Annotated in this window: 49 protein-coding genes, 1 other RNA gene and 1 pseudogene (1 of these 51 running past the window's edge); 20 read left to right on the top strand and 31 right to left on the bottom strand. The window is 61.4% G+C overall.

Annotated elements, in window-relative coordinates; translation table 11 throughout:
* Positions 1-106: the 3' portion of a YciI family protein gene (locus tag FBY03_RS18620; RefSeq protein WP_147173846.1), read on the top strand. It extends 320 nt beyond the left edge of the window; the window shows 106 of its 426 coding nt (coding positions 321-426); its start codon lies beyond the left edge, outside the window; it ends in the stop codon at positions 104-106.
* 26 nt (positions 107-132) lie between these two features.
* Positions 133-546 (top strand): VOC family protein, encoded by a 414-nt coding sequence (locus tag FBY03_RS18615; protein ID WP_147173845.1) that lies wholly within the window; start codon positions 133-135, stop codon positions 544-546.
* Positions 547-739: 193 nt separating this feature from the next.
* Here FBY03_RS18615 and ggpS read toward each other — a convergent pair whose 3' ends face one another.
* The 6 genes from ggpS to phhA form a co-directional block, all read right to left on the bottom strand.
* Positions 740-2998, bottom strand: coding sequence for a glucosylglycerol-phosphate synthase (gene ggpS / locus FBY03_RS18610; RefSeq protein ID WP_147173844.1), 2259 nt, complete (start codon positions 2996-2998; stop codon positions 740-742).
* A 125-nt stretch (positions 2999-3123) separates the two neighbouring features.
* Complete coding sequence (locus tag FBY03_RS18605) at positions 3124-4389, bottom strand: MFS transporter (RefSeq protein ID WP_147173843.1); 1266 nt, start codon at positions 4387-4389, stop codon at positions 3124-3126.
* 170 nt (positions 4390-4559) lie between these two features.
* Positions 4560-5891, bottom strand: coding sequence for a DUF2254 domain-containing protein (locus FBY03_RS18600; RefSeq protein ID WP_147173842.1), 1332 nt, complete (start codon positions 5889-5891; stop codon positions 4560-4562).
* 112 nt (positions 5892-6003) lie between these two features.
* Positions 6004-7203 carry an amino acid aminotransferase gene (locus tag FBY03_RS18595; RefSeq protein ID WP_147173841.1) on the bottom strand — a complete coding sequence of 400 codons (1200 nt, stop codon included), beginning with the start codon at positions 7201-7203 and terminating at the stop codon, positions 6004-6006.
* Positions 7200-7556: a 4a-hydroxytetrahydrobiopterin dehydratase gene (locus FBY03_RS18590; protein WP_147173840.1), complete on the bottom strand. Its 357-nt coding sequence runs from the start codon at positions 7554-7556 to the stop codon at positions 7200-7202. The genes FBY03_RS18595 and FBY03_RS18590 overlap by 4 nt, the downstream gene beginning before the upstream one ends.
* Before the next feature lie 102 nt (positions 7557-7658).
* Entirely contained in the window at positions 7659-8444 is a 786-nt protein-coding gene (gene phhA / locus FBY03_RS18585) for a phenylalanine 4-monooxygenase (protein ID WP_147173839.1), read from the bottom strand.
* Positions 8445-8701: 257 nt separating this feature from the next.
* Here phhA and FBY03_RS18580 point away from each other — a divergent pair, with 257 nt between their 5' ends.
* Positions 8702-10255: a sigma-54-dependent transcriptional regulator gene (locus FBY03_RS18580; protein WP_147173838.1), complete on the top strand. Its 1554-nt coding sequence runs from the start codon at positions 8702-8704 to the stop codon at positions 10253-10255.
* Positions 10256-10361: 106 nt separating this feature from the next.
* Positions 10362-10946 (top strand): hypothetical protein, encoded by a 585-nt coding sequence (locus FBY03_RS18575; protein WP_147173837.1) that lies wholly within the window; start codon positions 10362-10364, stop codon positions 10944-10946.
* Here FBY03_RS18575 and FBY03_RS18570 read toward each other — a convergent pair.
* Positions 10943-11371 (bottom strand): annotated as a pseudogene (locus FBY03_RS18570) (fatty acid desaturase); the annotation flags it as partial. The gene FBY03_RS18575 and the pseudogene FBY03_RS18570 overlap by 4 nt on opposite strands.
* A 136-nt stretch (positions 11372-11507) precedes the next feature.
* On the opposite strand from FBY03_RS18570, the gene FBY03_RS18565 reads away from it, so the two are divergent.
* The 4 genes from FBY03_RS18565 (at position 11508) to ligA (ending at position 19139) form a co-directional block, all read left to right on the top strand.
* Complete coding sequence (locus FBY03_RS18565) at positions 11508-12167, top strand: GntR family transcriptional regulator (RefSeq protein ID WP_147173835.1); 660 nt, start codon at positions 11508-11510, stop codon at positions 12165-12167.
* Between the two features lie 12 nt (positions 12168-12179).
* Positions 12180-15683 (top strand): chromosome segregation protein SMC, encoded by a 3504-nt coding sequence (smc, locus tag FBY03_RS18560; protein WP_147173834.1) that lies wholly within the window; start codon positions 12180-12182, stop codon positions 15681-15683.
* A gap of 171 nt (positions 15684-15854) precedes the next feature.
* Positions 15855-16682: a cell division protein ZipA gene (zipA, locus tag FBY03_RS18555; RefSeq protein WP_147173833.1), complete on the top strand. Its 828-nt coding sequence runs from the start codon at positions 15855-15857 to the stop codon at positions 16680-16682.
* A gap of 66 nt (positions 16683-16748) precedes the next feature.
* Entirely contained in the window at positions 16749-19139 is a 2391-nt protein-coding gene (gene ligA, locus FBY03_RS18550) for an NAD-dependent DNA ligase LigA (protein ID WP_147173832.1), read from the top strand.
* A gap of 185 nt (positions 19140-19324) precedes the next feature.
* On the opposite strand, the gene FBY03_RS18545 is transcribed toward ligA, so the two are convergent.
* From FBY03_RS18545 to FBY03_RS18525, 5 genes are all read right to left on the bottom strand, one after another.
* Positions 19325-19690 (bottom strand): HU family DNA-binding protein, encoded by a 366-nt coding sequence (locus FBY03_RS18545; RefSeq protein ID WP_256677990.1) that lies wholly within the window; start codon positions 19688-19690, stop codon positions 19325-19327.
* Between the two features lie 91 nt (positions 19691-19781).
* Complete coding sequence (gene arsB / locus FBY03_RS18540) at positions 19782-20831, bottom strand: ACR3 family arsenite efflux transporter (protein ID WP_218570801.1); 1050 nt, start codon at positions 20829-20831, stop codon at positions 19782-19784.
* Positions 20828-21307: an arsenate reductase ArsC gene (locus FBY03_RS18535; RefSeq protein WP_147173831.1), complete on the bottom strand. Its 480-nt coding sequence runs from the start codon at positions 21305-21307 to the stop codon at positions 20828-20830. Before FBY03_RS18535 ends, arsB begins: the two co-directional genes overlap by 4 nt.
* A 48-nt stretch (positions 21308-21355) precedes the next feature.
* Positions 21356-21838 (bottom strand): glyoxalase/bleomycin resistance/dioxygenase family protein, encoded by a 483-nt coding sequence (locus FBY03_RS18530; RefSeq protein WP_147173830.1) that lies wholly within the window; start codon positions 21836-21838, stop codon positions 21356-21358.
* Positions 21839-21894: 56 nt separating this feature from the next.
* A complete protein-coding gene (locus FBY03_RS18525; RefSeq protein WP_147173829.1) occupies positions 21895-22236 on the bottom strand; it encodes a metalloregulator ArsR/SmtB family transcription factor in 342 nt (113 codons plus the stop codon).
* A gap of 408 nt (positions 22237-22644) precedes the next feature.
* Between FBY03_RS18525 and ffs the strand changes: the two genes are divergently transcribed.
* An RNA gene (ffs, locus tag FBY03_RS18520) (signal recognition particle sRNA small type) lies at positions 22645-22741 on the top strand.
* A gap of 149 nt (positions 22742-22890) precedes the next feature.
* On the opposite strand, the gene FBY03_RS18515 is transcribed toward ffs, so the two are convergent.
* A complete protein-coding gene (locus FBY03_RS18515) occupies positions 22891-23178 on the bottom strand; it encodes a DUF3509 domain-containing protein (protein WP_147173828.1) in 288 nt (95 codons plus the stop codon).
* Positions 23179-23254: 76 nt separating this feature from the next.
* Entirely contained in the window at positions 23255-23476 is a 222-nt protein-coding gene (locus FBY03_RS18510) for a hypothetical protein (RefSeq protein WP_147173827.1), read from the bottom strand.
* 464 nt (positions 23477-23940) lie between these two features.
* Between FBY03_RS18510 and dnaX the strand changes: the two genes are divergently transcribed.
* From dnaX to FBY03_RS18465, 9 genes are all read left to right on the top strand, one after another.
* A complete protein-coding gene (dnaX, locus tag FBY03_RS18505) occupies positions 23941-26055 on the top strand; it encodes a DNA polymerase III subunit gamma/tau (protein ID WP_147173826.1) in 2115 nt (704 codons plus the stop codon).
* An 18-nt stretch (positions 26056-26073) separates the two neighbouring features.
* Entirely contained in the window at positions 26074-26400 is a 327-nt protein-coding gene (locus FBY03_RS18500) for a YbaB/EbfC family nucleoid-associated protein (protein ID WP_025166455.1), read from the top strand.
* Positions 26401-26602: 202 nt separating this feature from the next.
* Complete coding sequence (gene recR / locus FBY03_RS18495) at positions 26603-27202, top strand: recombination mediator RecR (protein WP_147173825.1); 600 nt, start codon at positions 26603-26605, stop codon at positions 27200-27202.
* A 285-nt stretch (positions 27203-27487) separates the two neighbouring features.
* Positions 27488-28636 carry an acyl-CoA dehydrogenase family protein gene (locus FBY03_RS18490; RefSeq protein WP_147173824.1) on the top strand — a complete coding sequence of 383 codons (1149 nt, stop codon included), beginning with the start codon at positions 27488-27490 and terminating at the stop codon, positions 28634-28636.
* Positions 28637-28780, top strand: a complete 144-nt coding sequence (locus FBY03_RS18485; protein ID WP_147173823.1) for an acyl-CoA dehydrogenase family protein — start codon at positions 28637-28639, stop codon at positions 28778-28780.
* A gap of 162 nt (positions 28781-28942) precedes the next feature.
* Entirely contained in the window at positions 28943-30232 is a 1290-nt protein-coding gene (locus tag FBY03_RS18480; RefSeq protein WP_147173822.1) for an FAD-binding oxidoreductase, read from the top strand.
* Positions 30233-30246: 14 nt separating this feature from the next.
* Positions 30247-30804, top strand: a complete 558-nt coding sequence (locus tag FBY03_RS18475) for a helix-turn-helix domain-containing protein (RefSeq protein ID WP_147173821.1) — start codon at positions 30247-30249, stop codon at positions 30802-30804.
* Between the two features lie 32 nt (positions 30805-30836).
* A complete protein-coding gene (locus FBY03_RS18470; protein WP_147173820.1) occupies positions 30837-32183 on the top strand; it encodes a glutamine synthetase family protein in 1347 nt (448 codons plus the stop codon).
* Positions 32184-32220: 37 nt separating this feature from the next.
* On the top strand, positions 32221-33594 hold the full coding sequence (locus FBY03_RS18465) for an aspartate aminotransferase family protein (protein WP_147173819.1): 1374 nt from the start codon (positions 32221-32223) through the stop codon (positions 33592-33594).
* Positions 33595-33677: 83 nt separating this feature from the next.
* Here FBY03_RS18465 and FBY03_RS18460 read toward each other — a convergent pair whose 3' ends face one another.
* Genes FBY03_RS18460 through FBY03_RS18445 form a run of 4 tightly spaced genes read right to left on the bottom strand, consistent with a single transcriptional unit; the run spans position 33678 to position 42636 of the window.
* A complete protein-coding gene (locus FBY03_RS18460; protein ID WP_178090697.1) occupies positions 33678-39428 on the bottom strand; it encodes an EAL domain-containing protein in 5751 nt (1916 codons plus the stop codon).
* Positions 39429-39476: 48 nt separating this feature from the next.
* Positions 39477-40013 (bottom strand): response regulator, encoded by a 537-nt coding sequence (locus tag FBY03_RS18455; RefSeq protein WP_147173818.1) that lies wholly within the window; start codon positions 40011-40013, stop codon positions 39477-39479.
* The gene (locus tag FBY03_RS18450; protein ID WP_147173817.1) at positions 40010-41353 is read right to left on the bottom strand and encodes an HD domain-containing phosphohydrolase; all 1344 of its coding nucleotides are present in this window, start codon (positions 41351-41353) and stop codon (positions 40010-40012) included. The genes FBY03_RS18455 and FBY03_RS18450 overlap by 4 nt, the downstream gene beginning before the upstream one ends.
* Positions 41350-42636 carry an ATP-binding protein gene (locus FBY03_RS18445; protein WP_147173816.1) on the bottom strand — a complete coding sequence of 429 codons (1287 nt, stop codon included), beginning with the start codon at positions 42634-42636 and terminating at the stop codon, positions 41350-41352. The genes FBY03_RS18450 and FBY03_RS18445 overlap by 4 nt, the downstream gene beginning before the upstream one ends.
* Positions 42637-42797: 161 nt before the next feature.
* On the opposite strand from FBY03_RS18445, the gene FBY03_RS18440 reads away from it, so the two are divergent.
* Positions 42798-43511 carry a hypothetical protein gene (locus FBY03_RS18440; protein WP_178090695.1) on the top strand — a complete coding sequence of 238 codons (714 nt, stop codon included), beginning with the start codon at positions 42798-42800 and terminating at the stop codon, positions 43509-43511.
* A gap of 68 nt (positions 43512-43579) precedes the next feature.
* Here FBY03_RS18440 and FBY03_RS18435 read toward each other — a convergent pair whose 3' ends face one another.
* From FBY03_RS18435 to ccoN, 12 genes are all read right to left on the bottom strand, one after another.
* A complete protein-coding gene (locus FBY03_RS18435; protein WP_147173815.1) occupies positions 43580-44128 on the bottom strand; it encodes an adenine phosphoribosyltransferase in 549 nt (182 codons plus the stop codon).
* A gap of 68 nt (positions 44129-44196) precedes the next feature.
* Positions 44197-44931 carry a fumarate/nitrate reduction transcriptional regulator Fnr gene (fnr, locus tag FBY03_RS18430; RefSeq protein WP_147173814.1) on the bottom strand — a complete coding sequence of 245 codons (735 nt, stop codon included), beginning with the start codon at positions 44929-44931 and terminating at the stop codon, positions 44197-44199.
* Between the two features lie 217 nt (positions 44932-45148).
* Positions 45149-46531, bottom strand: a complete 1383-nt coding sequence (gene hemN, locus FBY03_RS18425; RefSeq protein WP_147173813.1) for an oxygen-independent coproporphyrinogen III oxidase — start codon at positions 46529-46531, stop codon at positions 45149-45151.
* 118 nt (positions 46532-46649) lie between these two features.
* On the bottom strand, positions 46650-47333 hold the full coding sequence (locus FBY03_RS18420; RefSeq protein WP_147173812.1) for a sulfite exporter TauE/SafE family protein: 684 nt from the start codon (positions 47331-47333) through the stop codon (positions 46650-46652).
* A complete protein-coding gene (ccoS, locus tag FBY03_RS18415; RefSeq protein ID WP_147173811.1) occupies positions 47326-47535 on the bottom strand; it encodes a cbb3-type cytochrome oxidase assembly protein CcoS in 210 nt (69 codons plus the stop codon). Before ccoS ends, FBY03_RS18420 begins: the two co-directional genes overlap by 8 nt.
* A 105-nt stretch (positions 47536-47640) precedes the next feature.
* Entirely contained in the window at positions 47641-50049 is a 2409-nt protein-coding gene (locus FBY03_RS18410) for a heavy metal translocating P-type ATPase (RefSeq protein WP_147173810.1), read from the bottom strand.
* Positions 50050-50121: 72 nt separating this feature from the next.
* A complete protein-coding gene (locus FBY03_RS18405; RefSeq protein WP_147173809.1) occupies positions 50122-50628 on the bottom strand; it encodes a FixH family protein in 507 nt (168 codons plus the stop codon).
* Positions 50629-50642: 14 nt separating this feature from the next.
* On the bottom strand, positions 50643-52055 hold the full coding sequence (gene ccoG, locus FBY03_RS18400) for a cytochrome c oxidase accessory protein CcoG (protein WP_147173808.1): 1413 nt from the start codon (positions 52053-52055) through the stop codon (positions 50643-50645).
* 146 nt (positions 52056-52201) lie between these two features.
* Positions 52202-53191, bottom strand: coding sequence for a cytochrome-c oxidase, cbb3-type subunit III (gene ccoP, locus FBY03_RS18395; RefSeq protein ID WP_147173807.1), 990 nt, complete (start codon positions 53189-53191; stop codon positions 52202-52204).
* Complete coding sequence (locus tag FBY03_RS18390) at positions 53188-53373, bottom strand: cbb3-type cytochrome c oxidase subunit 3 (protein ID WP_147173806.1); 186 nt, start codon at positions 53371-53373, stop codon at positions 53188-53190. The genes ccoP and FBY03_RS18390 overlap by 4 nt, the downstream gene beginning before the upstream one ends.
* 6 nt (positions 53374-53379) lie before the next feature.
* Complete coding sequence (gene ccoO, locus FBY03_RS18385; RefSeq protein WP_147173805.1) at positions 53380-53988, bottom strand: cytochrome-c oxidase, cbb3-type subunit II; 609 nt, start codon at positions 53986-53988, stop codon at positions 53380-53382.
* Positions 53988-55430, bottom strand: coding sequence for a cytochrome-c oxidase, cbb3-type subunit I (ccoN, locus tag FBY03_RS18380; RefSeq protein WP_147173804.1), 1443 nt, complete (start codon positions 55428-55430; stop codon positions 53988-53990). Before ccoN ends, ccoO begins: the two co-directional genes overlap by 1 nt.
* A gap of 488 nt (positions 55431-55918) precedes the next feature.
* Here ccoN and FBY03_RS18375 point away from each other — a divergent pair, with 488 nt between their 5' ends.
* The gene (locus FBY03_RS18375; protein ID WP_147173803.1) at positions 55919-56599 is read left to right on the top strand and encodes an alpha/beta family hydrolase; all 681 of its coding nucleotides are present in this window, start codon (positions 55919-55921) and stop codon (positions 56597-56599) included.
* Positions 56600-56844: 245 nt separating this feature from the next.
* Here FBY03_RS18375 and FBY03_RS18370 read toward each other — a convergent pair whose 3' ends face one another.
* Positions 56845-57420 carry a hypothetical protein gene (locus tag FBY03_RS18370; protein ID WP_147173802.1) on the bottom strand — a complete coding sequence of 192 codons (576 nt, stop codon included), beginning with the start codon at positions 57418-57420 and terminating at the stop codon, positions 56845-56847.
* Positions 57421-57671 lie beyond the last annotated feature (251 nt).

Raw genomic sequence — 57671 nt, 5'->3', positions numbered from 1 at the left:
CGAGATACGCCAGGTATTCGAGGCCGAAGACTTCGGCGCCGAGTTCACCCCCGAGTTGCGCGAGCAGGAAGAGTCCATTCGCGCACAACTCAGCAGCAAGGCCTGAAGCACTGATAGCCAAGGGAGTCCAATATGAAAATCAATGCCTATCTGACGTTCGACGGCCAATGCGAGGCCGCTTTCACGTTCTACGCGCAATGCTTGGGCGGCACCCTCGAGGCGATGTTCACCTTCGGCGACACCCCCGCCGCTGGCGATGTGCCTGCGGGCTTACGCGACAGAATCATGCATGCCCGCCTGGTGGTCGGCGATCAGGTGCTGATGGCCTCCGACAACCACCCGGAACGCCCCTATGAGGGCATCAAGGGTTGCACCGTCTCACTCAACGTCGACAGCATTGCAGAGGCCGAGCGCATCTTCAGCGCCCTGGCCGAGCAGGGCAGGGTTGAGATGCCACTGCAGCAAACCTTCTGGGCCGTGCGCTTCGGCATGCTGGTCGATCGCTTCGGCGTGCCCTGGATGATCAACTGCGAAACCGATCAGTGAGCCAGGGCTACCTGAGGCGGCTACCCCGGGAGCCAGTCAAAGGCTGAACGGGGCTGCTTGCCACAGCCTGCTTGTGCAGGCTCCGGGCAAAATCGCTAGCGGAAGGAATGCCTGGCGCGCTTAAGCCAGGTGCGTCAAGGCGGGCGACTGGCCTCAAGCGAAGCAGACTTGGGGCCAGGCCGTGCGGCTTGGTTCAGGACGCCAGGATCAGCGGCTCTTCCACCTCTGGCTCTGCCACACCGGCGAGGAACTCATCGCCCCAGCGGCGGATGTCGTTGTAGCTGACGATGTCGAACAGCTCACGCAAGCGGGCTTCGGCTTCGACCTTGGGCAGGTTCAAGGCCATGTAGCAGGTTTGCACCATGTCCATCGGGTCGTGGGGGTTGGTCAGCAGGGCGCCTTTGAGTTCGGCGGCGGCGCCGGCAAACTCGGAGAGCACCAAGACGCCACGGCCACCCAGCAAACCCTGGGCGGCGACGAATTCCTTGGCCACCAGATTGAGCCCGTCACGCAGTGGGGTGATCCACATCACGTCGGCCATGGCGTACCAGGCGCTGACTTCCTCGAACGGCAAGCTGCGGAAGAAGAATTGCAGCGGCGTCCAGCCGATCCGCGCGAAGCGTCCGTTGATACGTCCGACTGCCTGTTCGATCTGCGCCTGCAGCTCGTCATAGATGGTCATTTCCTTGGCTGCCGGCACGCAGACGGTGACCAGGGTGACCTTGCCGAGCAGTTCCGGGTTTTCCGCCAGCAGTCGTTCGTAAGCGTTGAGCTTTTCCAGAATGCCTTTGGTGTAGTCGAGGCGTTCGACCGAGAGGATCAGCTTGACCCCGGCCAGGTCTTCGCGCAGGCGGGTCATCATCTCGCGGATCTTCGGGGCGGCCAGGGCGTTGCGCACCCGGTCGATATCCAGACCCACCGGATGAGCGCCGAGCTTGACCACCCGGCTGCCGGTGTCGACCGCCGTGGTCATGCGCTCCAGGCCCACCGCGCAGCCATAGGTGATAAAGCGCGGCGCGCAGTTCTGCCGGCTTACGGTTTGCAGCGGGGTGACGCCACGGGCGGCGTCGACGAAGTTTTCCACCTGACGCGGGATGTGGAAGCCGATGTAGTCGCACTGCAGCAGGCTGCCGATGATCTGCCGGCGCCACGGCAGCACGTTGAACACGTCTGCCGAGGGGAAGTAGGTGTGGTGGAAGAAGGCGATGCGCACATCCGGGCGCAGTTCGCGCAGGTAACCGGGGACCATCCACAGGTTGTAGTCATGCAACCACACGGTCGCGCCTTCTGCGGCTTCCAGGGCGGTGCGCTCGGCGAAGGCGCGGTTGACCTTGAGGAACACCTGCCAATCTTCTTCGCGGAATTGTGCGCGCTCCCAGAAGGTGTGCAGCGTCGGCCAGAAGGCTTCCTTGGAGAAACGCTTGTAGAAGATATCGACCTCTTCCTTGGTCAACGCCACGCGCGCCGCGGTGAGCAGCGGGTAGCGCTCGGCATCCACGGTGGTGTGGGTGTCGAAGGGCTCGTCGGCGTCTTCATGCACGGCCCAGGCGACCCAGGAACCCTTGCGGCCATCGCCGAAGAAGCTCAGCAGGGTGGGGATGATGCCGTTCGGCGAAGTCGGCCGGCGGCGTTGCAATTTGCCGTCGACGCGGTGCTCTTCATAGGGCAGGCGGTGGTAGACCATGACCAGATCGGCGTTGCCCGGTTGCGCGGCCTGGCGCGTCTCGGCGGCGATGCCGCGTTCACCGAGGAAGCCGAAGTGGGCAATGGCCTGGAGGATACCGCCGCAGCCAGAGCGGCTGGCGTGCAGCACCTGCGGGCACTGGCGGGTCTGCTCCAGCAGCTCCGCCTCGGAGTTACCCACGCAGACACCCATCAGGCCGCTGGTAAGCATGCTCAGGTCATTCAGGGTGTCGCCGGCGACCAGCACTTGGTCGCGCTCGAGGCCGAGCAAGTCGACCAGCGCCAGCAGGCTGCTGCCTTTGTTGACCCCGCGCGGCAGAAAGTCCAGGTAGCGTTCGGCGGAGTACAGCAGGTCGCAGTCGAACTGCTCGGCGATGGCCTTGAGGGCCGGATCGACGCTGCGCTCGGGGCTGCAGAAGTAGGAGCAGCGGCGTGCCTGCGGCACGTCCTGGCGCTGCATGTCGGGGTAATCGATCAGGGCCGAGGCCACCAGGGATTCGCCCGGCCAGCGCGCATCTATGTCGTTCTGCAGCGGCTGGATCGGTTGCAGGGTGTCGCCGTGATAGAGGCTGGCGCCGACGTCGGCGATGATGTAATCCGGCTGCGGCAGAGTCGGGTCGTCCAACAGCGGCAGAACCGTTTCCAGGCTGCGCCCGGTGACGTAGGCCAACTGGATGTCCGGGTGCGAGGTGATGGCCTGATAGAGGCTGAGGCGATCCTTGGAATCGCCGGTGAGAAAGGTTCCATCGAGATCGGTAGCAAGTAGCATGCGCTGTCTCCCTGTCCAAGAGTGGCTAAGTGGACGCGCCGACCTGGGCCGACGTGCTAAGTAGTGGGCGAGCTCCCTGCGAGGAGGCCGCCGCTGTGCTCCTGTAGATGCACGTACTGCTGCACCTACAGTGAAGGGGCTGGCGCTTCCTCGTGGCTGTCGCCGTGTTCGAGGGGCGGCGCATCGGGCATCAATTCCAGCACGGTATGGCTGGTGCGCAGCATTGGCATGAAGTGCCCGTGAGGCTCGCTGACCAGGTCGCTGACGTGGCGCAAGCGGTAGAAAGTATAGGCTGCCAGCAGCCCCAGAACGGCGGCGAAATACAGCGGCAGCGTTTGCGCACCGAGCTGTTGCATCAATATCCCAGCAACCATCGGGCCACACACCGAACCGATGCCGTTGACCATCAACAAACCGCTGGAACCGGCGAGAATTTCATCGCTGTGCAACTGGTCGATCAGCTGTGCGACGGCAATCGGGTAGATGGCGAAGGCCAGGCCACCCCAGACGAAGATCAGCCCGAGTAGCAGGTTACCCGCTGGCAGCAGGCTCATTAGCACCGAGACCAGTACCGCCAGTATCACCACCCAGAGCAGCACCAGGCGCCGATCATGGCTGTCGGAGTAATGGCCGATTGGCCACTGCAACAGGGCGCCGCCGAGAATCGCACTGCTCATCAGCAGACCGACGCCCGGCGCCTCGAACCCCAGCAGGCTGGCATACACCGGCGCCATGCCCCAGAACGCGCCGAGGGCCAGGCCGGACAGGCCTGCGGCGACCAGTGCCAGGGGCGCCACGTTGACCAGCTGGCGCAGATTGGTGTGCAGCGACTCCGGTAAGCTGGGCTGAGCTTGTCGGGTCAAGGTAATGGGCATCAGCGCAGCGCTGATCAGCATGGCCGCCAGGACGAATAGGATAAAATCCGTCGGTTGAGCCAAACCAAGCAACTGCTGTGCGGCCGCCAGGGCGCCGAGGTTGACCGCCATGTAGACGGCGAAAATCTGGCCGCGCTTGTCGTTAGGCGCCTGTGCATTGAGCCAGCTCTCGATCACCATATACAGGCTAACCAGTGCCAGGCCATAGAGCACGCGCAGACCCAGCCATACCCAGGGGTCGACGATCAGCACGTGGAGCAGCGCGGTGATGGCAGCCAGCGCGGCACAAAAGGCGAACGCACGGATGTGCCCAACGCGACGCACCAGCGGAATCGCCAGCCAGGTGCCGAGAAGAAATCCGACGAAGTACCCGGACATAATCAGTCCGAGCATCCCGGTGGAATAGCCTTCGGCTACGCCACGCAGAGTCAGTAAGGTATTGAGAAGGCCATTGCCGAGCAGGAGTAGCGCAACCCCGCTCAGCAGTGAGCTGATCGGGACAATATAAGACCACATGGCGAACTACCCTAGGGAAGTATGACCTCGATAGCAAGCATGAATCGCGCCAGGGGATTGTAGGTAGATGGTCTAAGTATTTGTTTTTAAATGGTTATTTTAGGTTATTAAAAATGTTTGGATTATTCCGAGCTGGCGAGTGCACTGGTTTGGTGCGGACGTACTCGGCGTTATGGAATATTGATCGGTTTTAATGCGGGTGTTCGCATGCCAGACACCCGGTTAATTCGCGTGACCAGTGCATTGATTTCTTCTCGATCGCGGCGAATGGCCAGCTGCTGGTCGGCACTGTCCAGTACGCTCTTGGCGTGCCTGATCAGCTCGCTGCGTTGATCCGCTCGGGTGGTTTGATACAACAGGTTCTTGAACGCCTGCAGCAGGCAGACCAGCACGCTGACGTCATTGCTGCCATAGGCGCGGATCGGCCCGAGGATCTGCTGCAGCATCTGATCCAGAGTCAGCTCGCGGTAGAACAAGCGCGGTGGCTCTTGAGCCAACGGTGCGATATCCAGGTCGGGAAGCACCAGGCGCTGACTGAACAGCACGCTGAGCATGTCGATGGCTTTTATCGCCGTGCCTGGGTCGTTGATTCCGGGGCTCAGGGCTTTTACCGCGATTTCCGAAATTTGCTTACAGCCGAAGTAGTAGTGCGAGCTGGCGTACTCCTCGATGAAAAAGCCGAAGCAGTCGAGCAGTTGCTCGCGCACAGCCTCCTCGACTTCACGGTCCAGCTTGAACAAGGGGTAGCCCTTGGTGACAAAAAAGCCTCGGTGAGCCAGCACGGTCATGCGTAGCTTGTGCTGACACAGCAGAGCGTTGACCGCCGAGACATTCACCGCCTTGAAGTAGCCGTTGCGCGTCGAGCGGACCAGCGGCCAGTCTTGGTTATCGGGCCAGCAGGGCGGCTCGTCGCACTCCGAGAGTTTGCGTTCGCGCCCCGCGAGTTTATCCAGGGTGGTGTGGTAGAGGCTGCTGAGGATGTACTCGACCTGGATCGACTGGGAAATGGAGCGAATGAAGTGCACGAACAGACCCAGACAGGCGATGCCTAGCCCTAGCGTAATCAGCACGCCCAGGCTGGGCACCTTATCGATGCCAGCCTGCTCGATGGTGGTGATCAGCAGCAGCGCGTAGAGGATGGTGCCGAGGTAGAAGCCCAGGGTTTTCTGATGGCTCTTACTGCTGATGAGGCCGGGGATCACCCGCGGCGACAGTGCCGCGGAGGCGTTGTTGAGCACCACCATGACCATGGAGAAACTGAACACCATCAACGTCAGGATGCCACCGACCAGGGTGCCGAGAATCAGTCGGGCATTCTCCGCATTGCGCACCAGGCCAACGTCGACGCGCTCTTTGATGGCCAGCAGCCAGGGCTGATATTCGATGGTGATATTCAGCAGGCATAGCCCAAAGAACCCCAGGGCGATCAGCGTCGGGTAGAACGCCAGGCTGTGAATGACCCGTTGGTAGGCGCGAAACACGCTATTGGAGAGTTTGCTCACTGGAGCTTCTGCTTCGGCGAAGGAGGGTGCTAAGACTATAGCGAGTGCGCAGCCGGTGTCGCGAACAGCCCATAGCCGGCGCAAGGCCGGCTATGGGCGGAGGGGGCAATACTCAGTGCTTACACACCTGGGCGATCACCTGAGCCAGTTGCTCGAGGCGGCTGGCATCCAGGCCGGCGACATTGGCACGACCGGAGCCGACCAGGTACACGCTGTACTCGTCGCGCAGGCGTTGCACCTGCTGCGGCGACAGGCCGGTGTAGGAAAACATCCCGCGTTGCACGCCGATATGCGCGAAACGCTCGGCCAAGCCATGTACTTGCAAGGCCTCGACCAGGCCTAGGCGCAGGCTCGCCACGCGCTGGCGCATGCTTTCCAACTCGCTCATCCACAGCGCTTTGAGCTCGCTGTCATCGAGAATGCTGGCGACTATGGCGGCGCCGTGGGCCGGTGGTGTCGACCACAGATTGCGGGCTATCGAAGCCAGCTGACTGCGGATATTCAGCAGCTGTTCGCTGTTGCTGGCGCACACCAACAAGGCGCCGATGCGTTCGCGGTAGAGGCCGAAGTTTTTCGAGCAGGAACTGGTGATCAACAGCTCGGGCAGTTGCGTGGCGAATAGCCGCACGGCCCAGGCATCCTGTTCCAGACCATCGCCGAAGCCCTGATAGGCGAAGTCGATCAATGGCAGCAATTCGCGCGCCTTGACCACTTCCAGTACGCGATACCAGTCGTCATGGCTCAGGTCGAAACCGGTCGGGTTATGGCAACAGGCGTGCAGCAGCACCACGTCGCCCCGCGGCAGCTGGGCCAAGGCAGTCAGCATCGCCTCGACGTTGAGTCTGTTGTCCGCATCGACATAGGGGTAATGACCGACCTTCAGGCCGGCTGCGGCAAACAGGGTCTCGTGGATTGGCCAGGTCGGGTCGCTCAGCCAGATGCCGCGCCCCGGCAGGCTGTGGGCGATAAAGTCGGCAGCCAGGCGCAGTGCGCCCGTGCCACCAGGGGTCTGAGTGGCTGCTGCACGTTGTTCGCCGAGCGCAGAAGAGTCCTCGCCCAGCACCAATTCGGCCAGGCGTGCGGTAAACAGCGGATCGCCATGGCCACCGACATAGCTTTTCGTGGTCTGCTGGTCGACCAGGCGCTGTTCGGCCAGTTTGACCGCCTGGGGGATAGGCGTCAGGCCCTGGGCATCCTTGTAGACCCCCACGCCCAAGTCGAGCTTGTCCGGGTTAGTGTCGGCACGGAAGGCCTCCATCAGGCCGAGAATCGGATCGCCGGGCACCCGGACGATCTGGGCGAAATGGCTCACTTGCGACCCTCGGCAGTGCTCGCGACCACGTCGGTGCGCGCGGCCATGATGAAGTCGTTGCGGTGCAAACCTTTCATCTCGTGGCTCCACCAGGTCACTGTGACCTTGCCCCACTCGGTGAGCAGCGCAGGGTGGTGGCCGACTTCCTCGGCGATGGCGCCGACGGCGTTACTGAAGGCCAGGGCGTGCTTGAAGGTGCGGAACAGGAAGACTCTTTCCAGTTCCATGTGCCCGTCACGGACTTCGATGTTCCAGTCGGGGATTTCTCTGATCAGCTCGGCCAGTTCTTCATCCGAGACTTTCGGGGCATCGGCGCGGCAGGCTTCGCATTGGGCTTGGCTAAGGGCGGTCATTGGGGGCTCCAGAATAGGTCGATAAACACAAGTAGGTAAGGCACCTGCTAGGCCTATTCCACCTGATGAATACGGGTGGAAAAGTCCTGTCGTGGTTCCAGCCTACGCCGCTTTCGGCGGGAATTTCGGTGCGCGCAGGCCCAGCCGCATGGCCTGATGCGCCAGCGACATGATGTCTTCATGGGCCAGGTCGAACAGGCGCTTGAGTTCCGGCAGGACGAAATACAGTGGCTGCAGGATGTCGATACGGTACGGCGTACGCATGGTTTCCAGGGCATCGAAGGGTTGATGCTCGGGCTCGCCAGACAGGCAGTAGACGGTTTCTTTCGGCGAAGAGAGGATGCCGCCGCCATAGATCTTGCGGCCCTGCGGGGTGTCGACCAGGCCGAACTCGATGGTCATCCAGTACAGCCGGGCGAGGTAGACGCGCTCCTCTTTGCTGGCCTTGAGGCCGAGCTTGCCATAGGTGTGGGTGAACTCGGCGAACCAGGGGTTCGTCAGCAGCGGACAGTGGCCGAAGATTTCGTGGAAGATGTCCGGTTCCTGCAGGTAGTCCAGTTCTTCCGGGGTGCGGATAAAGGTCGCCACGGGGAATTGCTGGCTGGCCAGCAGCTCGAAAAAGGTCTGGAAAGGAATCAGTGCGGGCACCCGAGTCACCCGCCAGCCCGTACTGGCCTGCAGCACCTTGTTCACCTCGGCGAGTTGTGGAATGCGCTCATGCGGCAAGCCCAGCTGTTCGATGCCGTCCAGGTACTCCTGGCAGGCGCGGCCCTCGATCACCTTCAGCTGTCGGCTGATCAAGGTGTTCCACACTCGATCCTCGGCTTCGGAATAGTGGATAAAGCCGCTTTCGTCCGGTTGCCGAGCCACGTACTGCGTGCTCTTCATCATTGCCTCCTGCGGGGGCTTTTGTTGTTGTGTTGGACTATGGATACCGCAGGTGGTGCTGTTTTTCAGCCAGGGATGCAGCTGGATGGGGCCGCAACAGGGCATGATTTCGTAAAGAAAAGATTACGTAGTCGCCGCCGCAGCCAAGTCTCGTCTTGCTGCCAGGCTAAGCTGTCACATATTCTTGACGGAAATTACGGCTCAGCGAGCGATAGATTGCTCCGTAGCCCACTAAAACCCAGTGCTCAGGGCCTGCCATGCGTATCAAGGTTCACTGTCAAAACCGGATTGGCATTCTGCGCGACATCCTCAATCTGCTGGTCGAGTACGGCATCAACGTCGCGCGCGGAGAGGTCGGCGGCGAGCAGGGCAATGCCATCTATTTGCACTGTCCCAATCTGATCAATCTGCAATTCCAGTCATTGCGCGCCAAGTTCGAGGCGATCCCTGGGGTGTTCGGGGTCAAGCGCGTCGGCCTGATGCCCAGCGAGCGGCGTCATCTGGAACTGAATGCCTTGCTTGGCGCGCTGGACTTTCCGGTGCTGTCGATCGACATGGGCGGCAGCATAGTCGCCGCCAACCGCGCCGCCGCGCAGCTGCTGGGGGTGCGTGTGGATGAGGTGCCGGGCATTCCGTTGTCGCGCTATGCCGAGGATTTCGACCTGCCGGAACTGGTGCGCGCCAACAAATCGCGGATCAATGGTCTGCGGGTCAAGGTCAAGGGCGATGTGTTCCTCGCCGATATCGCACCGTTGCAAACCGAGCATGACGAGAGTGACGCGCTGGCCGGTGCAGTGCTGACCTTGCACCGTGCCGACCGGGTCGGCGAGCGGATTTACCACGTGCGCAAGCAGGAACTGCGCGGTTTCGACAGCATCTTCCAGAGCTCCAAGGTGATGGCCGCAGTGGTGCGTGAGGCGCGACGCATGGCGCCGCTGGACGCGCCGCTGCTGATCGAGGGCGAGACCGGCACCGGCAAGGAGCTGCTGGCGCGGGCCTGCCACCTGGCCAGCCCGCGCGGGCAGTCGCCGTTTATGGCACTGAATTGCGCCGGCTTGCCGGAATCCATGGCCGAGACCGAGCTGTTCGGCTACGGCCCGGGCGCCTTCGAAGGCGCCCGGCCGGAGGGCAAGTTGGGTCTGCTGGAACTGACCGCGGGCGGCACGCTGTTCCTCGATGGCGTCGGCGAGATGAGCCCGCGCCTGCAGGCCAAACTGTTGCGTTTTCTGCAGGATGGCTGTTTCCGCCGGGTCGGCAGCGATGAGGAGGTCTACCTGGATGTGCGGGTGATCTGCGCCACCCAGGTCGACCTCTCCGAGCTGTGCGCCAAGGGCGAGTTCAGGCAGGACCTCTATCACCGCCTCAATGTGCTCAGCCTGCATATTCCGCCGCTGCGCGAATGCCTGGATGGCCTGGCGCCTTTGGTCGAACACTTCCTCGACCAGGCCAGCCGGCAGATCGGCTGCCCGCTGCCCAAGCTGGCGCCTCAGGCGCTGGAGCGACTCGGTCACTATCACTGGCCCGGCAACGTGCGCCAGCTGGAAAACACACTGTTCCAGGCGGTGTCGTTGTGCGAAGGCGGTACGGTCAAGGCCGAACATATCCGCCTGCCGGACTATGGCGCGCCGCAGCCCTTGGGTGAGTTCTCGGTGGAGGGGGACTTGGACGCCATCCTCGGGCGTTTTGAAAAGGCAGTGCTGGAGCGGTTGTACAGCGACTACCCGAGCAGCCGGCAATTGGGCAAGCGCCTCGGCGTATCGCACACCACCATTGCCAATAAGCTGCGTCAACATGGACTCGGTAAAGAGTAGGGTGCTGCAGTTAAGTTACTTGTTGATACAAATGATAAGCCGTATCATTCGCCTTCAATGATGGCCGCAGGGAATGCTCGCCTGGATAACAATGAAGGTGAACCCCATGCTCAAACTGCTCCTGGTCTATGGCCACTTGCTCGCTACCTGCATCGCCCTCGGCACCCTGCTGCAGGCGGATCACAAGCTCTGGCGCTGGCGCAAGGAGTTGTTGGACCCGGCGCAGCGCGAGCAGCTGGCCGAGATTCAGATGATCGTTAGCCTGGCGCTGCTGTGTTTGTGGGGCTCGGGTTTGTTGCTGGTGCTGCTGGGCTACCGTGAAGAGGGGGTCGACTATCTGCTCAATCAGAAGCTCTGGGCCAAGGCGAGCGTGGTGACGCTGCTGACGCTGAACGGGGTGCTGCTGCACAAAATAGGCTTTCCTTTGTTGCACAAGGCGCCTTTCGTCTCCCTGTCCGGCTCTGCCCGGACTCGCCTCGGGCTCTTGGGCGCCCTGTCGATGAGCAGCTGGCTGTTCGCGGCCTTTCTCGGCGTGGCCCGGCCGTGGAACCATGCCATGCCTTACCTGCATATGATGGGTGCCTTTGCCGCGTTGTTGCTGGTGGCCTGCGCCGTAGCGATTATGGTGGTACGGGCGGCGGGTGCCGAGGCGGTTGCCGAACAGGGCGATGCGACTGCGGAGTCCTGTTAGGCCACGCAGCAGGTACAGTGGCTGAAGGACTGCGAGTCGTTCAGCTGGTGCTCAGCGCCGGCATAGTAAGCGCGGCCCCGTGGGTCCATCACCGCGTGCCAGAGTGGCGGGATCAGGGCCAGTACGATCATTCCGGCATGGCCAGTGGGCGGCTGTGGGCTGTCATCGAAGTGGCGCAATACCTGGTAGCGCCGCTTGGCGAAAGCGTGGTGGTCGGAGTGGCGCTGCAGGTGGAGCAGAAACAGGTTGGTCAACAGGAAGTTGCTGTTCCAGGAGTGTCTTGGGTTGGTGCGCTCGTAGCGACCGTCGTCCAGCGTGCGTCGGTGCAGGCCGCAGTGCTCGGCATAGTTGACGATCGCCAGCAGGGTCAGGGCAACGAAGGGCTGGCCGAGAACGAACCGCACGCCGAGCCAACCTAAGGCCAAACCGAGCCGAGCAGGAAGTGGCAATCCGTTGAAACCTAGCTTTTGGGTAGCCAGTCCGCGCGCCGCCATCTTGGCCCGGTAACACCCTGTGTTACACTCGCGGCCCTCCGCGGTCTCTACGATTTCAAGGAACACCATGACGTTCAAGGCACCGGACAGCCTCGCTGAGCAGATTGCTCATTACCTAGCTGAGCGCATCATCCGTGGTGAATTGAAGGAACGTGAGCGCATTCAGGAACAGAAAGTCACCCAGGCGCTTAACGTCAGTCGCGGCTCGGTACGCGAGGCGTTACTGATACTCGAACGCCGCCACTTGATCGTCATCCTGCCGCGCCGCGGTGCCCAGGTCAGCGAACTGACGCCGCACAATGTGAAAAGCCTCTACGCCCTGGTCATGGAGCTGTACATCCTGCTCGCCCGTGCGGTGGCCGACAGCTGGCAGGAGGAGACCGATCTGGCGCCGTTTCTGGCGATCCAGCAACGCTTGCAGGTGAGTTCGCAGCGCGAGGACATCCACGCCTTCGTGCAAGGCAGCTTCGATATCATGCGCGCGGCATTCCCGTTCTCGAACAACCCCTATCTGCAGGAAACCGTCGAGAACCTGCTGCCGGCGATCAGCCGCACTTATCATTTGGCTTTGGAGCGGCGTAAAGGCGAGATGGGCCAGTTCCTCGCGACCTTCGCCACCTTGCTGCAGGCGATCATTGCCCGCGACCATGGGCAAGCGCGCGACCTGCTGCTCGGCTACGGTGAACACAATTGCCAGCTGGTGCTGGCTGCACTGGCCGAGCGCTAAGGACTTTCATCCATGCGCCTCAAGTGCATCAAGCTGGCGGGCTTCAAATCCTTCGTCGACCCGACCACCGTGACTTTTCCCAGCAACATGGCGGCGGTGGTAGGACCTAACGGCTGCGGCAAGTCCAATATCATCGACGCCGTGCGCTGGGTGATGGGCGAGAGTTCGGCGAAGAACCTCCGTGGCGAGTCGATGACCGATGTCATCTTCAACGGCTCCAATACGCGCAAGCCGGTGACCCAGGCCAGCATCGAGCTGATTTTCGATAACTCCGACGGCACCCTGGTCGGCGAATACGCCAGCTATAACGAGATATCCATTCGTCGCCGCGTCACCCGCGATGCGCAGAACACCTATTTCCTCAACGGCACCAAGTGCCGCCGCCGCGACATCACCGACATCTTCCTTGGCACCGGCCTGGGCCCGCGCAGCTATTCGATCATCGAACAGGGCATGATCTCCAAGCTGATCGAGGCCAAGCCGGAAGAGTTGCGCAACTTCATCGAGGAAGCCGCCGGCATCTCCAAGTACAAGGAGCGTCGCCGCGAAACCGAGAACCGCATTCGCCGCACCCACGAGAACCTGGCGCGCCTGAGCGACCTGCGTGAAGAGCTGGAACGTCAGCTGGAGCGCTTGCACCGTCAGGCCCAGGCGGCGGAGAAGTACCAGGAATACAAGGCCGAGGAACGTCAGCTCAAGGCTCAGCTCACGGCCTTGCGCTGGCAGGCGTTGAATGAACAGGTCGGCCAGCGCGAAGCGGTGATCGGCAACCAGGAAGTCGGTTTCGAGGCGCTGGTCGCCGAGCAACGCAATGCCGATGCGAGCATCGAGCGCCTGCGTGATGGTCACCACGAACTGTCCGAGCGCTTCAATCTGGTGCAGGGGCGTTTCTATTCGGTCGGCGGCGATATCGCCCGGGTCGAACAGAGCATCCAGCATGGTCAGCAGCGCCTGCGCCAGTTGCAGGAGGACTTGCAGGAGGCCGAGCGAACCCGTCTGGAAACCGAATCGCACTTGGGCCACGACCAGACCCTGCTGGCCACGCTGGGCGAAGAGCTGGCCATGCTCGAGCCCGAGCAGCAACTGACCGCCGCGGCGGCGGAAGAGGCGGCGGCCGCGCTGGAAGAGTCCGAGAGCGCGATGCATGGCTGGCAGGAGCAGTGGGACGGCTTCAACCTGCGTTCGGCCGAACCTCGCCGCCAGGCCGAAGTGCAGCAGGCGCGCAGCCAGCAACTGGAACAGAGCCTGGAGCGCTTGGCGGAGCGTCAGCGTCGGCTCAACGACGAATTGCAGCAATTGGCCGCCGACCCGGAAGACGCGGCGATTGTCGAGCTGAGCGAACAGATTGCCGCCAGCGAACTGAGCCAGGAAGATCTACAGATCGCGGAAGAGCAGCAAGCCGAGCGCTTGCAGCTGCTGCGCACGGAGTTGCAGCAAGCCGGTCAGGCGCAACAGCAAGCCCAGGGCGAGCTGCAGCGGCTGAACGGCCGACTGGCCTCGCTGGAGGCGTTGCAACAGGCGGCGCTGGACCCGGGCAAGGGGGCTGGCGAGTGGTTGCGCGAACATCAGCTGAATCAGCGGCCGCGGCTGGCCGAGGGGCTGCGGGTCGAGACGGGCTGGGAGCTGGCGGTGGAAACCGTGCTCGGCGCCGATCTGCAAGCGGTGCTCCTGGATGACGGTGCCGGCGCGGCGCTCGCCGGGCTGGACTTCAGCGACTTTGAGCAGGGCGATCTGCGTCTGGTCTGTCCGAGTAAAGGCAGCGTGCGGGTAGTCGGTAGCCTGCTGGACAAGGTCGAGGCCAGCGTCGATTTGGCACCCTGGTTGGCCAAGGTCAAGCCGGTGGAGTCCCTCGATCAGGCGCTGGCGGCGCGCACGGCGCTGGCTGAGGGTGAGAGCCTGATCAGCCGCGATGGCTACTGGGTCGGCCGGCACTTCTTGCGTATTCGCCGCGCCAGCGAAGCGGAAAGCGGCGTGCTGGCGCGGGGCCAGGAATTGGAACGCCTGAGCCTGGAGCGCGACGAGCGTGATGCCGCGCTGGCAGTGTTGGACGAGCGCCTAGTGCTGCTGCGCGACACGCAGCGCCAGCAGGAGGAGTTGCGTGAACTGCAACGTCGCCAGCTGCAGGATCAGGCCCGTCGTCTGGGTGAGTTGAAGGCGCAGCTGTCGGCCGGTCAGGCCAAGGCCGAGCAGTTGACCCTGCGTCGTCGTCGTCTCGATAGCGAGCTGAGCGAGCTGGCCGAGCAGCGCGAGCTTGAAATCGAACAGTTGGGTGAGGGGCGTCTGCAACTGCAGGATGCCCTGGATACCATGGCCGAGGATAACCAGCAGCGCGAAAGCCTGCTGGCCATTCGCGATGAGTTGCGCGAGCAACTCGACCGGATGCGTCAAGAGGCCCGTCAACACAAGGATCATGCGCACCAGTTGGCCGTACGCCTGGGCTCGCTGAAAGCCCAGCATGACTCCACGCGTCAGGCGCTGGAGCGTCTGCAACTGCAGGCCGAGCGTCTGCACGAGAAGCGTGAACAGCTCAACCTCAACCTTGAAGAAGGGGAGGCGCCGCTGGAAGAGTTGCGCATGAAGCTGGAAGAGTTGCTCGACCGGCGCATGGGCGTGGAAGAGGAACTCAAGCTGGCGCGCCTGGCCTTGGAAGACGCCGATCGCGAATTGCGCGACGCGGAGAAGCGCCGTAGCCAGGCCGAGCAGCAGTCACAACTGTTGCGTGGACAACTGGAGCAGCAACGCATGGAGTGGCAGTCGCTGAGCGTGAGGCGCAAGGCGTTGCAGGAGCAGCTGCTGGAAGACAACTACGACTTGCATGGCGTACTCGCGACCTTGCCGGCAGAGGCCGGCGAGAATGACTGGGCAGAGCAGCTGGAGCGGCTCGCGGCGCGGATTCAGCGGCTGGGGCCGATCAACCTGGCGGCCATCGACGAATATCAACAGCAATCAGAGCGTAAACGCTACCTCGACGCGCAGGATGCCGACCTGGTGGAGGCCCTGGACACCCTGGAAAACGTCATCCGCAAGATCGACAAGGAAACCCGCAATCGCTTCAAGGAAACCTTCGATCAGATCAACGGCGGCCTGCAGGCGCTGTTCCCCAAGGTGTTCGGCGGCGGCAATGCCTACCTGGAACTCACCGGCGAAGATTTACTCGATACCGGGGTGACTATCATGGCGCGGCCGCCGGGCAAGAAGAACAGCACCATCCACCTGCTCTCGGGCGGCGAGAAGGCGCTAACCGCGCTGGCCCTGGTGTTCGCCATCTTCCAGCTCAATCCGGCGCCGTTCTGCATGCTCGATGAGGTGGATGCGCCGCTGGACGACGCCAACGTCGGTCGCTATGCGCGCCTGGTCAAGGAAATGTCGGAAAAGGTGCAATTCATCTATATCACCCACAACAAGATCGCCATGGAAATGGCCGATCAGTTGATGGGCGTAACCATGCACGAGCCGGGCTGCTCGCGTTTGGTGGCGGTGGATGTGGAGGAGGCACTGGCAATGGTGGATGCATGATGCGTCTGGCGGTGTAAAGTTGCCTTTCGTCGTGCTAGCTTAATGGCCACTTTTGTTGCACGTGGAAAACGCCTGTCAGAACATGGAGTTGGCGCCACGTTTTAGAGTTACCGAGGCATGGGCTGGATGCTCTTTTTTTATATTAATTTTCATTAGGGGTCAGGGTATTTCATGGAATTCGGTCTACGCGAGTGGCTGATCGTCATCGGCATCATTGTGATTGCTGGCATCTTGTTCGATGGCTGGCGGCGGATGCGTGGCGGCAAGGGCAAGTTGAAGTTCAAGCTCGACCGCAGTGTGGCCGACTTGCCGGATGACGACAGTGATCCCAATCTGCTGAGCCCGGCGCGGGTGGTCGGTCGACATAAGGAACCCTCGCTGGACGATGAAAATCTGCCCTCCATGAGCGCCCGCGAGCTGAACCGTCACCGCGTTGGTGAGCCGGAACAGGGTGATTTGAACCTGGATCTGGATGAGCCGGTACCGACCTTGCTCAATCCGGTCGATAGCGAGGCGTCGGGCACGCACAACGGCGCGGCCAAAAACGCTGGCAAAGAGCTGCCGCCAGTTGAGGAAGTCCTGGTGATCAACGTGATCGCCCGCGAAGGGGACGGCTTCAAAGGGCCGGCGTTGTTGCAGAATATCCTCGAGAGCGGTCTGCGCTTCGGTGAGATGGATATCTTTCATCGCCACGAAAGCATGGCCGGCAACGGTGAAGTACTGTTCTCCATGGCCAACGCGCTCAAGCCGGGCACCTTCGACCTGGACGACATCGATGGTTTCAGCACCCGTGCGGTGAGCTTCTTCCTCGGGTTACCAGGCCCGCGTCATCCCAAGCAGGCATTCGACGTGATGGTCGCCGCCGCGCGCAAGTTGGCCCATGAGCTGAACGGTGAGCTGAAGGATGATCAGCGCAGCGTGATGACCGCGCAAACCATCGAGCATTATCGCCAGCGCATCGTCGAGTTCGAGCGCCGGCAGTTGACCAGCAAGCGTTAACAAGCGCCGCCGTTTTAATAGAAAGAGCAGCCCAGGCTGCTCTTTCTCGTTTGAGAGATAAGCAAGATGACCGACGCCGCTACAACCCCGCAGATTGCCGCCGAGCGTATTGCCCAGCTGCGCGCCGAGCTGGATGAACACAATTATCGCTACCACGTGCTGGATGAGCCGAGCATTCCTGATGCGGAATACGATCGTCTGTTCCGCGAGCTGAAGGCCCTGGAGGCCGAGCATCCACAGCTGATCACGCCGGACTCGCCGACTCAGCGAGTCGGTAGCCTGGCGCTGTCCGCCTTCGGTGAGGTCAAGCACGAAGTGCCGATGCTCAGCCTCGGCAACGCCTTCGAAGAAGACGATCTGCGTGATTTCGATCGCCGTGTACGCGAAGGCCTGGATCTGCCGGTCGGCGACTTGTTCGGCGGCGCTGCCGAAGTCGAATACAGCTGCGAACCCAAGCTCGACGGCCTGGCGGTCAGCCTGCTGTATGAAAATGGTCTGCTGGTGCGTGGCGCCACCCGTGGCGACGGCAGTACCGGCGAAGACATCAGCGTCAACGTGCGCACCATCCGCAATATCCCACTCAAGCTACACGGCAGCGGCTGGCCAAGCGTACTGGAGGTGCGAGGCGAGGTGTTTATGTCCAGGTCCGGTTTCGCCGCGTTGAACGCCCGCCAGCAGGAAAGCGGCGGCAAGACCTTCGCCAACCCGCGCAACGCCGCGGCCGGCAGCTTGCGCCAGCTGGACTCGCGGATCACCGCCAGCCGCCCGCTGGAGTTGTGCGCCTATGGCATCGGTCGGGTGCAGGGCGAGTTAGCGGATAGTCATATCGGTATTCTCACCGCCCTGAAAGGCTGGGGCCTGCCGATCAGTCGTGAGCTACAGCTGGCCAAGGGCGCCGAAGAGTGCCTGGCCTATTACCGGGCGATTGGCGAGAAGCGCGATGCCCTGCCGTATGAGATCGACGGCGTGGTGTTCAAGGTCAACAACCTGGCCTACCAGCGCGAACTGGGCTTTCGCGCCCGTGAGCCGCGTTGGGCGATAGCCCATAAGTTCCCGGCGATGGAGGAACTGACCGAGCTGCTGGATGTCGAGTTCCAGGTCGGTCGTACCGGGGCGGTGACGCCGGTGGCGCGCTTGCAGCCGGTGAAAGTGGCCGGGGTCACGGTGTCCAACGCGACCCTGCACAACATGGATGAAGTCGCGCGCCTGGGGCTGATGATCGGCGATACGGTGATCATTCGCCGCGCCGGCGACGTGATTCCGCAAGTGGTGCAGGTGGTGGTCGAGCGCCGCCCGGCGAATGCGCGCCCAGTGCATATCCCCGAAAGTTGCCCGGTGTGTGGCTCTCGGGTCGAGCGCACCCAGTTGATCAAGCGCAGCAAGGGCAAGGAGTCGGTCAGCGAAGGTTCGATCTACCGTTGTGTCGGCCGCCTGGCCTGCGCGGCCCAGCTCAAGCAGGCGATCATCCACTATGTGTCGCGCCGCGCCATGGATATCGAGGGCCTGGGCGAAAAGAGCGTCGAACAACTGGTTGACGAAGGTCTGGTGGGTTCGCCGGCTGACCTGTACACCCTGACGTTCGAGCAGCTTGTCGGTCTGGAAGGCTTTGCCGAGCTGTCGGCCAACAACCTGCTGGCGGCCATCGCCGCTAGCCGCCAGCCGAGCCTGGCGCGCTTCATCTATGCGCTGGGCATTCCCGATGTCGGCGAGGAAACCGCCAAGCTGCTGGCCCGGGCTCTTGGTTCGTTGCAACGCATCCAGCAGGCACTGCCGGACGTATTGACCTATCTACCGGATGTCGGTCTGGAAGTGGCCTACGAAATCCGCAACTTCTTCGATGATGCACATAACCAGCAGGTGATTCATGACCTGCTGACCCGTGGTCTGGCGTTACAGGAGGAGGGCGAGCTCAGCCCCGAATTCGCGGCTTGCGCCACCCTGGCGAGCTTCATCGACAAGTTGAACATCTCAGGTATCGCCGCCACCGGCGCGAAGAACCTGGCCGAGAAAGCCGCTAGCCTGGATGGGGTCATCGCCCTCAGTCAGGACTGGTTGGAACTGAGCGTAACCAAGGGCCTGAGCGAGAAGGCCAAGCAGTCGCTGCGCGAGTTCTTCGCCAGCGAGGCGAATATTCAACGCGCCCGCGCCATAGAAGCCCAGCTGCGCGAGTTCGGCATGCATTGGCAAAGTGAGAAAAAAGTCGTTGCGGGTCTGCCGCTGGCCGGCCAGACCTGGGTGCTGACCGGGGCGCTGGAAGTGATGAGCCGCGACCTGGCCAAGGACAAACTGGAAAGCCTGGGCGCCAAGGTGGCAGGCTCGGTGTCAGCCAAGACCACCTGCGTGGTGGCGGGCCCAGGGGCTGGCTCGAAACTGGCCAAGGCCAGCGAGCTGGGGGTCAAGGTGCTGGATGAAGAGGCCTTTTTGGCCGAGCTGACCGCCTATGGCCTTACCCCCTGAGTCAGGCGAGTAGCTTGTGGGTCAAGAGATAGTCGCGTTGAGTGGGAGGGGCGTAAGTCGCATGCGCTTGCCGCGACTCTCGGTCGCTATCGCGGCCATGGCCCCTCCTGGGGCTGCTGCTGTCTCGCTCAGGCGGTTACCGCTTTCCCTAAGCGAGGATGACAGCGGCTTGCTGCTGATGTGGCTCAGTTGATCGCGTCGGTCAGGGCTTTGGCAGGCACGTACTTGACCACTTTCTTTGCCGCGATCTGGATCGCCTGGCCGGTTTGCGGGTTGCGGCCGGTGCGGGCGGGGCGCTCGCTGATCTTCAGCTTGCCGATACCCGGCAGCGTGATTTCCTCGGCATTTTCCAAGGCATCGCTGACGATCTCACTGAGTTGTTCGAGCGCTGCACGCACAGTGGCCTTCGGGGTGTCGATGGCTTCTGCGATGTCGCTAATCAGCTGATCTTTAGTCATGGCCATGTTGTAGCTCCTTGAGTGAAGAGAGGGGGCGTTGTAGTTGCCTTGCGCAGGGTACTGTGATTTTGCGCCGCAGGCATCGTTCGAGATGAATATAGAGCGGTCGAGACCTGCATGTGACTTGTCTAGCCCCAGGAAATTCCGTCTCAGAGGGAGGGTTCGCGACTCAAGTGTCCGGGCATCAGGCGGGAAACCAGTGCCGCGTGCGGTTGGCTATCGCGCAAAGCGAGAGCATCACCGGGACTTCCACCAACACGCCAACCACAGTGGCCAGCGCCGCTCCAGAGTGCAGGCCGAACAGGGCGATAGCCACGGCCACCGCCAGCTCGAAGAAGTTCGATGTACCAATCAGGCAGGCCGGCGCGGCAATGCGGTGCGGCAGTTTCCAGTACAGCGCCCAGACAAAAGCGATGGCGAAGATGCCATAGGTTTGCAGCGTGAGTGGAATGGCGATCAGCAGGATGATCAAGGGCTGGTCGAGGATGGTCTGGGCCTGAAAGGCGAACAGCACCACCACGGTGGTGAGCAGACCAATGATCGAAAAGGGTTTGATCCTGTGCAGGAAGCCGTCGTAGCTGGTCTGACTTTTACTCATCAGGATATGGCGTACCAGCATCCCGGCCAGCAGAGGCATCACCACATACAGCAGGGTGGAAAGCAACAGGGTTGCCCAGGGTACGTTGACGTCGGTGACCCCGAGCAGGAAGGCGGCGATGGGCGCGAAGGCGAATACCATCACCACGTCGTTCACCGACACCTGCACCAGGGTGTAGGCCGCGTCGCCTTTGGTCAGTTGGCTCCAGACAAACACCATGGCGGTGCACGGCGCTACGCCTAGCAGAATCATTCCGGCGATATATTCCTGGGCGCTGTGCGGGTCGACGAAGGGCGCGAACAGGTACTCGAAGAACAATATGCCGAGCGCGGCCATGCTGAACGGCTTGATCAGCCAGTTGATCGCCAGGGTCATCAGCAGTCCGCGCGGCTCACGACCGACTGCTTTGATCGAGGCGAAATCGATCTGCACCATCATCGGAAAGATCATCACCCAGATCAGCAGGGCAACCGGCAAGTTGACGCTTGCCAACTGCAGGGCCGCCAGGGCTTCGAATAGGCTCGGCAGTGCGCTGCCAAGTACTACGCCGGTGACGATGCACAGTCCGACCCAGAGACTCAGATAGCGCTCGAACGAGCCCAGTGGGCTGCTTGGTGCGAGGACAGCGGCGGTCATGGCGTGTTGGCTCCGATCTGGTTGAGGGCGGCGCGCAAGCGCTCGTCGTCTATGTCGTCCAGGGGCAGGTTCAACAATTGCTGAATTCGCGCCTCCAGTTGTGCGTACGCTTTGGCGAAAGCGGCATGAATTTCTGCTTCATTACCTGTCACATGGGCCGGGTCGGGAATACCCCAGTGGGCTTTCAACGCCTTGCCGCGGAACAGTGGGCAGGCTTCGCCGGCAGCGTTATCGCACACGGTGATTACCATGTCGAAATTCACGTCGGCGAGGCTGTCCCAGGACTTGCTGCGGTAGCCCTCGCTGGCCACCCCGTGTTCCCGGAGGATGGCCGCGGCGCCGGGATTGACTTGGCCGGTCGGTTGGCTGCCTGCGCTCCAGGCCCGTAGGCGGCCGGCACCCAAGTGGTTGATCAACGCTTCGCCGATGATCGAGCGGCAGGAATTGCCGGTGCAGAGGACAAGGATATTGCGCATGGCTGGTTCCGTTGACTGAAGTGCGGATGATGGGCGGTGGCCAGTGGTTTAGCAGCAGCCGGAGCCGGGCGTGCAACTGGTTGGTTTGCGATTCGCGGTCACCCGTGGCTTTTCTACTTTGGGTGCGCAACAGGCGTTATCAGAAGCGCTGGCTTCGCTGTGGTTGAAGGTGGGGATGGCGTTCAGTGAGTGGAACTGCTCCCAGGGAATACCAGTCGGGTCAACGGTCCAGTATTTGTCCGATTCCATGTAACAGCATGCGCCGCTTTCCTCGATCACCGGAGCGCCGGCAGCCTTGGCACGGCTTTCCAGTTCGGCCAGCTCAAGGGCGTCTTCGGCCTGGATACCCAGGTGGTCCAGGCCGACCTTGCCCGAGCGGGTGGAGATGGCGAAGTTGACGCGTGGGTCGTCCAGCATCCACTTGGCATAGTCGGCGTGCAACACGCTTGGCTGAGCGCCGAACAGGTTGGAGTAGAAGGTCACCGATTGTTCGAGGTGGGTAACGCCGAGGTGGATATGCATGCGTTTCATGGGCTCTCCTTATACGTTTATACGGATAGGCAGATATATTGGCTCTGAAAAATATGTCAGGCACAGCAGGGCGCATCTTCCTGGGCGTCGCTCGACACGGGATTAACGCTAAAACGCGGATCGCGCGCGCAGGCAGTCAGGGTTTCACGCAGGATGGTGCCAGCCCATTCAGGCAGGTAAGGATTGATCTGGTAATACACCCACTGACCCTGGCGGCGATCCAGCAGAATGCCGGCGCTACGCAGTTGCGCCAAGTGACGCGAAATCTTGGGTTGCGACAGTTCGAGGGCGCTGGTGAGTTCGCAGACACAGCGTTCGCCCTGTTGGTCGATTAGCGCCAGGCAGCGTAGGCGGGTCTCGTCGGAAAGCGCTTTGAACAGCCGAACGGGCGTGAGCATGGCGGTGTCTCATTTAAATATATGGTTAAGCGTATGTTCGAATGCCGGGTAAGGCAAGCGATGCTGGGTACGAAATGATGCGAGGGTTTGGTCGTGTCGCAGAAGTACTGCCTTGCGGGGCAGGTAAGGCGGTCGGGAAGGCGCAGGGCTATGAGCGGCGCGATGACCAGGTCGAGCAGTTGTGGACTCCGCCGTCCAGGGCAATGAGTGCGGTCTGGCGAGGCGCGTGGACGAGGGATTGCCGTGCGGTTTTTTGGAGAGATGGGCGGGCGTGCTGGCTGATGCAGCGCCCGCTATTTGTCCAGAGCAGGCGGTTTTACGCTGCTAAGTGCTTGAGGCGGTTGTAAGTTCAAAACAAGCCGGTACAATGGCGCGGCTCGCCACTGGCGGGCAGCGTTATGGTGGTCCTGCCGGTCCCCTCGCAACGATCAGCCGTGAACCCGGTCAGGCCTGGAAGGGAGCAGCCGCAGCGGTGACATTGTGTGCCGGGGTGTGGCTGGCAGGATCGCCTCCATCTCTCAAGTCCATTCGGGCTTGGCTCGCGTAACCCCAATTTGAATCTCTCGACGCGCTCAGTTGCGCGCTTTGCTGTGTCTTGTCGGCTGACGCGCAGAAAAAAGCCCCGCTGTGTGGCGAGGCTTTGATCCGTAACTATCAGGCGTTGTGATAGCTGAGCACGCTGGCGTGTTCCTTCAGCGCTTTGCGCATCTCCGTGGGAATGTTGCCGGAGCGTACGGCGAGTTCCTGGCGAATCTCCTCGAGGCACTGTGCAAAGGCCAGCGAATCCTGCAATTGAACGCTGCTGAGCACGCGGCTGTAAGCGGCGGCATCGGCTTCGTCAAGCAAGGATAGAACGGTGCTGCCATCTGGGCGGGGGGCACCGAAAGAAACGCGTAAGGGGGCGAATAATTGCTCGGCTAGCTGGCGATTAGTGCTATCCATGACCGTACTCCATCCTGAGGTTGACAGAGGTAGACCATGAACTTGTTTTTAAGTTCAGTCCACCTACTGTGGGTGATCAGGCCAGCAGCAGTTGGCGAGTGCGCTCGATTACCAGCGGCAATGATTCGCTGCTGTACTGGTCGGGGTATAGGCGCTGGGTATGCTGGGCTATGCCGGCTTGATTGACGATGGTGAAACTGAAGTTGCCTTTACGGGCAGCCAGGATGCGGCAATCGAGTGGCGCAAATGCGCTGGATAGGGTGCGAATGGCATCCTGAATCTGGTGTTGAGTATTCATTTTTTGGGTGTTTCCTAAAACAGCTTGCGCGTCATTGCGCTGAATAAAGCTCCAAACGGTCGACTTTGTTGTCGGCGGTAAGTGTCTGATCGGAGCGGGACTGCACGAGAAAGTTCCGTTTTGACGGTGCTTTAACGGGGTCGGTACTTCGGAGGCAGGCTTGAGTCAGCGCTTGAGCGAGACGGCCTGATCAGTCAGCGGGGTGGGTCAGGTAGAGTGCTGTGCGACATCGCTGGGCGGGGTCGGATGCGCTCATTACCAAGGAACCATCGAGGAGGCGGGAACGCCTGATTGACTTGCAGCGTGGTACGAACGGGGCGGATGGTAACCTGTTGATTAAATTTTAGCCAGTGCGATCTTTGCCGTGTGATGCATCATAATGGCCGGTGCTGCGCATCGGATGCAATTTAGCCGATGCTCCGCTAGGATTAGCCCACTTTTGCTTCCTCTCGCGACGGTTTTCGATGAGTTATCAGGTTCTTGCACGTAAATGGCGTCCGCGCTCGTTCCGCGAAATGGTCGGCCAGACCCATGTGCTCAAGGCCTTGATCAACGCGCTCGACAGTCAGCGCCTGCACCACGCCTACCTGTTTACCGGTACTCGAGGGGTGGGCAAAACCACCATCGCGCGGATTATCGCCAAGTGCCTGAACTGCGAAGCCGGGATCAGCTCGACCCCCTGTGGCGTGTGTTCGATCTGCAAGGAGATCGATGAAGGGCGTTTCGTCGACCTGATCGAGGTCGATGCCGCCAGCCGCACCAAGGTGGAGGACACCCGTGAACTGCTGGATAACGTGCAGTACTCGCCCAGCCGTGGGCGCTTCAAGGTCTACCTGATCGACGAAGTGCACATGCTCTCCTCGCACTCGTTCAACGCGCTGCTGAAAACCCTGGAAGAGCCGCCGCCCCACGTTAAATTTCTGCTGGCGACCACCGACCCGCAGAAATTGCCAGTGACCGTCCTCTCGCGCTGCTTGCAGTTTTCCCTGAAGAATATGCCGCCGGAGCGCGTAGTCGAGCACCTGATCCATGTGCTGGGCGCAGAAAACATTCCTTTCGAGGAAGACGCCCTGTGGCTGCTCGGTCGTGCGGCCGATGGTTCGATGCGTGATGCCATGAGCCTGGCCGACCAGGCGATTGCCTTCGGTGAAGGCAAGGTGCTGGCCGCCGACGTGCGTGCGATGCTCGGCACCCTGGACCATGGGCAGGTGTATGGCGTGCTGCATGCCCTGCTGGAGGGCGATGCGCGCGGTCTGATCGATGCCGTTCGGCATCTGGCGGAGCAGGGGCCGGATTGGAATGGCGTGCTGGCGGAAATTCTCAATGTGCTGCACCGCGTGGCCATCGCCCAGGCACTGCCGGATGCGGTGGATAACGGTCAGGGCGATCGCGAGCGGGTGCTGGCCTTGGCGCAGGCCTTGCCAGCCGAAGATGTGCAGTTTTATTACCAGATGGGCCTGATCGGCCGGCGCGATTTGCCGCTGGCGCCGGATCCGCGCAGCGGCTTCGAAATGGTGCTGTTGCGCATGTTGGCGTTCAGGCCTGCCGGTACGGACGATGCGCCGAGGGTGGCGTTAAAGCCGCTAGGGATTAGTCAGGCCACTGCTGATCCCCGTACCAACCCAGTGGCCGGCACTGCTATGGCGGTGCCGGTAAGTGATGCCCCCGCGCCTGAGCGTGCACCTGTTTCTGTCACGCCTGCACCTGCAGCTGCGGTTGAGGCAGTGGTGGAGTCCGTCCCTGCGCTGACGTCTGCAGTTCCTGAAACCATCGCAGCGCCAGCAGAGGCAGAGGCAGAGGTAGAGAGTGGCGAAGCTCCTGCCGTACAGGCTGCCGACCCTGTGGTCGCTGAAACGCCTGCTGCGATCCCTGCACTCCCAGTTGCTGTGGTTGATTTGCCTTGGGAAGAACAGCGCTCCCAGGGCGGACTCGATACGTCAGCGGCCGAGAAGCCAGAAGAAACTCCCGCTGAATCTGAACCTGAGCCCGTGCTGCAGCCCGAGGTTACGGATGCCATCGACAAGGCGTTGCTGGTCGACGCCGATAGCGATGATGAGCCGCCTTTGGCTGATTACGATTATGTGGAGATGGACGCCGAGTCGTTTGACTACGACTTCGCGGGCGTAGAGCCGGCTCTCCCAGATGAGCCGGAACCGCTGCCCGCCAGGCAAGCGGCCACCGGCTTGGCCGCCGATTGGTTGGAGTTGTTCCCGAAACTCGGCCTGTCCGGGATGACCGGTAGCATCGGTGCCAACTGCAGCTTGATTGCGGTCGAAGGCGATAATTGGTTGTTGCATCTGGATCCAGGGCACAGTGCACTGTTCAATGCGACCCAGCAACGCCGGTTGAATGACGCGTTAAACCAGTACCATGGGCGTGAGTTGAGTCTGCAGGTCGAGTTGTGCAAGCCCGAACAGGAAACGCCGGCGCAGGCGGCCGCGCGCAAACGTGCCAATCGTCAACGCGAAGCCGAAGCGTCGATCCACAACGATCCGTTGGTGCAACAGATGATTCAGCAGTTCGCCGCCGTCGTACGTGCGGACAGCATCGAACCCATTGAAACCGCAGTTAACCCCTGATTACCGAGGACTAGCACCATGATGAAAGGTGGCATGGCCGGCCTGATGAAGCAGGCCCAGCAGATGCAAGAAAAAATGCAGAAGATGCAGGAAGAGTTGGCGAACGCCGAAGTTACTGGTCAATCCGGCGCCGGCCTGGTCAGCGTGGTGATGACCGGTCGTCACGACGTCAAGCGCGTCAGCCTGGATGACAGCCTGATGCAAGAAGACAAGGACATCCTCGAAGACCTGATCGCGGCTGCGGTGAATGACGCCGTACGCAAGATCGAGCAGAACAGCCAGGACAAGATGTCGGGTATGACTGCGGGTATGCAGCTCCCCCCTGGCTTCAAAATGCCTTTTTGATCGGTCTCGTGCGCCCAGTCGGCGCACATGGCTGCGTTGCCGCCGGGCTCGGAATCCTCATGTGCACCAGCACACTGCGGTTCCTCGCCCGACGGCGCCTTGCCCTGCACACCGGCTGAACGCACTGCTGTGCTGGTCAGCCAGTAGGGCAGAAGTGTAACGCAGGCGTTCCCACCACTCCGCTGTCATCGAGTATCCCCCCATGAGTTTCAGCCCACTGATCCGTCAACTGATCGATTCTTTGCGCATCCTGCCGGGTGTAGGGCAGAAGACGGCCCAGCGCATGGCGTTGCAGATGCTCGAGCGTGATCGCAGTGGCGCGTTGCGTCTGGCCCAGGCCTTGACCCAGGCGATGGAAGGGGTTGGTCACTGCACGCAATGTCGTAGCCTGAGCGAGGACGAGGTCTGTCAGCTGTGCCTCGACCCGCGCCGTGATGACAGTCTTTTGTGTGTGGTTGAGGGGCCCATGGACGTGTATGCGGTGGAGCAGACCGGATATCGCGGACGCTATTTCGTACTCAAGGGCCACCTCTCGCCTCTCGACGGTCTGGGCCCTGAGGCGATCGGCATTCCCGAACTGTTGGCCCGCATCAACCAGGCCAGCTTCAGTGAGGTGATACTCGCGACCAATCCGACGGTAGAGGGCGAGGCAACCGCGCATTACATCGCCCAGCTTCTGGCCAATAAGGGCCTGATCGCCTCGCGTATCGCTCACGGCATGCCGCTCGGGGGCGAACTGGAGTTGGTCGACGGCGGCACCTTGGCACATGCGTTGGCCGGGCGTCGACCAATCGGTCTCTGACCCTCTGACCAAACGGTTGCTGGTGAGGCTCCATCGCGGATAACTTTTCCGCTACTCATTTCTGTACCCCTCACCTTGGCTGAGCGCGAGTTGAAGTCGTTCGATGCCTGTGAATGTACAGGCCTGCTGGTAATCACTTCAGGCTGAACTGATGGCCAATCCTGGAGCTGCGGAGCCTGGTGATGGCTGAGGTTTTGCGTATCACCCGCTGTTATGGCCGATGTCTCGTCTTGAAAGCCAAGCAAGCGCTCGGTAAGTTCGTCTGACTTGCTCAGGAGCTCTGCCATGTCCGTCTTCCAGGAATACTTCGACGACTCCCATCAACTGGTGCGCGATTCGGTGCGGCGTTTTGTTGAGCGGGAGATCCTCCCGCAGATCAATGAGTGGGAGGAGGCCGAGGAGTTTCCCCGCGAGCTGTATCTCAAGGCCGGTGCCGCCGGGATTCTCGGCGTTGGCTACCCGGAGCAGTTTGGCGGCAGTCATGCGGGCGATATCTTCGCCAAGGTCGCCGCTAGCGAGGAGTTGATGCGCTCCGGCTCAGGTGGCCTGGTGGCTGGGCTGGGCTCTCTGGATATCGGCTTGCCGCCGGTGCTCAAGTGGGGCAAGCCGGCGTTGCGCGAGCGCATCGTGCCGCAGGTTTTGGCTGGCGAGAAGATCATGGCCCTGGCGGTGACCGAGCCGTCTGGCGGCTCCGATGTGGCCCACTTGCAGACTCGCGCGGTGCGCGACGGCGACTGTTACCGGGTGACCGGCAGCAAGACCTTTATCACCAGCGGCGTGCGCGCCGACTACTACACCGTTGCAGTGCGCACCGGCGGCGACGGCTTTGGCGGTATAAGCCTGCTGCTGATCGAGAAGGGTACGCCTGGTTTCAGCGTCGGGCGCAAGCTGAAGAAAATGGGCTGGTGGGCCTCGGACACTGCCGAGTTGTTCTTCGACGACTGCAAAGTGCCGGTGGAAAATCTGATCGGTATGGAGAACGCTGGCTTTGCCTGCATCATGGCCAACTTCCAGAGTGAGCGGCTGTCGCTGGCCATCATGGCCAACATGACCGCCCAGTTGGCGCTGGAAGAGTCGCTGAACTGGGCCAGGGAGCGCGAGGCGTTCGGTAAGCCCATCGGCAAGTTTCAGGTACTCAAGCATCGGCTGGCGGAAATGGCCACGCAGCTGGAAGTCTCTCGTGAGTTCACCTATCGCCAGGCCGCCAAAATGGCTGCAGGCAAGAGCGTGATCAAGGAAATCTCCATGGCCAAGAATTTCGCCACCGATATAGCCGATCGCCTGACCTATGACGCGGTACAAATCATGGGTGGCATGGGGTATATGCGCGAGAGCCTGGTCGAACGGCTGTATCGCGACAACCGCATCCTGTCGATCGGTGGCGGTTCGCGGGAGATCATGAACGAGATCATCAGCAAACAGATGGGCTTATAGGTGCTCCAGCGGAATCCGGCATTTGGGCCCTTATGGCGCGAAAGCCTGGTCGAACGGCTGTATCGCGACAACCGCATCCTGTCGATCGGCGGCGGTTCGCGGGAGATCATGAACGAGATCATCAGCAAGCAGATGGGGCTTTAGGCGCAGAACGAATGGTTTCGCGGCTACACATTGGGGCGTGGCCGTAAGCTTGTATCTAGATGGTGTGTGCTCGTGCTGCCAGTCTATTGAAATCGGACTTGCTTGCATGAAGGTTTTTATGTATTTTTTCATGAAATTAATAATAAATAATTTCATTTCGCTATGTTCAAACAATCCACTCAGCACCTCCGTACCTATTACTCCGCTAGCTGTCGTGAACTGCTGTGCGAACGCCAACCTTTGCGGGGGGCGCAGAGCACCGAAGTACTGGTCATTGGTGCCGGCTTTAGCGGCCTGCACACCGCGTTACGCCTGGCGTTGGCCGGCAAGCGGGTAATCCTGCTCGAGGCCAGTCGAGTCGCCTGGGCGGCCTCCGGGCGGAATGGCGGTCAGGCGATTCTCGGCTGGTCGTGCGATATGCCACCTCTCGAGAAAGCACTGGGTCTGGAGCGCGCACGCAGGCTGTGGGACAGCATGCGCTGGGCCGCCGATGAGATACGCGCTTTGCCTGAGCGGCATGGCTTCGATTGCGATTATCGACCGGGCCATTTATGGACCTCGGTGATGCCGCGCCGGGTGGCTCTTCTCCACGAGTGGCAGGAGCAGGCCGGCCATAAGTGGGGGCATGACCAGTTGCGCTTCGTGCCCCGTCAGGAGCTACCCGAGTGGGTGGCCAGCGAGCGCTATCAGGCCGGACTGTTCGATCCTTTGGGTGGCCACCTCAACCCGTTGAAACTGGCCCTGGGTCTGGCCGAGGCCATTGAACGCGCGGGCGGATCTATCCATGAGCAGAGCCGGGCGCTGCGTTATGAACAGAATGACACTGGCTACCGGGTAGAAACCGACAGCGGTAGCGTACAGGCAGAGGTATTGGTGCTGGCCTGCAACGCTTATATCGACCGCCTGGACCGGGACCTGGCGCGGCGCATCCTGCCGGTGGGCAACTATCAGGTGGCCACTGCGCCTCTGGGGGTGCAGCAGGCCGAGGCGCTGCTGCCGCGCAATGTCTGCGTGACCGATAACCAGTTCGTGCTCGACTATTTTCGCCGGACTCCGGACAACCGCCTGCTGTTTGGCGGCGGTTGCAGCTACCTGGGCGGTTTGCCCAAGGATATGGCCGCCGCTACCCGGCCCTTCCTCGAGCGGGTGTTTCCGCAGTTGTCCGGGGTCGAGTTGGAGTTCGCCTGGGGCGGGCATCTCGACATCAGTTTGCAGCGGACCCCGGATATCGGCCGCGACGCCGATCGCTACTGGCTGCAGGGCTACTCCGGGCACGGCGTGCTGCCGACCCTGGCCGGCGCGCGGGCGGTGGCCGATGCGATTCTGGGGAACGACGACGACCTCAAGCTTTATCAAAGTCTGCGCAACCCGGTATTTCCGGGGGGCGAGCGCTTGGCCGCCCCACTGGAAGCGCTGGGCAAGGCCTGGTACCGGTTGCGTGACTTCATCTGACAAGGGCAATCATCATGGACAAGCAGGAAGAAATAGCGGCGCTGGCGATCCTCATCCATGACCTGCGCAAGCACAAGAAGATGACCCTGCGCGATCTGGCCGAACGTATCGGTCGTTCGGTGGGCTTCTTGTCACAGGTCGAGCGAGGCTTGTCGTGGCCGACCGTGGCCGACCTCACCGCCATCAGTGAGGCGCTGGACGTACCCACCACCTATTTTTACAGCCTGCCTAAACCCAAGGCGCTGTCCTGGGTCACTCGCCCCGAGGAGCGGCGCACCCTGTACTTCGCCAACGGTATTACCGACATCCTCGCCTCGCCGAAAATGTCGGCCGCCTTCTCCATGCTCGAAAGCCTGCTCGAGCCAGGTGCCAGTAGCGGCGAACGGCAGATGAGTGATCGTTCGCAGCAGGGCGGCTATGTCCTGGAGGGGGAGTTGACCCTCTGGGTCGGTGAGGATGAGGAGTGCGCGACCTTGCACGTGGGCGATGCCTTCCAGGTGCCCAGCTATGCCCAATGTCGTTATGCCAACCAGAGCGACAAACCGACCCGCGTGCTCTGGGTTTACACCTGATCAGCCTATCCATTCCTGCAAGGAAACTATTGATGAACGCCGTCTTTCCCGACGTGCTGGCCGAGGTTCGCGCCTTTCGCAAGAGCCATCCCGAGGTACGTTTCGTCGACTTGATCTGCCTGGACATTCCAGGACACTTCTACGGCAAACGCTACCCGGTGGACATGCTGGAAAAGGTCGCCGCCGGTAGTGCCCTTAAACTGCCGCAAAACTGTGTGCTGCTCGGCGCTCAAGGCGGCCTCTACGAAATCGGCGAGTACTGTTTCCATGACGGCGACCCGGATGCGCCGCGCCGACTGATTCCCGGCACCTTGAAGCCGGTGACCTGGGAAGCGCAGCCGCTGGGGCAGATGCTGATCAGCTCCGACGGTACCGAGGCGCCTATCGAGTTCGAACCGCGCGAAGTGCTGGCGCGGGTGGTCAAGCGCCTGCGCGACAAGGGCATTCGCCCGGTGGTGGCCTTCGAACTGGAGTTCTATCTGTTCGATAAAGCGCTGGAAAAAGGACTGCCGCAGTTCCCCCGCGATGAGCTGAGTGGCGACCTCGACGACCAGCCCAATATGCATATCGAGCGCCTGTCGCGCTTCGCCCCGGTGCTGGACGATATGGTCGCAACGGCTCGCCTGCAGGGCATAGACGCCACGGTGATCACCGCCGAGTTAGGCCCCGGACAGTTCGAGATCAACTTCGGTCACTGTGAAGACCCGATGCAGGCCGCCGACTGGTCGGCGCTGTTCTGCCGCAGCACGCGCGGCGTAGCGCTCAAGCATGGCCAGCGTGCCAGCTTCATGGCCAAACCCTACCTGCAATACCCGGGCAGCGGCATGCACGTACACATCAGCCTGTACGATCCAGCAGGGCGCAACTTGCTGGCGCAGGATGAGCAGCGCCCCCTACGGCATGCCGTGGCCGGTTGCCTGGAGCTGTTACCGCACCTGATGCCCATCTATGCACCGAACCACAACGCCTATCGCCGCTTCGGTGCCATGGTCAATTCGGCCAGCCGTGCCAGTTGGGGCTATGAAGACCGCGACGCCAGCGTGCGCATCCCGGAGTCGGACGTGGACAACCTGCGCATCGAGTTCCGTCTGCCCGGCGCCGACGCCAACCCCTATCTGGTGCTGGCAGCCTTGTTGAGCAGTCTTGAGTACGGTCTGCAAGCGGGGTGTGAGCCAATTGCGCCGTTAAATGAGGACCGCAACAGCGGTATCGACTTTCCCAAGGATATGCTGGAGGCTGTGCGCCAGATGACCGACCACCCGGTGGTCAGCCAGGGTCTGGGTGCGGAGTTCGTCATGGTCTATTGTGAGAACAAACGACAAGATCACCAGGCCTTCATGCACGCCATCAGCCCGCGCGAATACCGCTGGTATCTCTGAGCTAGCTGTCCATCGATTTTCCTCACAAGGAGGCGAGATGAGTAATGCCGAACTTAACAGCAAGACCCGCGAATGGCAGGCCATGAGTCGCGAGCATCATCTAGCCCCCTTTAGTGATTACAAACAGCTGGCGGAGAACGGGCCGCGGATTATCACCAAGGCCGAAGGTGTGTACCTGTGGGACAGCGAGGGGCACAAGATACTCGACGGCATGGCCGGTCTGTGGTGCGTGGCCGTCGGCTACGGTCGCGAAGAGCTGGTCGAGGCGGCCAGCCGGCAGATGCGCGAGCTGGCGTTCTCCAGCACCTTCTTCCAGACCGCCACACCAGCGGCTCTGGAGCTGGCCAAGGCGATTGCCGCGATCGCCCCAGCCGGAATGAACCATGTGTTCTTCACCGGCTCCGGCTCGGAAGGCAATGACACCGTGCTGCGCATGGTCCGTCACTACTGGACAACCAAGGGCCAGCCGCACAAGAAAGTCGTTATCAGCCGCCACAACGCCTATCACGGCTCTACCATGGGCAGTGCCAGCCTGGGCGGCATGAAGGAGATGCACGAGCAGGGCGACCTGCCGATTCCGGGCATCGTGCACATCCCCCAGCCGTATTGGTTTGGCGAGGGCGGCGACATGAGCCCCGAGGCGTTCGGGATCTGGGCTGCCGACCAGCTGGAAAAGAAAATTCTCGAAGTGGGCGAGGACAACGTCGCGGCCTTTATCGCCGAGCCGATCCAGGGCGCTGGCGGGGTGATCATTCCGCCGGACAGCTACTGGCCGCGTATCCGCGAGATCCTCGCCAGGTACGACATCCTGTTCGTCGCCGATGAAGTGATCTGCGGTTTCGGCCGCACCGGCGAGTGGTTCGGCAGTGACTACTACGGTAATACACCTGACTTGATGACCATCGCCAAGGGCCTAACCTCCGGATACGTGCCCATGGGTGGTTTGATCGTCAGCGACAAGCTGTTCGAGGTGATCAGCCAGGGCGGTGACTTCAATCACGGCTTCACCTATTCCGGTCACCCGGTGGCCGCCGCCGTGGGGCTGGCGAACCTGCGCATCCTTGCGCAGGAGGGCATCATCGAGCGGGTGCGAAATCAGACGGGGCCTTATTTGCAGAGGCGCCTGCGCGAGTTGGCCGATCACCCGCTGGTGGGTGAAGTGCGCGGCCTCGGCATGCTCGGCGCCATCGAACTGGTCAAGGACAAGCCCAGTCGCACGCGTTACCCGAGTGCCTTGGGTGTCGGCAAACTCTGTCACGACCATAGTTTTGCCAATGGTCTGATCATGCGCGCCGCGGACGACACCATGATCATCGCTCCACCGCTGGTGATCACTGAGGCGCAGATCGACGAACTGCTGACCAAGGCGCGCCTGAGTCTGGATCTGACCTTCGAGCAACTGCCGCACTAATCCCTACTGAAGCCGGCAGGTCGGCAACCGATGGCCGTTCGGCGCAGCTGAATAGGGCAGCGCTATAGCCTCCACCTGCAGGCCTAGGCCTGCTCTTCATCCGCGGGCCGGGCGTTGTCGTCTTTGTCCATCGCCAGACTGTGATGCTGGAAGGCTTGGGCAATGGTGGTGCGCAGGTGTTCGTCGTCCCAGGGTTTGGTGAGGAACTTGTAGATCGCGCCCTGGTTGATCGCATCGGTCACCGATTTCAGGTCGGTGTAGCCGGACAGTACGATGCGGATGGTCTCGGGGTGGAGGCTCTTCACCCGGCTGAAGAACTCGGTACCGTTCATCTCCGGCATGCGCTGGTCCGAGAGGATCACCTGCACATTGTGCTTGGCCAACAGGGCGAAGGCATCTTGAGCGCGGCTGGCGGTGATGATTCGATAGCCATCGCGGCGCAGTACCCGGGTTAGTGCCCGCAGAATGTTTTCTTCGTCATCGAGCAGCAGCAGGGTTTGCGCCTGGCTGTCTGGCGCGCGGTTCTGTTGCTGCGAGTCGCGTGTCTCATGCTGTTTGCGCAGGTAACTCTCCAGCTGCGGCAGCGGCATGGGCTTGGCAAAGTAGTAGCCCTGGAATTCGTCACAGCGACTTTTTTTCAGGAAGGCGAGTTGTGGCTCGGTCTCCACGCCTTCGGCGAGCACCTTGAGTTTCAGGTGGTGGGCCATGGAGATGATGCCCTGGGTGATGGCGGAGTCGTGACGGTCGCTGATCACCTCCTGGACAAAGGAGCGATCGATCTTGACCTTGTCGATCGGCAGGCGCTTGAGGTAATTCAGGCTGGAGAAACCCGTGCCGAAGTCGTCGATGGAGATGTGTACACCGAGCTCTTTCAGTGCATGCAGGGTGATAATGGCCTTTTCCGCGTTATCCAGTAATACGGTTTCGGTGATCTCCAGTTCCAGCAAATCGGCCGGCAACTGGGTCTGCTCCAGGGTGTTGCGCACCTGCTCGACGAAGCCGGCTCGCTGGAACTGTACGGGCGAGACATTCACGGCCATCACCGCGCCGTTGAACCCCTGGTTGGCCAGCGAGCGGGCTGCGCGGCAGGCGGTGCTCAGTACCCACTCGCTGAGCGGAATGATCTGTCCGGTATCTTCGGCCACCGGGATAAAGTGTGCCGGTGGAATGAAGCCGCGCTCGGCGTGATGCCAACGCAGGAGTGCCTCGTAGCCCACGACTCGGCCACTACGCCCGTCGATCTGCGGCTGGTAATAGAGCTGGAAGGCCTCGGCTTCGATGGCCTTCTGCAACTCATTGCGCAGGGTGACGCGTTCGCTGACCTTCTGGTTGAGATCCTCTGTGTACCACTGATAGTTATTACGTCCTTGTTGCTTGGCCTTATACATCGCCATATCGGCCTGCTGAATCAGCAACATCGGTTGCGCGATGCTGCCATCGCTGAGGGTGATGCCGATGCTCGCGGTGATGTGCTGTTCGACATGCGCGACGTGGTAAGGGCGGGCAAGGTTCTGGACTATCCGCTCGGCCACCAGTAACACATCTTCCTCGCGGGCCAGGTCCGGCAGAATGACAATGAATTCATCACCGCCAAGACGCGCGACCGTGTCTCCAGGGCGCACCTGCTGGTTCAGGCGCCGCGCCACCTCGACCAGAATCTGGTCACCCACGTTATGGCCCAGGCTGTCATTGATCGGTTTGAAGCCATCCATATCGATAAACATCACCGCCAGGCTGCGTTTGTAGCGATGGCTGATCCGGCAGCCTTGGCTTAAGCGATCTTCCAGCAGCGAGCGATTGGGTAAGCCGGTGAGTACATCGTGGCTGGCGTTGTAGGCCAACTCGGACTCGAAGCGTTTCTGCTCGGAAATATCGTTCTGCACGCCGATGAAGTGGGTGACCTGCCCGTGCTCGTTGGGGACCGGGGCAATGTACAGGGCGTTCCAGAATGGTGTGCCGTCCTTGCGGAAGTTGCGCAGCACGACGTGCACGTCTCGATGCTGGGCCAGGCACCGATGGATTTCAGCGACCCCCGGTTGTTCGCGTTCCTCGCCCTGGAGGAAACGACAGTTGCGGCCCAGGGCTTCGGCCGCGCTGTAACCGGTGATGCGCTCGAAGGCTGGGTTTACGTAGATGATCGGCATGTCGTCGGCCTGAGCATCGCAGATCAAGGCACCGTTGAAGCTGGCCTCCAGGCTGCGCTGGAACAGACGCAGTTGCTTGTCGGCCTCCTTGTTCGCGGTGATGTCGCGAAATGCCACGACCCAGCCTTGCGGGCCGTCGTCGTCGAGCAACGGTGCGCTGTCGTAGGCAATATAGCGTTCGCTCTGTGCGCCTTGCGGCAGGTTCAGTTCGCCATGCTGACTGCCTTTGCCCTGGGTTTGTTCGAGCGGGAACGGCAGGTGCTCGGCCAACGGCTGGCCGAGCAGCCTGTCGACAGATTGGCCAAGCATGGCGGCGGCGGTTGGGTTGATGAAGCTCAGGTGGCCCTCGCGGTCAATCGCCAGCAGCCCCTCGGCGATGCTGTCGGTGATTGCCGAAGTGAACTCCAGTTGTGCTTTCAGGCGCTGTTCGCCCTTTATCACTGCACGCATCAGGCGGTTATTCTCGAGCACCGCCACGGCCATCTGAGCGAACTGCTGGGTGATGGCCAGGTCATCCTGATTGAACTCGCCATGCTGTTTGTCAGACAGTTGCAGCAGACCCAGGTTGTTGCCGGCATAGTCCTTTAGCGGCACGGCCAGCCAGCCGCGCATCGGCGGAAGGTTGAGGCTTTGCTTGGCGTGCTCACGCCAGTGCGGGTGGCTGCCCAGTTCTGCCTGGCTGAGCAGTACCGATTGGTCGGTGCTGCACACCAGTGCATAGAGATCGCTGCCGGCGGTTTGGCCGTCGTCTTGCTGCCAGTCGGCATAGCGTTCCGAGAGCGCTACCGCATGAACGGCCTCCCGCCAGTCACTGCCATGCAGCAGGCTGACGATGGCCTGGTGACTGCCGATCAGCCCGCGCAGCCGTTCGCTCAGGTAGTCGAGCAATGTCTGACTGTCGACGATGCTGTTGATGTTCACCGCTGTGTCGGTCATCCCGCGCAGCAGTTCGGCCTGGTGCTCGGAGTGCTGCAACGCCTCGCGCAGTGCACGGGTCATGCGGTTGCGTTCGCTGATGTCCTTGGCGATGCAGAACACCCCGACTATCTGCGCGTCGATGATGATCGGCAGGGTCGTGATGTCCAGCTCCAGCACGTGACCGTCGCGGCTGTTACAACGCGCGGCGTGACGCTGGGTGCCACCCTCGCGGGCGGCTTTGAGGTGGCTGTGGAAGGCTTCCAGGTCGTCGTTCTGCAGCAGCAACGAGATGGGTTGGCCAAGCAGTTCTTCCTCGCTGTAACCGGAGAGCTGGCAGCCCGCCTGGTTCATGCTCTCGATCTGGCCGTCCAGGTCGAAGGAGAACACCGGATCGGGGTTGAAGGTGAACAGCGAACGGTAGCGCTGCTCGCTTTCCTGCAAGCGCAGACGGTCGTGCTGGCGTTCGATGGCGATGGCGGCCAGTTGTCCAGCCGTGCCGATCAGCTGCAACTGGTCGTCGTCTGGTTGCTTGGGTTCGTGATGGTAGATGGCGAAGGTGCCCAGTACAGCGCCGTGATGGGAAATCAATGGAATCGACCAGCAAGCCTGCAGGCCGTGACCGAGGGCCAGGGCGCGGTAGCCCTGCCAGAGCGGGTCGCCGTCGATGTCTTCGCTTATCACCAACTGGCGGCGCTGAACCGCAGTGCTGCAAGCGCTGGCAGCGGGACCGACTTTCATCCCGTGCAGGGCCTGGGTGTAGCTGTGCGGCAGGTTCGGCGCGGCACCGAGCAACAGGTGCTGCTGTTCCTTGTCCACCAGTAGCACCGAGCAGTAGGTGCCGGGCAACTGGACCTCGGTCACCTGACAGATGACTTTGAGGATGTCCGCCAGCGGCTGGTCGGTGGAAATCATGCTGAGGATGTCGCGTTGATCCTCGGCGTAGGCCTCGTTCTGTACCAGACGAGTAATGTCATGCGCCACGGCGAACAGGGTGCGATCACTCTCGGACCAGCCGCCGGACCAGAGCAGATGCACGATGCTGCCGTCTTTGCGCTGGTAGCTGTTACGAAAGCCCGTGTGCTCCTCGCCTGCCATCATGGCCTGGACTATTGCTTGGGTGCCCTGGCGATCCTCCGGCACTACATGACTCAGGTAGGGCCGACCGATCAGTTCGTCCGGCCGGTAGCCGAGCACGCTGCTGGCCGAGGGACTGATCTGGGCGAAAAGACCGTGTTCGTCGATGGAACAGAGTACGTCCATGGAAAAATCCATGATCCGTTGGTTCAGGGCCTGCAGGTTATCTTGATATCGCAGGCTGGTTTCCAGTGCCCGGTTGACCAGGTGCAGGTGGCGCGAGCGCTCGACGGCCAGGCGTCCGAGCCGCTGACTGAGCATGATGAAAAAACTGAAGGTCAGGCCGAACAGCATCACCAGGCTGGGTAGATGGCTTGCGGTCTGACTGGAGGCATTGAGGTTCTGGTAAGTGACCAAACGCCAAGTGTCGCTGCCCGGACCGTGCAGCAGTCGTTCGCCCAGCGAGTTGAGCGATGCGCTGGGGTGTTGCGGCGCCGAGTCGAACAGCAGCTGCTGGTCCTCGTAGAGGCGCATGCTCAGACCCTGCGGTTGCGTGCCCAGCACCCCGTCCAGTGTGCGAACCAGATCGAGGCTGGCGACCAAGGTCCAACCAGGTTTGGCGGACAGGTTCAGCGGGATGGCGATCAGGCTGTTGTGCTGGGCCGCCAGGCTGAGTGCCGGGCTCAGGCGTGCTTGGAACGCAGGGGGAGAGCGCTGCAGCCAGTCGCGCTGGCTGGGACGGCGGAGCAGATCATCCAACCAGTCCGTTTCGGTATGGTCGCGGCTGAACAACCGTTGTGGACGGAGCTGTTCGTCCAGTAGGGCTATGAGTGCGATATCGGGGAAGTCACGCAAATAGCCACTGGACTCTTGCTGCCATTTAGCTGGGCTGGGTAGCTGCCCATCAATCTGCCAGCGCTCAGCCATGCGTTGGATCGTCAGCCGGTGAGTATCGAATGTCCGCTCGATGGAGCTACCCAGCTCGGACAGTAACAGCGTACTTTGCCGCTGGTTCGCCTCGATGTTCTGCAGGCTCAGCAGGTACCAACTACCACAGGTCAGTAGGGTACCCAGGGCACCCGCGAGCAAAGTCCGGCGATCAAGCAGGTGTTCCCGTTTGCTGGGCAGCCCGTTGAGACAGAACAGGGCCAGGCCCATGCTCAGGCCGAAGAGATTGGCCAGGTTATTCACGTCGTGGCTGAAGCCCAGGCGCCAAGCGCCGAGGGGCGCTACGCTGGGCGCCAGCTGCGAGAGGCCGCTGAGACCAATCACCATTAACCCCAGCCCGGTACTCAGCCTTTTACCCCAGGTGCCCAATGGTTGACTGAGCAGGCCAACCGCCAGCAGACAGAACAGCAGCGCCGTAGGGCTGCGCATGTGCAGGAAACCACTGATCAGTGAGCGGCCCTGGTTGCTGTCCGCGAGCTGAAGGTTGTGGGCCAGGCTGTACAGGCCAATGCCCAGCACCAGGGTTGAGGACAGTTGGCAGAGCGGGTTCCGCTGATTGGCGCAGCCCAGCAGGCCAAGGCCCAGCAGCAGAACAGCCAAGGCGCTGTCGGGCAGCAGCACCAGACTAAAAGCGCTAGGGGTTTCGGCGACTAGATAACCGCACAGGCTGATACTGCCGATGATCAGCAGGGCAAAACCCTGGACGTGCAAGAAAGCTTGATAGCTCAGGTGGCGAGTCTTGATATCCATCCTGTTGTCCTTGTCTGCGCCTGACTGGAGCCTGAAGGAACGTTTAGCTCAGAGCGGGTCGTCAACCTCGTCGATCAGCACCGAGCCGTCGCTGTCGCGGCGTACGCGGGTAATACCTGGGTACTCGACCTCCAGGCGCAGCAACTCCTGCTCCTGGCGGTCCAGGTCACTCTGTTGCCGGCGCACTTGTAGCAATAAGCGCTGGTTCTCGTCGCGTAGCAAAAACAGATCGATGGCGGCACGCAAGGCGGCTTCGACTTCGAAGTCGGCCCAGGGCTTGGAGATGAAACGGTAGATTTCTGCCTGGTTGATCGCTTGCAACATCGACTGGCGGTCGCCGTGCGCGCTGAGCAGGATGCGCAGGGCGTTGGGCTGCCGCTGGCGGGCGAACTGCAGGTAGGTGATGCCATCCAGCTCCGGCATCCTCAGGTCAGAGACGATTACCGCGTACTCATGTTCGGTCAATGCCTCGAGGGCCGTCTGCGCGTTGCTGAATGCATGCACCACCCAGTCGTAGGGATGTAACAGCCGTTGCAGGGCGCTGAGTACGTGTGGTTCATCATCCAGCAGTTGAATTTTGATCATCCGACGTGCTCCTGCTGACTGATGGGGGTGACTTCGGGCTTGTGGATGAAGAGGGTGTAGTGCGAGCCCTCGGCGGCTTCGAACGCGACCAGCTTGTCGATCAGCAGGCGAGTCAGTTGTTTGCCTTCGTTGAGCAGCAACATGCCGTTGGCCGCGTGAAGGTTGCGTGCCAGGGTCATGCCGGGTGCCAGGCGGCGGGTATCCAGAGGCACGATAGTGGCGTCAGCCATGGCCAGGTCTGGCGCCAGGCTGGTGCAGAGATTGATGAAGCGTTCGCATAGCTGCGGGTCATAGAGGGTGCCGGCGTATTTCTTGATCAGCAGCAGCGCCTCATCACGGTTCAGGTGGCGATCCAGGAACAGGCCGCACTGCAACTCGATAAAGTCCACGGCCAGTTTGATCAGGCGTGAACCGAAGGGAATCTCCAGCTCCTTCAGATGGTCGGGGAAGCCACGACCGTCCCAGCGTTCCTGATGATGGCGTATCAGCAGGGCCGCATCCTGCAGCGGCTCGAGGGTCATCAGCAGGTTCTCGCCAATAACCGGGTAAAGTTGGTAGCGCTGGCGCTCTTCGCGGTACAGCACATCCGCCGGCCGGTTGAGCAGCCGGTCATCCCAGCTCAGCTTACCGAGGTTGTACAGCGCGGCAGCCATGCTCAGGTCACGGCTGGGCCCCTCATCGAGGTTGTGATGGTCGGCGTAGGCACGCACCAGTGCGATGACCTGGGCGTTGGTCTGCTTGTCCTTGGGCAAGCGTTGGTTGAGTAGCAGTGAAAACACCTCGGTGGCCGTCATGTAGCTGTGTTTCAGCTCGGCGAAGGCCAGGTCGAGCATGTCGGCAGTCTGTTGCAGCTCGCTGGTGCGGTCGCGCACCCGTTGCTCGAGGGTCGCGTTGAGTTCTTGCAGGCGCTGGTTCTGCTCATGGGTCAGCTGTTCAAGGCGCTCGCGCTCGCGCTCGGAGTGCTGAAACGCCAGGGCTTGGCGGATCATCAGGCGCATTTCATCGTCATCCCAGGGTTTGCTGATGTAGCGGTAGATCTGTCCCTGGTTGATCGCCTTGATGGTGGCGCCGATGTCGGTGTGACCGGTCAACAGGATGCGCAGACAATCGGGCCAGCGCTGATGAATTTTGGCCAGCAGGGTGGCGCCGTCCATGCCCGGCATGCGCGAATCGGATATCACCAGATCGATCGGCTGTTGGCTGAGTTGCTGCAATGCCTGAACGCCGTCACTGGCGGTGAGGACCTGGTAGGGCTCATGACGGAGGATACGGCGCAGGCTGTTGAGGATGTTTTCCTCATCGTCAACCAGCAGCAAGGTCGCCCTGGGTTGTTCGTTCATGAGGTTACGCCCCCCATATGTACCGCGAGCGGCTGACAGACCGGCAGCCAGATGCGGAAACGCGTGCCTTGGCCGAGCGCGCTGCTCACCTCGATACGACCATGGTGTTTCTGCACGATGTTGTACGACAGCGATAAGCCCAGACCGGTCCCTTTGCCCACCGGTTTGGTGGTGTAGAAGGGTTCGTAGATGCGGTGGAGCAGGTGCGGCTCGATGCCTTTGCCGGTGTCTTCCACCTCCAGCCAGACCCAATCCCCCTCGTGGCCACTACGCAGGGTGATGCGGCCGAACTTATCCATGGCGTGAGCGGCGTTGACCAGCAGGTTCATCACCACCTGGTTGATCTGCGAGGGGATGCACTCCAGTTCTGGCAGCTCGCCATACTCCTTGACGACCTCGGCTTTGTACTTGAGCTCGTTATTGACCACGTTAAGTGTGGTGTCCAGGCCACGGTGCAGGTCGGCGAGACGAAACTCCTCCTCCTCTATGTGCGAAAAGTCCTTGAGTGCGGTGATGATTTTCTTGACCCGATCGATGCCATCCTCGGATTCGTTGATCAGCGCTTCGACATCGCTACGGATGTAGTCGTACTCCAGGCTGCGTTTGAGCTGGCGCAACTCGTCGAGGCTGGCCACGCTGTCCACCGCGTCGATGATGCGCAGCAGGTCCTGGACGTAGCTGGCGAGGGTCTTCAGGTTAGAAAAGACATAGCCAATCGGGTTGTTGATCTCATGCGCCACGCCGGCCGCGAGCTGACCGATGGCGGCGAGCTTTTCCGATTGCAGGAGCTGCGCATTGGCTGTCTCCAGCTTCTTGATCAATTGCTCTTGATCGATCTGCTTGCTGCTCAAGGCATTCAGCGCCGCATCCAGCTGCTCGTTGGAACGGGCGAATTCGCTGGTGTCATAGAGCAGCAGGCCGAAGCATTGCTGGCCACCCGGGTCGCTGAAAGGAAATATCAGGCTACTCTGCAGCACGGAGGGCACCGATTGACCTGAGGGTGTATAGGGCAAGTGGATGAGGGGGGCGTTTTCGTGCCACTGGGTGATGACGTGCAACCCCTGATCGCGGGCCTGGATCACCATCTGGTCGAGGCGAGGGGTATCGGCTTCGGGGAAAACCTGGGTCAGCGGCTGTTGCCTGGCGTGCTCGAGCGCCTTGCCGACACACTGGCTGATGAAGCCGTTCCAATACTGAATGCGCAGCTCTGAATCCAGGATGATTACGCCGATGTCCAGGTGTTCGATCAGAGCACTGGCCAAATTGCTTTGGCTGTCGTCCATGGCTGGCTCCCGGGTGAGGGCGAAGAGGCAACGGGGTTTACGATGCCTGCCTCAATAATAGGCGATATTTTGTCCGTCAGTTAAATGACGCTTAAATTGTGGCGACACCTGCCGGTGGCAACCATACTTCTTTCCAGCACTCCCTGAAATCAGGTTAGACCATGGTTCCAGACACTGTAGATGACTCGCTGATTCGCTACCGATTTCAGTTTTCGGACGGCCGCAGCTGGCAACATTGCGTAGAGATGGAGCCTGGCGTAGAGATGGAGTCTGACCCCGCAAAGGGCGCGAACCTGCCAGCCTGGACGCGGTTGGCTTTCCATCAATGTGCCCATTGCCCGTTGCAGGTCGAACGGACGCTGCACTGTCCCTTTGCCGTGGCGTTGGTGGCACCGGTGGTGCTGCTGGAACAGTCGCCGTCCTATGAGCGGGTCGGGGTCGAAGTGCATTGGCGCGGGCGCGAGATTCGCCAGCGCACCACCTTGCAGCGCGCCATGGGCTCCTTGCTCGGCGTGTTGGGCGCGACCTCCGGCTGTCCGTACACGCGATTGTTCAAGGCCATGGCCTGGTTTCATCTGCCCTTCAGCGGTACGGACGAAACCCTCTATCGGGCATTTGGCACCTACTTGCTGGGTCAATACTTGCGCGAGCAGCGCGGGCTGAGTGCGGACTGGTCGATGAGTGAACTGCGCGAGGTGTATCGCAACGTGCGTCTGGTCAATCTGGGCATGACCAACCGCTTGCGGGCCGCACTCGTCGAGGACTCTGGGCCGAATGGGATGGTCCTGCTCGATTTACTGGCCGCCGATACCCTGTATTCGCTGGACCAGTATGAGGGTGAGCTGGACCGCTACTTCGCGGCGTTTTTTGAGTAGGCGCCGGCCGTGAAGGTCGCGGGCAAGATTATTGCGACTGTTGCAGCGGTTAAACGCGAGGAAGGCGTTTAGCGCTCGTCCAAGGCGAAGGCGGTCAGGGTAAAGGTCGCAATTCCTATGTCTTGCAGTTTCTGCGAGCCACCCAGTTCCGGCAGGTCGATGATTGCCGCGGCCTCATAAATGCTGGCGCCCATTCGCCGCACCAGTTGCGCGGCGGCCAACAGGGTGCCGCCGGTGGCGATCAGATCATCGAAGATCAGCACCTGGTCGCCTTCGCAGAGGCTGTCGGCATGCACTTCGAGGAAGGCTTCGCCGTACTCGGTCTGGTAGCCGGCGCTGAGTACGGCCGCCGGCAGTTTGCCTTGCTTGCGAAACAGAATCAGCGGTTTGTTCAGCTCGTAGGCGATGATCGAACCGATCAGGAAACCGCGGGCATCCATGGCGGCGATATGGCTGAACTCGGCTTCGACATAGCGTTGGATAAAGCTGTCGGCGACCATGCGCAAGGCGCGTGGCGACTGAAACAGCGGGGTGATATCGCGAAACACCACGCCGGGCTTGGGGAAGTCGATGACCGGGCGGATCAGGGATTTGATGCTGAATTCGTCGAAAATCATCGCAAGACTCCTGTGCCTGTCGGGCGAAGGGACAACGGGTCTATTTCAGATTAGTCGGCAGCGGCACTTCAGCCATCGTAGTTGCCGCCAGCCAGGGCGCACAGCTCGATGGGATTAAGAATAATGACTTCCTTGCCTTCGGCTTCGAGCAACTTGTTCTGTTGGAAACGGGTAAATACCCGCGAGACGGTTTCCACCGCCAAGCCCAGGTAGTTGCCGATTTCGTTGCGCGACATGGCCAGGCGGAACTGATTGGCGGAAAAACCGCGCGCACGGAAGCGCGCCGACAGGTTGACCAGGAAGGTGGCGATGCGCTCATCGGCGGTTTTTTTCGACAGCAGCAACATCATTTGCTGGTCGTCGCGGATCTCCCGGCTCATCACGCGCATCAGCTGGCGACGCAGTTTCGGCAGTTGCACCGACAGCTCATCGAGCCGTTCGAAGGGGATCTCGCAGACCGAGGTGGTTTCCAGGGCTTGAGCGGAGACCGGATAGGTTTCGGTATCCATTCCCGACAGACCGACCAGCTCACTGGGGAGATGGAAGCCGGTGATCTGCTCTTCACCCGCATCGCTCAGGCTGAAGGTCTTCAGTGCGCCTGAGCGCACGGCGAAAACCGAACCGAAGGCATCGCCCTGGCGAAACAGGAATTCGCCTTTGTTTATCGGCCGCCCGCGTTTGACGATGTCGTCCAGTGCGTCCATATCTTCGAGGTTCAGCGAAAGCGGCAGGCACAGACTGGCCAGGCTGCAATCCTTGCAATGGGCTTGGTGTGGCGTACGCAGCTTGATGCTCTCGGACATCGACCTTGCTTCCTGGGTTAAACACACAATAGATGTAAGGGTACAGCAGGGCGGTGGCCTCAGCCAGTCGATGAGTGCTTACCGGCGAGGCGGGTTTGGCCTGTCGACGGCGCAATCTGCAAGTACCAGCTTCGACCGCTTGGGGAGCCGCTTGAGGTTGCCCCTGCGCGGCGCCAAATCTGGCGCCGCGCAGGGGCGGCTCGGCGAAGAAATAGCGCTAAATCACCCGGGAGAAACGTTGGCGACTGTGCTGGTTCAGGTAATGGTCGAACAGCATGCACAGTGAGCGCACCAGCAGTCGACCGGAGGGACGCACATCAATGCTCCTGTCGCTCAACACAAGCAGCCCGTCCTTGGCCATCTGCTGCAGCTGCGGCCAGATATCGGCAAAGCAGTCGCGGAAGTCGATCCCGAACGCCTGCTCGATCATGGCGAAATCCAGCTGGAAGTGGCAGATCAATTGCTGGATCACCGCACGGCGTACCCGGTCGTCGGCGGTGCACTGCAGGCCGCGTTGAATGCTCAGTTGGCCACTGCTGAGGTTCTGCTGGTAGGCGCCGAGGTCGCTGTTGTTCTGGCAAAAGAGGTCGCCGATCTGACTGATGGCCGAGACGCCCAAGCCAATCACGTCGCAGTGGCCGTGGGTGGTGTAGCCCTGGAAGTTGCGCTGCAGGCTGCCATCCTCCTGAGCGCTGGCCAGTTCGTCATCGGGCAGGGCGAAGTGATCCATGCCGATGTAGCGGTAACCTGCGGCATTCAGTTGTTCGATGCTGTTGTGCAGCATGGCCAGTTTTTTACCGGCGCTGGGCAGCTCGCCGCAGTCGATGCGCCGCTGCGGCATGAAGCGTTCGGGCAGGTGGGCGTAGTTGAACAGTGACAGGCGGTCGGGTTGCAGGTCGATGACCGCCTCGACGGTACGGGCAAAATGCTCCGGGGTTTGCAGGGGTAGGCCGTAGATCAGGTCGATACTCACCGAGCGGAACTGCAGGGTGCGCGCGGCTTCGACGATGGCGCGGGTTTCTTCGAGGCTTTGCAGGCGGTTGATGGCGCGCTGCACGGCGGGGTCGAGATCCTGTACGCCAATACTCACCCGGTTAAAGCCCAGCTCGCGGAGCAGACCCATGGTCGGCCAATCAGCCTCGCGCGGGTCGATCTCGATGCCGTAGTCCCCCGAGTCGTCATCCAGCAGAGTGAAGTGCTGGTGCAGCTGGTTCATAAGAAGGCGCAGTTCGTCGTGGCTGAGAAAGGTCGGTGTGCCACCGCCCAGGTGCAACTGCTCAACCCTTTGCCGTTCATCGAGATGCCGGCCAACCAGTGTCATTTCCTGCGCCAGTGCCTGTAGATAGGCATGGGCGCGACCGCGATCCTTGGTGATGACCTTGTTGCAGGCGCAGTAGTAGCAAATGTTGGCGCAGAACGGCACATGCACATACAGCGACAACGGACGCTGCGCCTTGCGACTGTCGCGCAGGGCGTGGAGCAGGTCGAACGCGCCGATGCCTGGATGAAATTGCAGGGCGGTTGGGTAGGAGGTGTAGCGTGGTCCGGCCTGATCATAGCGGCGGATCAGCTCGCTATCCCAGTGGATGGCATCGAGCATGCGGGCATTCCCTGGATGGGCTAACAGTCCGGGGAGTCTAGAGAGGCCGGGTTCGGCCTGTCTTGATACAGATCAAGACAGGCCGAGCTTACTGGGCACCGCAGAAGCTGGTGCCTGCTTAATGGCCCATCAACCAGTGCTGATGAGGGCCGGGCAAGGTCCACAGGCCGAATAGAATGACCAGCAGGCCGCCGGCCATGCGTACTCCGCGTTTGCGCAACAAGGCCGTCAGGCGTTCGGCGGCCATGCCGGTGGCCAGCAGCACCGGTAGGGTGCCGAGACCGAAGGCCAGCATCAGCGCCGCGCTATCGAGTGCGTCGCCCTGGCTCGCCGCCCAGAGCAGGGTGCTGTAGACCAGGCCGCAGGGCAGCCAGCCCCACAAGCCGCCCAGCAGTAAGGCGCGTGGCAGGCTGGTGACCGGCATGAAGCGCCGGGTCAGTGGCTGGATATGCCGCCACACGCCGCGGCCGAGCGCTTCGATGCGGGTCAGGCCGCTCCACCAGCCGGCCAGGTACAGGCCCATGGCGATCAGCAGCAGCGCCGCGATCACCCGCAGCACCATGGCCGCCGGGCTGCTGGCCACGGCCCAGCCCGCCAGGCCAAGCAGCAGGCCGGCGATGGCGTAACTGCAAATGCGCCCGAGGTTATAGCTCAGTAACAGCTGAAAGCGTTGGGCCCGATGCTCGGCGGGAATGGCCAGGGTCAAGGCGCCCATCAGGCCGCCACACATGCCCAGGCAATGCCCGCCACCGAGCAAGCCGAGAATCAACGCGGACAACAGCAGAGGTGCCAGCTCAGGCATGCGGCGGGTCCTTGGGTTCGTCCTGTTTTTGCGCCTGGTCGACACCGGCCTTGTGCATCGGGTCGTCGTCGTCGAACAGGATGCTATGGGCGGGGCCGTCCAGGTCGTCGTACTGGCCGCTGTCGACCGCCCAGAAGAACAGCCAGATGGCGAAGGCGACCAGCACCAGGGCGACGGGAATCAGGATGTACAGCGCGGGCATGGGGTCTCCGGGCGACTGGTGAGGGTCGGGGTAGGCTGGCCTAGAGCGCAGCGCAATCCAGCGGTTGAGCAGACTGGGTTTCGCCAAAAAACGGCTCTACCCAGCCTACGGCTTGGGTACTCGGGTCAAGCGTAAGGCATTGAGCACCACCAGCAGCGAGCTGAGCGACATACCGAGGGCGGCCCAGATCGGAGTGATCCAGCCAAGGGCGGCGAACGGCAGGACCAGGCCATTGTACAGGCTGGCCCAGGCCAGGTTCTCGATGATGATCCGACGCGTGCGTCGCGCCAGGGTGAAGGCCTGGATCAGGGCGGTCAATCGGTTGCTCAGCAGCACGGCGTCGGCGCTGGTTTTCGCCAGGTCGGTGGCGCTGCCCATGGCCACGCTGATATCGGCGCCTGCCAGCACCGGCACGTCATTCACCCCGTCGCCGAGCATCAGTACGCGGCGGCCTTGTTCATGCAGCTTTTTCAGCTCGGCCAGTTTCGCATCGGGCGTCAGGCCGCCATAGGCCTGCTCGATGCCCAGTTGACGCGCCACTTCGGCGACCATCGGCGAGCTGTCGCCGGACAGCAGCAGCACCTGCCAGCCACGCTCGCGGCAGGCGGCGAGCAGCGCGGGGGCGTCGTCGCGCAGGCGGTCGTCGAGGACGAACCAGGCGAGCGGGCCCAGGCGGTCGCCGAGCAACAGCCATTGGCCCCGATCGGCGGGAATCGCTGGTGGGGACTGGCCGCTGAGTTCGCAGACAAAGGCGGCCTGACCGATGCGCAACTGGCGATCCGCAACCCAGCCCTGCAGGCCCAATCCGGGAATGCTGTCGACCCGTTCGGCGGCTTGCGTGGCACGGCCGAAGGCGCGGGCGATGGGGTGTTCGGAGCGAGTCTCCAGGGCGGCCGCCAGGGCCAGGCAGGCGTCGCTGTCCAGCGCGCCGAGCGGATGAATGGCGCTCAGGGTCAGGCGTCCTTCGGTGAGGGTGCCGGTCTTGTCGAAGATCACCGTGTCGATCTGGTTGAGGCCTTCCAGCACATGGCCGCGGGTCAGCAGCATGCCGAGTTTGTGCAGGCTGCCGGTCGCCGCGGTCAATGCAGTCGGGGTCGCCAGTGCCAGGGCGCAGGGACAGGTGGCGACCAGCAGGGCCAACACCACCCAGAAGGCGCGGGACGAGTCGATCTGCCACCAGACCAGGCCGACGATGGTCGCGGCAAGCAGGACGATCAACAAGAACCATTGCGCGGCCTGTTCGGCTATTTCGGCCAGGCGCGGCTTATCGCTCTGCGCGCGTTCGAGCAGGCGCACGATGGCCGACAGACGGGTGGCATCGCCAAGGGCTTCGACCTCGACCGTCAGCGGGCTTTCGACGTTAAGGGTGCCGGCGGTGACGCTATCGCCGACACCGCGTGGCTGAGGCAGGTATTCGCCGGTCAGCAGGGACTCATCGACGCTGGACTGACCGCTGAGGATGCGTCCGTCGGCAGGCAGCAGGGCGCCGGGCGGCACCAGCACCCGTTCGCCAGTCTGCAACTCGCTGAGCAGAACGCGCTGGGTCTGGCCATCGGCGTCGAGGCGTAAACAGGAGGCCGGCAATAGTTGCACAAGCTGCGCGGTGGCCGCCGCCGTGCGCTCGCGGGCTCGGCGTTCCAGGTAGCGGCCGGCCAGGAGGAACAGGGCGAACATGCCCACCGCGTCGAAATACAGCTCGCCATCTCCGGTGACCGTCGACCAGATGCCGGCCGCATAGGCGCCGCCTATCGCCAGGGAGACCGAGAGGTCCATGCTCAGGTGGCGGGTGCGCAAATCGCGCAGGGCGCCGCGGAAGAACTGCCCGCAACAGTAGAAGACGATCGGTGTGGTGAGGAACAGGCTGACCCAGCGCAGAATCTTGTCCAGCTCGGGGCTGAGGTCGATGTTGAATTCCGGCCAGGTGGCCATGGTGGCCATCATCACCTGAATCCACAGCAACCCGGCCACCCCCAATTGGCGCATGGCCCGGCGGTTTTCCCGGGCAAGTTGCTCGGCCGCGGCATCGGCCTGCCAGGGATGGCCTGCATAACCGATGCTGCGCAGTTCCTTTAGCAGTTGACTGAGCGGCAGCTGGCTGTCGGCCCAGCGCACCTGCAGGCGGTGGTTGGACAGGTTGAGGTTGGCTGCGGCTATGCCGGGCAGGCCACGCAGGTGTTTTTCGATCAGCCAGGCGCAGGCGGCGCAACTGATGCCTTCAATCAATAGATTGGTTTCGCTGAGCGCGCCCTGATGTTCGACGAAGGGCGCCTGCACCTCGGCGCGGTCGTACAGCGCCAGCTCGTCGGGCAGCGCTTGCGGCAGTTCCTGCGGGTTGGCGGCGCGCTCGCTGCGGTGCTTGTAGTAGTGCTCGAGGCCGCCGGCGACTATGGCTTCGGCCACCGCCTGGCAGCCGGGGCAGCACAGCGCCCGGCTCTCGCCCAGCACCTGGGCGTGAAACTGGCTGCCGGCTGGAACCGGCAAGCCGCAGTGGTAGCAGGGGATGGGACTCGCCATGGGGGGACAGTCTTGAGTCTGACGTTGGGACGTAGTGCGTCCGGCAGCGGGCATCATCGGTCGTCCGATTGCTTACTGCGCAACGCCGAGGCGGATGGTCTTGCCGGTTTCCAGGGTGCGCTCTTCGAACAGGCGCCAATCCTTGCCGCCTTCCTGGCCAATCAGCTCGACGAAACGACGACCGCGCACCACGTCCTGCATCTGTCCGCGATACAGACCCTGGCCCTGGTGTTGCAGGACGATGCGCCGATCGCGTTCGGGTTGAGTCGGCGACAACAGGTTCAGTACCAACTGCGCCGGGCCGCTGTAGCCTTGCAGATGCAGCTCGGCCACGCCGGCCTCTTCATCGAGCTTGAGACTGGCGTGTAGCTTCAGCTGCTCGGCGAGTTTCTCGCGTTCCAGTGACTGGTTGATGCCCTTGCCGACCTCGTAATAGTCATCGGAGATCAGCCCTGGCGGATTGCGGGTGGCGATGGTCAGCAAAGTCAGGCCTTGGACTACCGAATAGCCCAGGAGCGCCAGGATGAACCAGGGCCAGAATTGCTTGTACCAGGGTTTGACCGGTGTTTCGTTAGGCATGCCGTGGTTACTCGTCAGCGGACACTGGGGCCGATAAAGCGGCTCTCGGCGTCGTTGTGGATGCTTGCATCGTCAGCAGAGCGGATGCGGAAGATGATTTCGTTGGCGCTTGAGGGCAGCTTTTCCGGTTCGATCGACAGTTCGACCGGCAGTGACAGCACTTCGCCAGCCAGGGCCTTGATCTCACGCTTGCCTTCATAGACCAGGCCATCGAGGCCATCGGCTTCGATCAGAAAGGTCACGTCTTGCTGAGACTTGTTCATGATTTTCAAGGTGTAGACGTTCTCGATGCGGCCCTGTTCATTCTCGCGGTAGAGCACGCGGTCCTTGAGCACGTCGAGTTCAACCAGTGAACGGTCGGCCACGGCCCAGGCAAACAGCCCCATCATCGCCAGCAGGGCGAGGGCGTAGCCGATCAGACGTGGGCGCAGTAGCTGAGTGGTGTGGCCGGAGAGGTTGTGCTCGGTGGTGTAACTGATCAGCCCTTTCGGGTAGTTCATCTTCTCCATGATGTTGTCGCAGGCGTCGATACAGGCGGCGCAACCGATGCATTCGACTTGCAGGCCATCGCGGATGTCGATGCCGGTAGGGCAGACCTGCACGCACATCTTGCAGTCGATGCAGTCGCCAAGACCTTCGGCTTTGTAGTCGGCGTCCTTCTTGCGTGGGCCGCGGTGTTCGCCGCGCCGCGGGTCATAGGAGACGATCAGGGTGTCCTGGTCGAACATCACGCTCTGGAAGCGCGCATACGGGCACATATAGATGCACACCTGTTCGCGCAGCCAGCCGGCGTTGCCGTAGGTGGCGAGGGTGAAGAAACCCACCCAGAACGCCGCCCAGCCACTGGCCTCAAGGGTGAACAGTTCGGGGATCAGCTGGCGGATCGGCGCGAAGTAGCCGACGAAGGTCAGCGCGGTGGCCAGGGAAACGCCGACCCAGATACCGTGCTTGGCCAGCTTGCGCAGGAACTTCTGTCCGCTCATGGGGGTTTTGTCGAGCCGCATGCGCTGATTGCGGTCGCCTTCGGTGACCTTTTCCGCCCACATGAATACCCAGGTAAACACGCTCTGCGGGCAGGTGTAGCCGCACCAGACGCGGCCGGCGAACACGGTGATGAAGAACAGGCCGAAGGCGGCGATGATCAACAGGGCGGAGAGCAGGACGAAGTCCTGTGGCCAGTAAGTGGCGCCAAAGATATGGAATTTGCGCTCGGGCAGATTCCACCAGACTGCCTGGCGACCATTCCAGGTGAGCCAGACCGTGCCGAAATACAGGAGAAACAGGAAGGCACCACCGAGCATGCGCAAATTGCGGAAGATGCCGGTGAAGGCGCGGGTATAGATTTTTTCGCGGTTGGCGTAGAGGTCGACGGTTTCGACTTTAGCCGGAGCAGGGGTGACGTCTTTAACGGGAATCTGTGCGCTCATCAGTTGCTACCACAGCGGTTGGTTGGCTGCCCCGGCCGATACATGCCAGCCGGGGTCATTTCACTCTTACGCTATGGTACGCCTGACAAGGCCCTGTTTGGGTGCGACGGTGGGTCGCGCTTGATACAGGGCTTGTCCGGTCAAGCTTACTGCTGCGCAGGCTTCTGCGACAGGCTGTACACATAGGCGGCCAACAGGTGCACCTTGTCGTTACCGAGGTGATCTGCCTGAGCCGGCATACGACCGTTGCGGCCGTAACGCAGGGTCTGCTGCACCTGAGCGAAGCTGGAGCCGTAGAGCCAGGTCTTGTCGGTCAGATTTGCCGAGCCCATGGCCTGCTGGCCTTTCGCGTCGGGGCCATGGCACACCGCACAGTTGGCGGCGAAGATCTGCTGGCCGGCGGCCAAATCGACTTCCACGCCTTCCGGGCTCTTCAGGCCGGACAGGCTGCGTACGTAGCCGGCAACGTTCTTGATGCCTTCCTCGCCGAGGATGTCCTTCCAGGCCGGCATGGCCGCCTGACGACCACCCATGATGGTGGTCTTGATGGTTGCTGCTTCGCCGCCATACAGCCAGTCATTGTCAGTCAGGTTGGGGAAGCCATAAGCGCCCTTGGCGTCGGAGCCATGGCACACCGAGCAGTTGGAGGCGAACAGGCGACCGCCCATTTTCAGCGCTTGCTCGTCTTGGGCAACCTGTTCGATCGGCATCGCCGCGTACTTGGCGAAGATCGGCCCGTACTGAGCGTCGGCCTTGGCCATTTCCTTTTCCCACTGGTGCACACCGGTCCAGCCGGCGTTGCGCTGTCCACCATCGGCGATTTGCACGTTGGCGGCGAACGGCGTCTTGGCCTCGTTATCGAGGTGGTCGTAGCCCGGCAGCAGGCCTTTCCAGTTACCCAGGCCCGGGTAGAGCACCAGGTAGCCGAGGGCGAAGATGATGGTGCCGATGAACAGCATGAACCACCACTTGGGCAGCGGGTTGTCATACTCCTCGATGCCGTCGAACACGTGGCCGACGGTTTCTTCGGTGCTCTCCTGACGCTGGCCCTTGCGGGTGCCGAAGATCAGCCACGTCAGGGCGAAGATGGTACCGAGGGAGAGGATGGTTACATACCAATTCCAGAATGTGGTCATTGGTTATTGCTCCTGGAAGATTGCTCGTCACGCGCTTTGGGTTTGGGATCATCGGCGAATGGCAGGTTGGCGGCTTCGTCGAAGTTCGATTTGCGCTTGCTGCTATAGGCCCAGAGCACCACGCCGATAAAGGCGATGAACACCACTGCCGTGCCTATGCCGCGAATAGTCCCGATATCCATGTCGCGTTACCGTTTGTTCTTGATGGAGGTGCCGAGAACCTGCAGGTACGCGACCAGCGCGTCCATTTCGGTCTTGCCCTTCACGGCGTCTTTAGCCCCGGCGATGTCTTCATCGCTATAGGGGATGCCAAAGCCACGCATGACTTCCAGCTTTTTCGCGGTGTCCTTGCCGTCGAGTTTGTGCTCGACCAGCCAGGGGTAGGCCGGCATCTTCGACTCAGGCACCACGTTGCGCGGGTTGTACAGGTGCGCGCGGTGCCATTCGTCCGAGTAGCGCGCGCCGACCCGGGCCAGGTCCGGGCCGGTACGCTTGGAGCCCCACAGGAAAGGGTGGTCGTAGACGCTTTCACCGGCGACCGAGTAGTGGCCATAGCGCTCGGTCTCGGCGCGGAACGGACGGATCATCTGCGAGTGGCAGCCGACGCAGCCGTTCTTGATGTAAACGTCACGGCCTTCCAGCTGCAGTGCGGTGTAAGGCTTGAGGCCCTCCACCGGCTCGTTGGTGACATCCTGGAAAAACAGCGGAACGATCTGGGTCAGGCCACCGATGCTGACGGCGAGTACCATCAGCAGCGCCATCAGACCGATATTCTTCTCGATGATTTCGTGTTTCATCAGTGAGCCACTCCGACGGGAATCTGCGCAGCCGCATCGTATTCAGCCGGCTTGGCGGCACGCACGGTGCGGAAGGTGTTGTAAGCCATGAACAGCATGCCGGTGGCGAAGAACGCGCCGCCAATCATGCGCACCACATAACCCGGGTGGCTGGCTTCCAGCGCTTCGACGAAGGAGTAGGTGAGGGTGCCGTCTTCGTTGACTGCACGCCACATCAGGCCCTGGGTGATGCCGTTGACCCACATCGAGGCGATGTACAGCACGGTGCCGATAGTCGCCAGCCAGAAATGCACGTTGATCAGGGCGATGCTGTGCATCTGCTCGCGGCCATAGACCTTGGGCAGCATGTGGTACAGCGCACCGATGGAGATCATCGCCACCCAGCCGAGGGCACCGGCATGTACGTGGCCGATGGTCCAGTCGGTGTAGTGGGACAAGGCGTTGACCGTCTTGATCGCCATCATCGGGCCTTCGAAGGTGGACATGCCGTAGAAGGCCAGGGACACCACCAAAAAGCGCAGGATCGGGTCGGTGCGCAGCTTATGCCAAGCGCCGGACAGGCTCATCATGCCGTTGATCATGCCGCCCCAGCTCGGCGCCAGGAGGATGATCGACATGGCCATGCCGAGGCTCTGCGCCCAATCCGGCAGAGCGGTGTAGTGCAGGTGGTGCGGACCGGCCCAGATGTACAGGGTGATCAGCGCCCAGAAGTGCACGATGGACAGACGATAGGAGTAGATCGGGCGCTCGGCCTGCTTCGGTACGAAGTAGTACATCATGCCGAGGAAGCCGGTGGTCAGGAAGAAGCCCACGGCGTTATGCCCGTACCACCACTGAATCATCGCGTCGGTTGCGCCCGAGTAAGCCGAATAGGACTTGAACAGGCTGACCGGAACCGCGGCGCTGTTGACGACGTGCAGTAGCGCGGTGACCAGGATGAAGGCACCGAAGAACCAGTTGCCGACATAGATGTGCTTGGTCTTGCGCTTGACGATGGTGCCGAAGAACACCACTGCATAAGCGACCCAGACGACGCCCAGAAGCAGGTCGATCGGCCACTCGAGCTCGGCGTATTCCTTGGAGCTGGTGTAACCCAGGGGCAGGGTGATTACCGCCAGCACGATCACCAACTGCCAACCCCAGAAGACGAACGCCGCCAAGGAGTCGGAAATCAGGCGGACCTGACTGGTGCGCTGCACCACATAAAGCGACGTTGCCATCAGCGCACAACCGCCGAAGGCGAAGATCACCGCGTTGGTGTGCAGCGGACGCAGACGGCCGAAGCTCGTCCACTCCAGGCCCAGGTTGAGTTCCGGCCACACGAGTTGCGAGGCGATGAACACGCCTAGACCCATGCCAATGACTCCCCAAATCACCGTCATAACGGCGAACTGGCGAACCACCTTGTAGTTATAAGCAGTCTGACTGATTGCTGTGCTCATGCTGGGGTTCCATGGTTAATGGAGTTTTAGAGGGGCAAAAAACGGCGGCAAGTATGTAGAAAGCAGGTGGTCATTGCAACGACACACGCCGATACAAACGGGCTTTCGAGGGCTTCAGGCACGCGTTTTTGCGCAGTTCGGCAACGCAGTGTCGCTCTCCAGTGGCTCCATGCCGGCACCAGGTGGAGGGGGCAATCGCCTAGGTGTTATGGGGGAGCGCTGGTTGCAGGCAGCTTAGTCCAAGACAGCCTCCGGCAGGGCGCGGATGTCGAGGTGCGACACTCAGTCGCATCGATCTAAAAGGCACTATTTTAGCGAACAAGGCTCTCGTGAGGAGGGCAGTGTTCGGTAAGTGGGCGAGTAGGCGGTGCTGGTTATTGTGTTCATCTCTGGGCTTCTATCCTGGGTTGTGGCAGAACGTTCGAAAAGCTCGGGCGCGCGGGCAAAAGTGCCGGCGCGCAGCGACGGATTTCCAAAACGAGGCAAGCATGAGCAAAGGACAGAGCGCGGGTATTGACGGGGATCAATACGGGCAAGGGCAGGAACAGGATGGCTGGCTATGGAGCCGACCCACTGGGGCGAGCAGGGCGACCCTGATACTCGCCCACGGCGCCGGCGCACCGATGGATAGCGCTTTCATGACGCAAATGGCTGAACTACTGGCCGCGCGCGGCGTTGCGGTGCTGCGCTTCGAGTTCACCTATATGGCGGCGCGCCGGGTGGACGGCAAGAAACGCCCGCCCAATCCGCAGGCCAAGTTGCTCGAGCAGTGGCGTGAGGTCTATGGCCAGGTGCGGCAACAGGTCGCCGGGCCATTGGCCATCGGCGGCAAGTCAATGGGCGGGCGCATGGCCAGTCTGCTGGCCGATGAGCTCGGAGTGGATGCTTTAGTGTGCCTGGGCTATCCGTTCTATGCCGTGGGCAAACCGGAAAAGCCGCGGGTCGCGCACCTGGCGGAGCTGCACACGCCGACTCTGATCGTCCAGGGCGAACGCGACGCCCTGGGCAATCGACCGGCAGTGGCGAACTACCCATTGTCCGCGGCGATTCGGCTGCATTGGCTGGAAACCGGGGATCACGACCTCAAACCGCTGAAAAGCTCGGGTTTCAGCCATGAGCAGCACCTGCAGCGTGCGGCCGATGAAGTGGCGGAGTTTCTGTTGAGATGAGGACGGCAACCCCGCAGGGGTGAGACCAACAGCGCTGTCGGAACAGGCGAGTGCTGCGACGGAACAAGGCCGATAACAATCATGATCCTCGGGATCGATTGAACGCTTGGCCCCCGTTGCGCGAACTACAGAGTGGCCAGGGCGGTAACGCCCCGCACAGGCCGGATATACGAATGCAACCGCACTGACGACAGGGCAGAAAAAGCATTACTCACCGTTTGCGGGGAGAGTCCATATACGCATTGTTAGCGGTTAATGGCAGGGGCAATATGTTTGATGTGAACTCCCAGCGGAGTTTGTTCTACTTGTAACGTATATTCTCCAGTTTTTGGGAGGGTGTCGAATTCTGCTTTAGATACACATATATGATCAGGCAGTGCTTTTTCAATGGCATAACCTTTAAGGTGATATTCGCAGCCCCTTTTGCTGTGCCGTTGCTCTTTAGAAAGCTCAGTCGTTAATTTTGTATCATGGCCAAATACTTGCGTTGCAATGTCGCCGGAGCCGTGCGTTATGGCCAGAAAAAAAAGCAAAAATGCCAGAAATGGTAGTAGTGTGATGGCTAAAATTTTTGTTGGCATTGAGGTTTTTGGTTGAAATTTCGCACGCCCGATTGCAAGTGCAAAGTAGTATGTAGATACAAATAATATAGTTGCTGCGATTGCCAAGTTAAAGCCGATTCCTGCCCATTCTGACGATGGTACAAAGTCAACCCAGTATCCATATCCGCCAAGAATCGCAATCACGAAGACAAAGTTAAGCATAATAATTCTGACTTTTGATGTTTCCTCAGAGCCATATAAAACGAGCTTCCATGCCACGGTGCGACTCCTTTAACTGCTAACGAAGCTGTAGAAAAAGCCCAGCAACACTCAGCCCTTCGTCCCTCAGGGCACTTTTTTGAAGTGACCGGGCGAATGTCGGGGCGTGGCTGTTTTGGGGCCATTGAAGTTGTTTTGACCGTCCTGTAACCCGTAGGGGGGGTGTACAGGGCCGCAAAGCTGTTCTGCGGGGCGCGTGGTTCATGCCCAGGCTCCGCGATGGGCCAGTTTTTCGATGTTGTGGGTGATGC

The organism is Pseudomonas sp. SJZ079 (assembly GCF_007993865.1).
Classification (GTDB): domain Bacteria; phylum Pseudomonadota; class Gammaproteobacteria; order Pseudomonadales; family Pseudomonadaceae; genus Aquipseudomonas.
Note: the sequence above shows the minus strand (reverse complement) of the source record. Positions and strands in the feature narration are given on the sequence as shown.

Coding starts and splice junctions, on each gene's coding strand:
- FBY03_RS18615 (WP_147173845.1), top strand. CDS start 133: ATGAAAATCAATGCCTATCTGACGTTCGACGGCCAATGCGAGGCCGCT.
- ggpS (WP_147173844.1), bottom strand. CDS start 2,998: ATGCTACTTGCTACCGATCTCGATGGAACCTTTCTCACCGGCGATTCC.
- FBY03_RS18605 (WP_147173843.1), bottom strand. CDS start 4,389: ATGTGGTCTTATATTGTCCCGATCAGCTCACTGCTGAGCGGGGTTGCG.
- FBY03_RS18590 (WP_147173840.1), bottom strand. CDS start 7,556: ATGACCGCCCTTAGCCAAGCCCAATGCGAAGCCTGCCGCGCCGATGCC.
- phhA (WP_147173839.1), bottom strand. CDS start 8,444: ATGAAGAGCACGCAGTACGTGGCTCGGCAACCGGACGAAAGCGGCTTT.
- FBY03_RS18580 (WP_147173838.1), top strand. CDS start 8,702: ATGCGTATCAAGGTTCACTGTCAAAACCGGATTGGCATTCTGCGCGAC.
- FBY03_RS18575 (WP_147173837.1), top strand. CDS start 10,362: ATGCTCAAACTGCTCCTGGTCTATGGCCACTTGCTCGCTACCTGCATC.
- FBY03_RS18565 (WP_147173835.1), top strand. CDS start 11,508: ATGACGTTCAAGGCACCGGACAGCCTCGCTGAGCAGATTGCTCATTAC.
- smc (WP_147173834.1), top strand. CDS start 12,180: ATGCGCCTCAAGTGCATCAAGCTGGCGGGCTTCAAATCCTTCGTCGAC.
- zipA (WP_147173833.1), top strand. CDS start 15,855: ATGGAATTCGGTCTACGCGAGTGGCTGATCGTCATCGGCATCATTGTG.
- ligA (WP_147173832.1), top strand. CDS start 16,749: ATGACCGACGCCGCTACAACCCCGCAGATTGCCGCCGAGCGTATTGCC.
- arsB (WP_218570801.1), bottom strand. CDS start 20,831: ATGACCGCCGCTGTCCTCGCACCAAGCAGCCCACTGGGCTCGTTCGAG.
- FBY03_RS18535 (WP_147173831.1), bottom strand. CDS start 21,307: ATGCGCAATATCCTTGTCCTCTGCACCGGCAATTCCTGCCGCTCGATC.
- FBY03_RS18530 (WP_147173830.1), bottom strand. CDS start 21,838: ATGAAACGCATGCATATCCACCTCGGCGTTACCCACCTCGAACAATCG.
- FBY03_RS18525 (WP_147173829.1), bottom strand. CDS start 22,236: ATGCTCACGCCCGTTCGGCTGTTCAAAGCGCTTTCCGACGAGACCCGC.
- FBY03_RS18515 (WP_147173828.1), bottom strand. CDS start 23,178: ATGGATAGCACTAATCGCCAGCTAGCCGAGCAATTATTCGCCCCCTTA.
- FBY03_RS18510 (WP_147173827.1), bottom strand. CDS start 23,476: ATGAATACTCAACACCAGATTCAGGATGCCATTCGCACCCTATCCAGC.
- dnaX (WP_147173826.1), top strand. CDS start 23,941: ATGAGTTATCAGGTTCTTGCACGTAAATGGCGTCCGCGCTCGTTCCGC.
- FBY03_RS18500 (WP_025166455.1), top strand. CDS start 26,074: ATGATGAAAGGTGGCATGGCCGGCCTGATGAAGCAGGCCCAGCAGATG.
- recR (WP_147173825.1), top strand. CDS start 26,603: ATGAGTTTCAGCCCACTGATCCGTCAACTGATCGATTCTTTGCGCATC.
- FBY03_RS18490 (WP_147173824.1), top strand. CDS start 27,488: ATGTCCGTCTTCCAGGAATACTTCGACGACTCCCATCAACTGGTGCGC.
- FBY03_RS18480 (WP_147173822.1), top strand. CDS start 28,943: ATGTTCAAACAATCCACTCAGCACCTCCGTACCTATTACTCCGCTAGC.
- FBY03_RS18475 (WP_147173821.1), top strand. CDS start 30,247: ATGGACAAGCAGGAAGAAATAGCGGCGCTGGCGATCCTCATCCATGAC.
- FBY03_RS18470 (WP_147173820.1), top strand. CDS start 30,837: ATGAACGCCGTCTTTCCCGACGTGCTGGCCGAGGTTCGCGCCTTTCGC.
- FBY03_RS18465 (WP_147173819.1), top strand. CDS start 32,221: ATGAGTAATGCCGAACTTAACAGCAAGACCCGCGAATGGCAGGCCATG.
- FBY03_RS18460 (WP_178090697.1), bottom strand. CDS start 39,428: ATGGATATCAAGACTCGCCACCTGAGCTATCAAGCTTTCTTGCACGTC.
- FBY03_RS18455 (WP_147173818.1), bottom strand. CDS start 40,013: ATGATCAAAATTCAACTGCTGGATGATGAACCACACGTACTCAGCGCC.
- FBY03_RS18450 (WP_147173817.1), bottom strand. CDS start 41,353: ATGAACGAACAACCCAGGGCGACCTTGCTGCTGGTTGACGATGAGGAA.
- FBY03_RS18445 (WP_147173816.1), bottom strand. CDS start 42,636: ATGGACGACAGCCAAAGCAATTTGGCCAGTGCTCTGATCGAACACCTG.
- FBY03_RS18440 (WP_178090695.1), top strand. CDS start 42,798: ATGGTTCCAGACACTGTAGATGACTCGCTGATTCGCTACCGATTTCAG.
- FBY03_RS18435 (WP_147173815.1), bottom strand. CDS start 44,128: ATGATTTTCGACGAATTCAGCATCAAATCCCTGATCCGCCCGGTCATC.
- fnr (WP_147173814.1), bottom strand. CDS start 44,931: ATGTCCGAGAGCATCAAGCTGCGTACGCCACACCAAGCCCATTGCAAG.
- hemN (WP_147173813.1), bottom strand. CDS start 46,531: ATGCTCGATGCCATCCACTGGGATAGCGAGCTGATCCGCCGCTATGAT.
- FBY03_RS18420 (WP_147173812.1), bottom strand. CDS start 47,333: ATGCCTGAGCTGGCACCTCTGCTGTTGTCCGCGTTGATTCTCGGCTTG.
- ccoS (WP_147173811.1), bottom strand. CDS start 47,535: ATGCCCGCGCTGTACATCCTGATTCCCGTCGCCCTGGTGCTGGTCGCC.
- FBY03_RS18410 (WP_147173810.1), bottom strand. CDS start 50,049: ATGGCGAGTCCCATCCCCTGCTACCACTGCGGCTTGCCGGTTCCAGCC.
- FBY03_RS18405 (WP_147173809.1), bottom strand. CDS start 50,628: ATGCCTAACGAAACACCGGTCAAACCCTGGTACAAGCAATTCTGGCCC.
- ccoG (WP_147173808.1), bottom strand. CDS start 52,055: ATGAGCGCACAGATTCCCGTTAAAGACGTCACCCCTGCTCCGGCTAAA.
- ccoP (WP_147173807.1), bottom strand. CDS start 53,191: ATGACCACATTCTGGAATTGGTATGTAACCATCCTCTCCCTCGGTACC.
- FBY03_RS18390 (WP_147173806.1), bottom strand. CDS start 53,373: ATGGATATCGGGACTATTCGCGGCATAGGCACGGCAGTGGTGTTCATC.
- ccoO (WP_147173805.1), bottom strand. CDS start 53,988: ATGAAACACGAAATCATCGAGAAGAATATCGGTCTGATGGCGCTGCTG.
- ccoN (WP_147173804.1), bottom strand. CDS start 55,430: ATGAGCACAGCAATCAGTCAGACTGCTTATAACTACAAGGTGGTTCGC.
- FBY03_RS18375 (WP_147173803.1), top strand. CDS start 55,919: ATGAGCAAAGGACAGAGCGCGGGTATTGACGGGGATCAATACGGGCAA.